The sequence below is a fragment of the Collimonas arenae genome (genome assembly GCF_001584165.1).
Lineage (GTDB): Bacteria > Pseudomonadota > Gammaproteobacteria > Burkholderiales > Burkholderiaceae_D > Collimonas > Collimonas arenae.
Window position 1 is genome coordinate 978,209 of sequence record NZ_CP013233.1, and the last position, 57,671, is coordinate 1,035,879.

The window sequence follows — 57,671 nt, forward strand, 5'->3', positions numbered from 1 at the left end:
GATTTCGACGGCTTTGGCCGAGGAGAATTATCAGGTGCTGCTGGCAGCGGACGGCAAGGCGGCACTGGAGCAGGCAGCCAACGCTGATGCCGACCTGGTGCTGACCGATTGGAACATGCCGACCATGGATGGCCACCAGCTGATTCGCGCCTTGCGTCAATTGGAAAGATACACCACAACGCCGATCCTGGTGCTCACCACCGAGGCCAGCGATGTCGGAAAGGCCGATGCGCGCTCGGCAGGAGCCAGCGGCTGGCTGAGAAAGCCGGTGGAACCGGCGATGCTGCTTGAAGTGGTAGCCAGTTTATTAGACGTGGAATAGCGATGTCCAGGTAGCGGACGCCGTTGAAAGCAAGCGATGTGCGAATCGGCCGCACATCCGACAATGCAGCAAGGAGATGACAAACGATATGGATATTACCGAGTTTTACCAGACTTTTTTTGAAGAAGCCGACGAATTGCTGGCGGAGATGGAGCAACTGTTGCTGGGCCTGGATATTGAGGCGCCGGACAGCGAACATCTGAATGCGATATTTCGCGCAGCACATTCGATCAAAGGTGGCGCAGCCACATTCGGCTTTGTCGCCCTGACCGATACCACGCATCTCCTGGAAAATTTACTGGACCGTGCCCGTCACAATGAAATACGACTGCGCAAGGAAATGATCGATGCCTTTTTGGAAACCAAAGACGTGCTACAAGAACAGTTAAGTGCTTATCGGGCAGGCGGTGAGCCGGATCCCGACATGGTCGCCCGCATTTGCGCGGTGTTGCAACAGCTGGCGCAGGAGGAAAGCGCAGGCCAGGCCGCGCCGACCCCAGCGGCAGCACCAGCACCAGCGGTTGCTGCGGTGCCGGCAGCAGTTGCCGTTGCTGCTGCCGCCAACCCGCGCTTGCGGGTACATTTTTCGAAGGTCTCCGAAAGCGATCGCAAGCTGCTAGGCGCCGAACTGGAAAACCTTGGCGAAGTGGTGGCGCAGACGCAAGGGGAAGATAGCCTGACCTTGTGGCTGGAAACCGGCTGCCAGGCTGACGATATCATCGCCGTGTGCTGCTTCATCATTGATATCGACCAGATCGACATTGTCTCGGAAGCAGGTGCGACAGACCAGCCTGGCGCGACGGCTGAGGTGGATGTTCCTCTCCCGAAGACCGAGGCATTGCCCTCTGTCGGCAACGTCGTTCCGATCGTCGCAGCGCAGACGGCGCAGAAGAGCGCTCCCGTCGCAGCCAATGCATCGGCAACTGCTGCTGCTGCGGCGGCGGCGCCGAAGGAGTCGAGTTCGATCCGCGTCGATGTCGAGAAGGTCGATCAGATCATCAACCTGGTAGGCGAGCTAGTCATTACCCAATCGATGCTGGCGCAGACCGCATCGATGCTCGATCCGGTGCTGCATGATCGCTTGCTGAACGGCATGGGGCAGTTGGAGCGCAACGCCCGCGACTTGCAGGAATCGGTGATGTCGATTCGCATGATGCAAATGGATTATGTGTTCAGCCGCTTCCCGCGCCTGGTGCGCGACCTCACCGACAAGCTCGGCAAACAGGTGCAGCTGGTGACCTTCGGCAAGGCTACGGAACTGGACAAGAGCCTGATCGAAAGGATCGTCGATCCGCTCACGCACTTGGTGCGAAACAGCCTCGATCATGGCATCGAAAAGGCCGAGCAGCGTATCGCCGCCGGCAAGGATCCGGTCGGTCAGCTGCTACTGTCGGCGCAGCATCAGGGCGGTAATATCGTGATCGAGGTCAGCGACGACGGCGCAGGCTTGAATCGCGAGAGGATCCTTGCCAAGGCGATCCAGCAAGGAATGGCCATCAGCGACACGATTACCGATGACGAAGTCTGGCAACTGATTTTCGCACCTGGATTCTCGACTGCCGAGAAAATCACCGATGTCTCAGGCCGCGGCGTCGGCATGGATGTGGTCAAGCGCAACATCCAGGAGATGGGCGGGCATGTCGAAATTTCCTCGCGCCAAGGCAACGGCACCACCACCAAGATCGTGTTGCCGCTGACGCTGGCGATCCTTGACGGCATGTCTGTCAAGGTCGGCAACGAGGTCTACATCCTGCCCCTCAACTATGTGATCGAATCCCTGCAGCCACGTGCCGAGGATATCCATTCGGTGACCAATGAAGAGCAGGTGCTGCATGTGCGTGGCGAATATTTGCCGCTGACTGAACTGCATCGCGTTTTCAATGTCACAGATGCTCGCACCGATCCGACCCAAGGCATTGTGGTGATCTTGCATGGCGAAGGAAAACGTTTTGCATTACTGGTAGATCAGCTAGTTGGCCAGCATCAGGTAGTAGTGAAAAATCTGGAAACCAATTATCGCAAGGTGCCAGGCATTTCCGCTGCGACTATTCTCGGCGATGGCAGCGTCGCCCTGATTGTTGACGTCGCGGCGCTGCAACGCGCAAACCGCGACAAGGCGCCATTGCTGGCGGCGGCCTGATCGTCGGAAATACATAAATTTTTGTCAAAGCACTCCCGGGCGGCATCGCTGACGCCAGTCAATCGCGCAGCGGTCGCCGGGCAGTTTCTTCATAGAGAGAATCAAATGTCGAATGACCACAACAAGATGCTGGCAGGGCAAGACGAATCCGAGGGACAAAAATTCCTGGTATTCACGCTTGGCAGCGAAGAATACGGGATCGATATCCTGAAAGTGCAGGAAATCCGCGATTACGAGGCGGTAACGCGGATAGCGCATGCGCCGGACTTCATCAAAGGCGTTACCAATCTGCGCGGCATCATCGTGCCGATTGTTGATTTACGCATCAAGTTCCGGCTCGACAATATCCAGTACAACCATCAAACCGTGGTGATTATTCTCAATATCGCTGACCGCGTGGTGGGGATATTGGTCGATGGCGTTTCCGACGTACTGACCTTGAACCGCGATGAAATCAAGCCTGCGCCCGAATTCGGTTCTGCGTTGTCGGCGGAATATTTGAGTGGCCTTGGAACGGTCGAAGAACGCATGCTGATATTGATCGATATAGAGAAACTCATGTGCAGCGAAGACATGGCTTTGTTTGAGACCGCCGCCGCGTAATGATGTTGCTTGATTCAGTTTGCTGCGATTTGGTCGGCATGCCGCAGGTGCGATGGCGGCACTGTGCAAGGCGATGAATTAAAAATACAGGAACTCAAGATGAAACTTACAGATAGTCAATGGCAAACGCTGGAGCCTCTATTGCTCGGCAAGCAGGGAGATCCTGGCGCGAGAGGCCGGGACAATCGCATGTTTATCGACGCCGTGCTGTGGATCATCAGCAACAAGGCGATCTGGCGTAGCCTGCCGACCGAATTCGGCAAATGGAACACCACCTATATGCGTTTCAGACGATGGAACGAATGCGATATCTGGCGGCAGGTGCAGCAAAGCCTGTATGGCGATCCCGAATTGCTGGCGATGTTTGGTGAAATCGTGGTTCATGGAGATCAGCAGACAGGCCGTATCCGGGAGCGAATAGCCAGGCGCGCGCAGAAACTGGTTTACAACGCGTCGCTGGGAAAGATGGATAGCCGCGGCAAAAAATCGCAGCACTCTGACGACTCCACTTCGCACTGGGTCGGATTAGTGATGCGGGGTGCTACGGTGTAGCGGAGTGTCGGAAAACGTCCGCGATTTTCAATAGACAATGCAGTAAAACAGTTCGACAAACTCGTCATTTGCGCTTTAAGAAAACTCGACAGCATCCGTTAATACAGTAAACGGGTGGCCTAGTCGGGCCAAAGATAGATGCAAATATTCTGAGGATGTCATGAACAAGGAACTGTCTGCAAGATACTCGCTGTCAGCGATTGCTGCCGCAGTAATGCTCTTGGTTGCCGGGTGTGGTGGCGGTGGTGGTGGCAGCAGCAGTAATCCGGGCCCGACCGCTCCGGCGGTGCCCGCTACGCCACCTACACCACCGAATACCGACAATGGCAACGCCGCACCGGCTACGCCGGTGGTGAAGCCGCCGGTCGCGCCGTCGATGTTGAACGTGTCCGATCCGAGTAATGTCAATGCCGCGCGTGCGCAAGGCTACACCGGCGCTGGCGTCACCGTCGGCGTGATCGACACAGACTTCCAGGTTGATAGCACGCAGCTGGCCGGGCGCATCGTCAAGACGGTGTACAGTCCAAACGGTGCCAACGGCAATACCCACGGCACTGAAGTGGCGGAAATATTAGCTGGCAGTACGCTTGGTGTTGCCCCGGGAGTTACGATACAGGGCGCTGCTGCCGGGATTGGCAGCAGCAGTGTGATGCTTAACAGCCAGATGTATCAGGATCTGTTCACCAAGGGTGTGCGCATATTCAATCAGTCGAGTGGCATCAGTGCCAACGGCGCCACGATATCGCAAGCACAAGGGCTGTACAACCTGTACCAGCCGTATGTCGCTCAGAAGGGCTTGTTCATCTGGTCGACCGGCAATGACGGCAGCAGTCAGCCCACTCTGAACGCCAACCTGCCGACGCTCTTTGCCGACTTGCAAACCGGCTGGATCGCCGTCACCGCCGTCAATGGTGCCGGCGGCAGCAGCGGTTATGCAGCCAGCGACACCGTACCTGGTGTGATCTCCAGCTACGCCAACCGTTGCGGCCTGGCCGCCAACTGGTGTCTGGCCGCAGCAGGTGATTTCGTCTCCAATGTCGCCGGCGGCCGCGTCTATGGCACTTCGTTCGCCGCGCCGGCCGTCACCGCCGCCGCTGCCATGGTGCAGCAAGCTTACCCCTGGATGAATGCGGACCTGATCCGCCAGACCATCCTGTCGACCGCCACCGACATGCACGATACGGCCACCTACGGCTGGGGCCTGCTCAATGCCAGCAAGGCCGTCAACGGTCCGGCGCTGTTTGATCGGCGGCTGGCGTTGGGGCCGACGGTTACCATCAATTTCGACAACGCCGCGTCGACATTCAAGAACGATATCGGCGGCGATGCCGGCCTTAGCAAGGGCGGCAGCGGCCAACTGACGCTGGCCGGCAACAACACCTATTCGGGCGACAGCACGATCCAGGGCGGCAGCCTGAACATCACCGGTTCGGTGGCCTCCAATGTCAACGTCAGCGCACTCGGTAACCTGGCCGGCGCCGGTGGCCGCATCCACGGCAACGTCCTCAACAGCGGCCGGGTCAGCAACAGCGGCGCCGGCTTGAACATCGACGGCAATTACGTCGCAACGCCCAATGCGGTGCTGGCCAATCAACTGAACAGCACCTTGACAGTGGGCGGCAATGCCGTGCTCGGCAATTCACATCTGGTCGCCACCACGCCCGGCGGTACGACCGATCCGTCTGGCTATGTCACCCAGCAGGTGGGGGTGACCGGCAAAGTGATCACGGCGGCGGGCGGTGTCAGCGGCCAATTCGCCGACCTCAGCTTCGAGGCCGATGGCGTCAGCTTTGCGCCAGGCGTGTTCATCGCCGCGACATTGCAATATCAACCCAAGGAAGTCGACCTGCACATCGCCCGCACCAATGTCGCGGCGCTGGCCACCGCCAGCTTTGGCGCAGACGCCACCCGCAACAACGCCGGGCAGAATCTGGAGGCGGCATTGCAGGCGGCTGACCAGATGGTCGCCAGCGGCAATACCGGCGGCGCCAACGGCCAGTTCCTGGCCAGTGCTTCGGCCTTGCAGAAGACCGCCAGCATCGCTGCCGCCGCACAGACCCTCGATAGCCTGTCAGGCCAGGTGCATGCCTCGGCGCAGGCACTGACGTTCCAGCAATCGCAGGCGATCAACCGCGATCTGGGCAACCGCTTGTCGGCGCTGGGCAGCCAGGCCGACAGTCATGATGGCACGGGGCTGTGGGTCAGCGCGCTGGGGGCATCCGGCAAGCTCAGCGAGGACGGTTTTGCCACTGGCGACACCGCGCTGTGGGGCGGGCAGTTCGGTGTCGACACCCATCTCGGCAGCAACACCATCGTCGGTGCCGCGCTGGCGTATTCGGATGGTCGGGCCAGTTTCGACCGCCTGGGCGGCCAATCGAAGAGCCACAATACCGGCGTCTCGCTGTACGGCCGGCAAGCCCTCGGCACCAACGGCTGGTATTTGTCCGGCCGTGCTGGTGTCGCCAGCGTCGACAGTACGGTGACGCGCGATGCGCTGATCGGCAATACGGTCCAGAGCCTGAATGCCGGACACACCGATCAGATCTGGTCGTTCTATGGCGAAAGCGGCTATGTGCTGCCGTTATCGGACAGCACCCGCTTGACGCCTTACGCAGGGCTGTCATACGACCGTCTCAAGCGCGGCGGCTTCACCGAGAACGGCGGCGCATTCGGTTTGACGGCGGACAGCCAGGCGTACCGGCAGACTGCGGCGCTGCTGGGATTGCGTGGCGATGCGGCATTTCAATGGTCGGGCGGACGCAGCGTGTTGCAGGGCTACGCAGCGTGGCAACATGCGTTCACCGATGGCAGCCTGGATTTCAAGGCGGCCTTTGTAGGCGCGCCGGCGGCTGGCTTCACGGTGCAGGGGATTGGTTTGGCGCGCAATTCCGGCTGGGTCGGACTGGGTTTGAGCACCGATGTCGACAAGCGCTGGGGCTGGTATCTCAACTACGACCTGCAGTTCGGCAGGGGCGGGATGGGGAACAATGTGGTGGCGCTGGGGTTGCGCTTCAAGCTGGATTAACCGGTTGCGGACAGAGCAGAGCGCCATGTTTCAGTGGCGTTTGAACTCTGCCCCGCCATGTCGTCGGCTTTACTCGATTTGCGGCGGCGCCAGCACATCGCGGCTGCCGTTGGTTGCCACCGACGACACGATGCCGGCAGTTTCCATCTGTTCCACCAGCCGCGCGGCGCGATTGTAGCCGACCCGGAATTGCCGCTGTACCGATGAAATCGAGGCGCGCCGGGTCCGCACCACGAAGGCCACCGCTTCATCGTAGAGCGGGTCCGCTTCGACATCCTGGCTGTCCCCGAGCAGATCGGTGGTAGCGCCCTCGGCCGGCACGCCTGCCAGGATTGCCTCCTCATATTCCGGCTCGCCAAACTGTTTCAAATGCTCGACCACCCGATGCACTTCAGCGTCCGAGACAAACGCGCCATGCACCCGTTGCGGGTAACCGGAGCCGGGCGGCAGGAACAGCATGTCGCCGTGGCCAAGCAAGGCTTCAGCGCCATCTGATCGAGGATGGTCCGCGAATCGATTTTCGACGAGACCTGGAATGCCACCCGAGTTGGGATATTGGCCTTGATCAGTCCGGTGATCACATCGACCGAAGGCCGCTGTGTCGCCAGGATCAGGTGGATACCGGCGGCGCGCGCTTTTTGTGCCAGGCGCGCAATCAATTCTTCGATCTTTTTACCGGTCACCATCATCAGGTCGGCCAACTCGTCGATGATCACGACGATCATCGGCAAGGTGGTGAGCGGCTCGGGTGCATCGGGCGTGAGAGAGAATGGATTGCTGACTTTCTTCTCGCGCTTTTCGGCATCGCGGATCTTCTGGTTGAAGCCGGCCAGATTACGCACACCCAGCGCCGACATCAGGCGATAACGTTTGTCCATCTCGGCCACGCACCAGGTGAGCGCATTGGCAGCCAGTTTCATATCGGTGACTACCGGCGCCAGCAGGTGCGGAATACCTTCGTAGACCGACAGCTCCAGCATCTTCGGATCGATCATGATCAGCCGCACTTCTTCCGGCGTCGCCTTATACAGCAGCGACAGGATCATGGCATTGATCGCCACCGATTTGCCGGAACCGGTCGTGCCGGCTACCAGCATGTGCGGTGCGCGCGCCAGGTCTGCTACGACGGGCTTGCCGGTGATGTCCTTGCCCAGCGCCAGCGTCAAGTGCGATGACGAATCCTGATAGGCCGGGGCTTCCAGTATCTCCGACAGCTTGATCATCTGTCGTTTCGGGTTTGGCAATTCCAGTCCCATGCAGGTTTTGCCTGGGATGGTTTCGACCACGCGGATCGACGTCAATCCCAGTGCCCGCGACAAATCTTTCATCAAACCGACGATCTGGCTGCCGCGTACGCCGAGCGCGGGTTCAACTTCGAAGCGCGTGATCACCGGTCCGGCATCGGCGCCGAGCACCGTCACCGGTACTTTGAATTCGCGCAGGCGTTGTTCGATCAGCAAACCGGTTTCCGCCAGACGTTCGACCGAAATCTCGATTGATTCGTTGACTGCAGGATCGAGTAAATCCAGTCCGGGCAATTCGACCCGCGATTCATGGCGCAACTGGAATGGCGCTTCGTCGTCATCTTCGAAAATCAACGTTGGTGGAGATGCCGCTACAGCGGGCTGCGCTGCGGCGCTCGTCTGAGGCGCGACGACAGCGTCAATTCTGTCGACGGCGGTATGGGAAGGTAAGGTCGCGGCGGACATGGCGGCGGTAGGATACTGCGTCGCCGCCGTACCGACCCGCGCGATGTCATCCCGGGCAGTCTGCGTTGCAATCGCTTGCGCGGGTGGGGGCTGGAATACTGATGGTGCGTTAGCTAATGGAGCAGAGTAACTATTCGCTGCTTGCGCGACTGCTCCTTGCAGGTCATGAACCAGTGCTTCCGTCACCGGCACGGCGGACGCTGCAATTGTTGTCGCCGTTGCGACAGCGGCGGTGCTTGAGTGCGCGCCGACGGGGCGCGTGCTGATGGTTCTGATCTGGGGACGCTGCTGCGCACGCTCGACAGTACCTCTGTTGATGGCATCTCCGCGCGCGGCGCTGGAAGTCTGGGCCAGCTGTGCGGTATTGGCGCGGGCGCGCATGGCGGGAGTAGGAATGATGCGCTCGAAACTGGCCCATTCGGACATTGCTCTGCCGCCGCTCTTCTGTTCTTGCTGCTTAGCTGGCGCCTGACGTGGCGTGCCGGGCATTTTTTTGACAGGTCGGGCAGATCGGAACGTGACGGTAATTGCCAGGATTTTCGTGTACGCGGTGGCGCGGCAATACTTTCGCGCTGTCGTGCTGGTAGAGGCCTTGTTACTGCTGCTGTTGCTACGGCGCTGGGTGTGGCTCGCGTGACTCGGGCGATACGCGGTTCGCGTGCCGTCTCAGTCGTTTCGATTTTTCCTGGCGCGCTGCGTGGAGCCTCGCCGGAGCGAGTAGTGGATTTGGCGCGTTCGCGGCCGAACAGCCACGACAGCGCAATCGTGCAGATCGCCATCAGCGCCAGTATTCCCAATATGTTGCCAAGCACGCCGGTGAATCCGCGCGCCAGGGCTTGTCCGGCAAAGTCGCCGTTGGGCGGCGTCGATCCAGAACCGCGTAGCAGTGCTTCGAGCGCGCTGCTGCCGCACAGTATGAACAAGGTGCCTAGCCATAAACGGATGGACCCCGGACCGCGCAGTGCAGTCGTCCCGGCCCGGCGCGCTTTGACTTCGCGTACAACCAGGGGAATCAGCCACAGTAAGGACCATCCGAACCAATCGAAAACTGCTATATGCATACTCAAATTCAACGAAAAATCGACGTCCGGAAATCGCAAGACATGCACCGGTCCGCTCCGGGGCCGGCAGACTCCGCTTGACAGTTGCAGTGCTTCGGCCGCCGCGGATGGCTGGCAGAAGGTTGTTGGACGCCTTGTAATGAAAGTAGGTGATATTAACCGAAAAAGCGGCGACCGTTCCCGGTGGAATGTGTTGTTGCCTTTCCTGTTTGCCAGCGATGAATGTCAAGTATTGTGCACGCGATAGCAAGATGGCATTCAATATCATTCAATCGACAAGCCCTTCAATCAATTGCGTTTGAAGTGTACGGACAAAAAAAATGCCTGGAATCCAGGCATTCTGTGAGGTATGTCGTACAACGCTGAAAATCGGCCGGGCGCATCGCGCATCCCGGCCGGTCTGGCCTTTGGGTCAATGTGGGAAGCTGACCAGGCGTGCCTGCATTGCCGACGACAAGCTCAGGTCGAAGCGGCCGCCGCTAGGCAAGCCGCCGATGTCGAGCGTGGCGCTGCCATTTTGCAAGCGGTTGCCGAGCACGGTCTTGTCGCCATTTGGCGCCACGTACATCAGCGACAGGAATGGTTCCTGCACTGCATTCCAAGTCAGGTTCAAGCGACCGTTCTGCACCGTCCAGCCGACCGACGACGCCATCCCTTGTGCTGCGCCGCTGGGCTGGCTGACTGCCTTGAAGCGTTGTACCTGACTTGGCTGCCGCATGGCCAGTACCTGACCGTTGTGCAGCACTTCCACTGTTGCGATATCGCCTGGATTCGGCATGCTGACCCAGAAGTGGCTGGTTTCGTCCTTGGCGTCGGCCACGCTGACCGGATCGAAAGGCAGCTTGTAGGTCTGGCCCGCCACACTGTGTACCCGCAGTTCATAGGTCGACTTGGCGCCGGCGGTATCGTTGCGTAATCTGGCTGCTGAGGCGGTGGCGGGGTGCAGCAGCACACCTTGCGCCGTGAGTTCGCCGGAAATGGTCAGGTAGCCATCTGCAGCCACGATGTCAGCGCCGGTCGCGGCTAGCACCAGTGGCTGCGGGATGGCGAGAGTCCGCGATTCAGCAAACTGCTGCGCACGCACGTAGCTGAAATCCGAGAACCAGGTGCCGCCGCAATAACCCATGACATCCTTCATTTGCGTATTGCTTGGCGTCAGCGGCGCACTCAGCGTCCCGATCTGGGTGTCGTTGTCGTACAGGCTGTTATAGATCGGCAGCGCACTCAGGTCGGCGTTGGTGTTTGGGAACGCCGGATCCGGGCTGGCGGCGCCGCCGCATGGTGCGTGGCTTAACGAATGGTTGTGGCCCATCTCGTGCACCATGATGGCCTGCCATTGCGGCCACTTGTTGTCGAACGGATCGCCCTGACCGGCGCCGGAAGTCCAGTCCAGGCCAATGGCGGCAACCGGCGAACTACCGCCTTGGGTCCGGTTGCCGACATAGCCCAGGCCGGCGACGAACGAGCCGGGAATCGGGTTATACATCGGTACGAAACCATAATAGAAAGTATTCGGACTTTCGACTTCACGCGCAGCTTCCAGCTGGTTGAGGGCGCTGCCCCAGTTCATCGTGGTGGTGTCGGTGGCGCCGCTGATGACCAACGGGGCGCGTTTTTGTACGACGATATTGCCGTTCGCATAGGGATAGACCCGCGCCAGTGCTTTCTGGACATCGCTCAAGGAGGTCGGTAATACTCCGGTCGCGCTGCCGACTGTCAGCGGCACCAGTATCACGCGCATGGCAGTCGCTGTGCCGACGGTCGGAGTTACATCCTGGCTTGCTGGGCTGCTGCCGTTGCCAGCCAATACCCGGATGCCGACCTTGACGCCCGGCTGCACCCAGGCTGCAGGCAACACGGCATTGAAGCTGCTGTTCAGGCTGTAGTCATCCTTGGCGGTTGGCAAGTTGGCCGGCCCGCTCATCGACAGCGTGCCGAGCGATGCGCCAGAAGAAGAACTGGCCACGAGGTTGACCACCGGACTTTTGGTGCCGGCAACTGGCGCCAGGACGGTCGCGCGGACCAGCGCAGGGCGCCCGGGAGTCAGGCGCAGCGTAGGATCGGTTGCGCTCTTGTCGAACACGTGCACGAAATCGACATTGCTGATCCACAGTCCGACATTGCCGGTGCTGTCGATCGAACCTGCATTGACGTTGGTCTGCCCTGGTGCACTCAACGTCACGATGCCGCTGGTTCCCAGGCTGACGTTTAGGACCAGTTGCGTATTGCTGCTGCTGACGATGGTGGCGTTTGAGGAACCAACCTTGGCCGAAGTGACGATATTGAGGTTGCTGCCGGCGATGGTCAGCACGACTGTGCTGCCGCTGGTGGCGCTGAGCAGCGAAGTCGGGACGACCGATGGCTCCACGGTAAATGTGCTGGCGCTCTGCACTTCCTGGTAAGGATCGCGCACCGTGAGCGGCCCAGACATGGCGCCGGGCGGCACGCTGAACGCGACCGTGTTGTTCGATGCGGCGGTAGCCGATGCAAGCGTGCCGTTAGCGAAGCGGATCGTCGTCACTGCCGCCAGGCCGTTGCCGTTGATGGTCACGTTGCTGCCGACGATGCCGATCTGCGGCAGCATGGCAGCAATAGTCGCCGGCACGTAACCATTGATCTGATATGCACTGCTGATTGCGGCGCTGCCAACATTCAATGTCAGCAGGCCCGAAATCGCCTGTGCTGGCATGGTCAAGGTTGCCGATGTAGCGGAACTGCTGACCACCGCCAGATTGACGCCGCCTATGCTGTAGCCGCTGACTTTATCCAGGTTGCTGCCCTGGATGGTGAAGTTGCCGCCTGCGGGGATGTTGCTGGCCGAAACGCCGGTGATCAGTGGTGCCGGCTGGCTCGACGAGAAGCTGGTCGCCGACTGCACAGAAAATCCGGGACCTGACAGCGTGATCGATCCGCTGACCGGATTGACCGGAACCGTGATGGCGATTTGCGTATCGCTGACGATACTGAATGTCACTGCCGTGCCGCCAATGGTGATCGCGGTGACATTTTTGAACCCGCTGCCGGTGATCGTGACCGTGGCGCCGGGCGCGGCGCTTGATGTCGACAGCGCCATGATGTTGACTGTGGCTGCTGGCGCGGTTGCCGTAGGTGTGCTGCTGGAGCCGCCACCGCCGCCGCAGCCTGCCAGGCCTAACACGGCACAGGTAAAAACGAGAATCAGAGGGTTTCTGATGTGATTCATTCCAAAGCACTGTTTTTGCATAATCGGGGTGGGTTGGGGTGAGCAAGTACGCCGGCCTGCAACGACATGGATGCAGTGTCGACGAATATTTCCATTTGGAAATTTCAGGCGGAATTGTAGTTGCTAAGCGTTAGTTCCGTAAAGCAATAGATGGCTTTTCATGCTTATGGGATGGTCAAACATGTGTTGTAACAATCAGAATGGAGCAGAAAAAAGACCTCATCAGCTTGTCAAGTTTTCTCATTGGGAATACTCTGCCTCAACAACAGCTGTTGATGTTGGTCCACTTAATGAACGAGCTTGTGTGAAATTGCAATTCAAATATCCTACCGCGCGGGTTAGCAAAATATTGCTGCTGGCTCTTGGCACATTCACTGTGCTGCGACTAATTGTGATTTGGAGCGCGGTACGTGAACATTCAGGGGATATGGAGCGCGTGACAATCCGTGCTGCGCAAACAAACATGGACAACCTGGTGCGTAGCTATGCGGCAAACACGCTGCGCATGGTGCAGCGTTTTGACCAGGCGACAAAATCGATCAAATTCCAATATGAAAGCAATGGCGGCATTTCTGATCTGCCTGATTTTGTTGGCAGGAGCGTCCTGAATAATGACGATATTCCTTTGCTGGCGTCCATCGCCAACGATCAAGGCGATGTCGTCGCCAGCACCCAGCGGGGCCCGATCGGCGTCGCCAGCGTCAAGGACCTGGAGTTTTTCAAGATTCATGTGCAGCAGGATTCCGGACAGCTGTATATCGGCAAACCGTTGGTCGCCCCCGTCTCCGAAACCGAGAGTATCAATTTCAGCCGCCGCTTGAATCGCCCGGATGGCAGTTTTGCCGGCATTGTGTTTGTCAGTATCGACCCAGCCTATCTCAGCAATTTTTATACGAGCACGGATTTCGGTGCCAATGGCATGGTGAGCTTGTTGGGGAACGACGGGGTCTATCGTGCGCTGCGTATCGGCAGCACGAATAAGAGTGGTGTGGCAGTCGATTTTACCGATACCCTGCAGCGCTTCAATGCTGTGCACGCGACAGCTGATGGCGCACTGGTGCTGCCCGCGATAGACCAGGTGCCACGCTATGCCGCATATCGACAGCTCGACAACTATCCGTTGCTGGCTAGTGTCGGCATTGCACGGATCGACGCGCTGCACGCCCTGAACAGCGACAAGAATAGCTATTATTTGCTGGCCATCGGCGCTTCCCTGACCGCCATCGGATTTTTCTGCTTTACTGCATTCCTCGTGATGATGTTGAAATCACGCGAATCGTTGATGGAATACCTGGCTTCGCATGACACGCTGACCGGTCTTCCCAATCGCCTGTTTTTTCAGCAGCGCCTGCAGGAAGAGATGGGGCGCTGTATCCAACACGGCAGTGCACTTGGCGTGCTGTTCATCGATCTGAACGATTTCAAGGCGATCAACGACAAATACGGCCACGAAGCTGGCGATGCCTTGTTGTGCGCAGCCGCCAAACGCATCCAGGCGGCGGTACGTAATATCGATATCGTATGTCGCTTGGGAGGCGACGAGTTCACGGTCGTGCTGCCCAATCTGACCGATGCCGAAATCGCCGCAACAGTCAGCCATCGCATCCGCCAGACCATTGCGCAGCCGTTTTCGATCAATGGCGTCGATATGTCGATCGGCGCCAGCATTGGTATCAGCCGCTATCCGGAGGACGGCGGCAATATCTCGGCCTTGCTTGAACGTGCCGACAGCGCCATGTATCACGCCAAGGCCGGCGGCTAAATCTGGTTTGCGTCGCGCGCAACGCACGCAACTAACGTGGACAGTCAAATTAAACTGCACACAGTTAAGTGGAGTCAGAGTTTTTTTTCGGCGGGGGCTTGCCGAAAATTACTCTGCCCCCTTTTTAACGGACCATGGAGTAAGTGCGGTGGTGCATCGGAAATGGACGGGCGTCGTTACCTAATGCGGTTGCTACTCCGTGGAAGCTCGCCGGGGGTGGCCCAGCAGCTAGTCACTTAAATTACTGCACGCAGATGACTCGTCTTTCAGATTAATCTAGGATTTCCCCGGCTGCTCGGCTGGCAATGCAATCTCTGCCTTGTTTTGCCAGCCACCACCCAACGTCGCAAACGGCGTGACGCAATCCTGCAGGCGTTGTCCCTGTACCCGAACGAAATTCGTGCTTGCTTGCGCGTAGGCGTTTTCGGCGGTGATCCGCTGTAGCACAGATTTGCCTGCACTGTAGCTGGCGCGCTGCAGGCGCAGCGATTTACTGGAAATGTCTAATGCGTTGATGCGAGTTGCTGTGAATCAGGGAGCGGCTTCCTTATCGAAGTGCTGTTTCAAGGCCATGATCTCGCGCGATACTTCCACCGGAAAACCCGTGCGCGCCCCCCGTTGATCCAGCAGCAGTTCTGAAAATAATGCCTCACAACTGGAACGCTGCCGCCAGACCTCTGCAAAATGGTTGGCGATACGCGGATAGTGTTTAATTAGCCATAACGGCCAAATCTCTGTCGGTAATGCTATCAGCCAATCGTAAGTTTGCTTCTGCAAATTCAGGTCGGCAGGGCTTAGCAAGCGACGCAGACTCTCCCAGTTATTCTCCTGCTTGGCTTGTAGTTCTTTGTCAAGAATCGATTTTGCTTCCGAGACTGAGACTTTTTCGAATGGAATTGAGTCCATGATGTCCCCAAAAAAGGAATTGCCAAGTCGAAGCTGCCAACCCGGGGCTGCACGCGCCAATAGATTTACCGGACGGTAACTAGATTGTATTGCCATTTGGCATTTATTTTTAATCTATTTACGATCGCGCAGCGACGCGGCCCCCATCAATCCCCGGATCTTTCTTGTGTCGGGATTGTTTCGGTGGCCTAACGATACGCTATGGCGGTGAATAGATGGGGGAGCGCTGCTTCCTGCCGTAAATACACGCGGCGCGGCGCCGATTGCAGAGAAAATCCGGCGGATGCAGGGCGATAATCTGCCACCCTGCATTCTCAAGAATCCCCGTCATTGAACCGAAAATGACTCCAGCACTTCAGTCGTTCGTTTATGCAGCGCGCCGTTGCCATTCGAATCTTCTGAAATAATTTTGACGTCGCGTTTGATCTCCGGGACATACCAAAAGGCTTTATACAATCGTCCGCTTACTGGAGGTGGCGTATAAGCGGTATGCGTTTGAACGATAGCGGTTGCTCCGGATGCTGCCGTTCCCACCGCGCTATTCGCCGACGGGCCACGTGGTTCGAATTCTTTTGTCCATTCACCTTCGGCTTCAATCTTGAGCGCCTTGAAAGTCCCCGCAGGTACTTTCACTTCTTCCCACCCCACGACAGTGTATTGCTGCGAGATTTTTTGTGTTTTGGTCAATGCATCAGGCTTGTCTTCTACAGTTTCCAATTTCCAGGTCTTACCCGGCTGCATCGGGAAATCATAGGGGCGGGTGGTCACGATATTTTTCCCATTAACGCTACGAGTAACGCTCCAGTCCGTATTCAGGGTGGATTCTTTTGGTGGCAAATTGCTGTCAACTGGTTTGTTGGCAAGAACGACGGTATGTGAACCAGCACGGCTGATCGATGCCTCCCATTTGCGCGTAGTGGAACTCATGGTGTCCGACTTGCTTTCGTCCTCGCGTACGCTGTAGACCCATTTATCCCCTTCTTTCAGGGCGGGACGATCAACGGTTTGCGCATGCAGGGTGCCTATTGTCATACAGAACAACCCAATCACTGTAGTGCGAGGAGCTATTATCATTTTTATCTCTACAAGAATTTTTGACGAAATGATTATAGCTTTCAAATATTGCCGAAACACATGTAGACACGGATTGTCACAATTTTCTGATTTTCATCGTCGCAAGTGAGGTGTATGTGCATGAGGTGTTGATTTGCGTCTAAAACTGACCCACTTAGCTGGATAATTTGCATCGAAAATTGACCCACGTATAGAACACAATCCTACTCAATATAGTGAGTGGGAGATTGGAGTGATCGACGTGGCATTATTCGACGCTGGCACCTTCGTGACCAAGTCTCATTGAGGGAGATCGCCAGACGTTTGGGTATCTCCAGAAACACCGTCAGACGCTATCTACGCTCTGAGGTTATAGAGCCATCTTATCCAGATAGACGTACTCCTAGCGCTCTTGATCAGTACGCCTTCAAGCTTTCATCTTGGCTTAAAACTGAAGCTACCAAAACTCGAAAGCAACGCCGCAGCTTGAGACAGCTCCATGCGGAACTATGTGCGTTGGGCTTTGAGGGGTCGTATGACCGGGTTGCGGCCTTTGCGCGGCAGTGGCGACTGGATCAACAGGATAGGGTCAATTTCGCGAGCAAAGGAACACTCTGTTGACCCTTCGTTGAACCTTTAGAAATGACAAAGGGTTACGTGTGAACGTAACCCTTTGTTTTATATGGTGGGCCCCCCAGAGTCGAACTGGGCACCAACGGATTATGAGTCCGCTGCTCTAACCAAGCATGAGCTAGGGGCCCAATTCCTCAGGGCTGTTGCGCGACAATCGCGGCGACTTACCGGACTAGCGCACAACGACATCTTAAAATGCAGGCAATTTTCGTATTATAGAAAAATACTGCTGTGAAAGGTAGCGGAAGTTACAGTGAATCAGCCAAAAATACTGAATGATTCACTGATTACTTTGCTTAATTACCTTCCAGGAAGCTCTTCAGCTTGTCGGAACGCGATGGGTGGCGCAGCTTGCGCAGCGCTTTAGCCTCTATTTGACGGATCCGCTCACGTGTCACGTCGAACTGCTTGCCGACTTCTTCCAAGGTATGGTCGGTCGACATTTCGATACCGAAACGCATGCGCAAGACTTTCGCTTCGCGTGGGGTCAGCGAATCGAGGATATCCTTCACGACGCCGCGCATCGATGCGTGCAATGCTGCATCGGCTGGCGCCAGGGTGTTGTTGTCCTCGATGAAATCGCCCAGATGCGAATCGTCATCGTCGCCGATCGGTGTTTCCATCGAAATCGGTTCTTTGGCGATCTTCATGATCTTGCGAATCTTGTCTTCCGGCATTTCCATCTTGATTGCCAATGTTGCCGGATCCGGCTCAGCGCCGGTTTCCTGCAGGATCTGACGCGAGATGCGGTTCATCTTGTTGATCGTTTCGATCATGTGCACCGGAATACGAATGGTGCGAGCCTGATCGGCGATCGAACGGGTGATGGCCTGACGGATCCACCAAGTCGCATAGGTCGAGAATTTGTAGCCGCGGCGGTATTCAAACTTGTCGACAGCTTTCATCAAGCCGATGTTGCCTTCCTGGATCAGATCCAGGAATTGCAAACCGCGGTTGGTGTACTTCTTCGCAATCGAGATCACCAAACGCAAGTTGGCTTCTGTCATTTCGCGCTTGGCCATGCGCGCCTTCTTCTCGCCGGCGCCCATCTTCTTGTTGATGCCGCGCAGATCAGGCAAAGGCAGCACGACGCGCGCCTGTAGATCGATCAGGCGTTGCTGCAGTTCTTTCACCGCAGGCACGTTCCGGCTCAAGACTGTGCTGTATGCATGGTTGCCGTTGACTTCACCGTCAACCCAGTCAAGATTGGTTTCATTGCCTGGGAAAACCTTGATGAAGTGCGGGCGCGGCATGCCGCATTTGTTGACCGCAACGTCGAGGATCTGGCGTTCGATCTGACGCACTTCGTCAACCTGGCCGCGCAGTGTGTCGCACAGTTTTTCAACAACCTTGGCGGTAAAGCGAATGCCCAGCAGCTCGTTCGAAATGATTTCTTGCGCTTTGACATACGGCTTCGAGTTGTAGCCTTCTTTTTCGAAAGCCTTGCGCATCTTGTCGAATTGCGTGGAAATGGTTTCGAATTTGCTCAGCGCTTCGCGCTTCAATTGCTCCAGCTGTTCAGCCGAGAAGCCGGCAGCGCCCGACGACGAACTGGCGTCATCTTCTTCTTCGTCTTCTTCTTCCTCTTCTTCGTCTTCGTCGCTTTCGTCGTCCGTCGCAGGGGCGGCTGCGCTTACCGCTGCCGCTTCATCTGTCTGGTTGGGGTCGACCAGGCCGTCAACGATTTCGTCGATCTTGATTTCGTCTTTTGAGATTTTGTCGGCGGCCAGCAGGATTTCGGCGATCGTAGTCGGGCAAGCCGAAATCGCCTGGATCATGTCCTTCAAGCCGTCTTCGATACGCTTGGCGATTTCAATTTCGCCTTCGCGGGTCAGCAGTTCGACCGAACCCATTTCACGCATGTACATGCGGACTGGATCGGTGGTGCGACCGAAATCGGAATCGACAGTCGACAGCGCTGCTTCGGCAGCTGCCTCGGCATCGTCATCGCTGGCGACGGTGGCAACGTTGTCGGACAGCAGCAATGTTTCTGCGTCGGGCGCCTGTTCGTAGACCGCAATCCCCATGTCGCTGAACGTACCGATGATGCCTTCAATGGCTTCCGGATCGATAATGTTTTCAGGCAGGTGGTCGTTGATTTCCGAGAAGGTCAGGAAGCCGCGCTCCTTGCCCATCTTGATCAGGGTCTTGAGCTTTTGACGACGGGCTTCGAGTTCTTCTTCGCTGGCTTCGGTATCGGACGAGAATGCGTCTTTCAGCAAAGCCTTTTCCTTGGCTTTGCGATCCTTGGCCTTGGCTTTGTCGACCGCTTTCAGTTCAGCACGTTCGACCGCGTTCAGCGCCGCGACTTCGTCGTTTTCCGGTTGGAATTCTTTCGGCTTGCGACCACGACGCCCTGGTACCTTGACCGACGGCAGAATGTAGCCGGAAGTATCAATCGCCGCCAGTGTCGCGGCATCCGTGGTTTGACTTACGCCTGATCCAATCATCACGCTAACGTCGGCCTTGACCGGAGCCGCGGCTGCATTTTTGGATGATTTGACGACTTTGAGTTGAGGTTTCTTGTTTGTCACAGGGGCTTTCGATTTCACAGATACTGGTTTTGCAACAGTTCTTGATGCACTTTTTTTCGTGGTCGTCGCAGTTGCTTTAGAAACGACTTTCTTGCTAACGGTTTTTGTCGGCGTTTTCGATGAAACTGCCGTTTTCTTTACAGAGGATTTCGGTGTTGAGGAAGAGGCGCCTGGTTTGGCCGCTGCCGGCTTCGCATTTTTAACAGAAAGTGTCAGGGATTTCGCGGGTCTCTTCATTGCGTTCGCCATGGAATCAAATACCAATTTGGTTACACTGATTTGCGCTATGGTTACTACAGCCTGCAGTCCGTCCGTTTAAATTTTGCCAAGTTTAAATCGCCGACAAAGCCGCCTGCGCACCACATCTCTCTACGTTCCTATCTCACTCAAACAAAACTGGTGTTACTATCAATTCAGCACCCAAATCGGCTGCTTCTAAGGTGTTGAATCTAAAGCCTTTAATTATAGCATATGGAGGGCTTTCCTCCAATCCAAGCGCCCCGGATCAGCCGGAGCGGCGCTAATCTCAATCTCGGCCTGCTCATATTTTGAGCCATTTTCTAGCGCAAACTGGTTTCAGCTTCCGCTTCGCGCCGCAATTGCTCCTGTTTTTGCATCAAATCCCGATAACGCTGGCGTGCATCTTCGCTGCCGAGGCCGGATGCGGCGAGCTGGTCCAGTTCATCTTTCAATATCTTCATTTTAGTCTGGCGAATTGCGCCCGCCAGTTCTAATCGCGCGGCCTCTGTTTCTGATTCAGATTCCGCTGCAATTTCTGCGATCAATGACTCAAAATCCTCGCCGCCTTCACGCAAATGCTCTGCCAGCGTTGCAAAATTGGCCTGGTCGCCCATTTCGTGGCTGGCGGTAATCAGCCGTGCCAGCATTTCTGCCCGATCCGGCGCAAAATGCGCCACTGCATCTAGCGCCGCGTCGTCCAGTTCGGAGGCAAATGCCGGGTGTGCCACCAGCAGGCGAATGATTTGTCGTTCCAGCCCGACCGGGGCAGGGCGGTTGCTGCGCGGCGGTGCGCGGCGCGCGGCGGCGATTGGCTTGACCAGTTCAAACAATGACTCGATTTCAGTCGGCGTCGATTGCGTCAACTGCGCCAGGCCACGGACGATTTGCAGCCGCAACGACGAAGGCGGCATTAATTGCAGCAGCGGCTTGGCGTCGAATTGCGCCCGCGCCCGTCCTTCGGAGGTGTTCAAATCGGCTTCGGCCGTCACCTCGTTGAGCAGAAATTGTGACAATGGCATGGCGTCATGGATTTGCCGCTCGAATGCCTCTGCCCCCATTTCTCTGACAAAACTGTCCGGATCGTGTTCCTGTGGCAGAAACAGGAATTTGATGACTTTGTTATCGGTAGCGTGCGGCAGGCAGGCATCCAGTGCCCGCCGCGCCGCCTTGCGGCCGGCGCGATCACCATCGAAACTGAAGACCACATGGTCGGTCTGGCGCAACAGCTTATGTACATGGGTCGGCGTGCAGGCGGTTCCCAATGTGGCGACTGCCTGCGGGAAGCCCAACTGAGCCAAGGCCACTACGTCCATATAACCTTCCGTCACCAGCACGTAGCCGGCGTCGCGGATTGCCTGGCGCGCCTCAAACAAGCCATACAACTCGCTTCCCTTCTGAAATAGGGGTGTTTCCGGCGAATTCAAGTACTTCGGCTCGCCGCCATCCAGCACCCGGCCGCCAAAGCCGATGACTTGGCCCTTGGTATTGCGAATGGGAAACATGATGCGATCGCGAAAACGATCATAGCGTTTGCGGTTGTTGCCTTCTTCGTCGGTGCGGTCGATCACCAAGCCGGCTTCGACCAGCGCTGTGACTTCATAATCGGGAAACACCTGGCGCAAGCTGTCCCAGTTGTCCGGGGAATAGCCCAACCCAAATTTGGCGGCGACTTCGCCGGTCAGGCCGCGCCGCTTCAAGTAATCGACCGCATGCGCAGCGCTGCGTAATTGCTGCCGATAGAAGTCGCAGGCGCTGCTCATTGCATCGGACAGCGCCAGGCTCTTGGCTTGGTATTCGGCGCGCTGGGCTGGTGGAATCTTGTCATCGTTGTCCGGAACAGTCATGCCGACACCTTGCGCCAGATCCTTGACCGCTTCCACGAAACCTAGTCCGGAGTATTCAATCAGGAAGCCGATCGCGGTGCCATGTGCACCGCAGCCGAAGCAGTGATAGAACTGCTTGGTCGGGCTGACCGTGAAACTTGGCGATTTTTCGTTGTGGAAGGGGCATAAACCCATCAGGTTCGCGCCACCTTTTTTCAACTGGACGTATTTACCCACCACGTCAACGATGTCGACGCGGTTGAGCAGGTCTTGGATGAAGGATTGCGGGATCACGTAGACTCGACGGCAACGGCTGCGATATCGGGTATTTTACGTGTTCAGGCTTTGGTCAGCGCTGCTTTGACCAGTCCGGATACCGCCGTCATGTCGGCGCGGCCGGCGAGCTTTGGTTTTAAGATTGCCATTACCTTGCCCATGTCTTGCGGTCCGGCGGCGCCACTGGTGGTCACCGCTGCGGCGACTTCAGCCTGGATTTCCGCTTCCGACAGGCCGGCAGGCATGTAAGCCGACAGAATGACGAGTTCGGCTTTTTCGATGTCTGCCAGATCCTGGCGGCCACCGGCTTCAAACTGGGTGATCGAATCCTTGCGTTGCTTGATCATTTTTTCGATGATAGCCAGAACGTGGGTGTCGTTCAGCTCAATGCGCTCATCCACTTCCTTTTGTTTCATCGCAGCCGTAATCAGCCGGATTGCGCTCAGTTTTGCCGTGTCCTTGGCGCGCATCGCCGCCTTCATGTCTTCAGTAATCTGTTCTTTCAAGCCCATGCAGTTCTCCAAGTAGTGGTGTTTTCCATATTTGCCGGAAAATCAAAGTGCTGGAATTTTGTGTCTGATGCGCGTTTTGCCGTTGGTTTTTATCGCAAGAAAATACAAGTGATATCGAAAACCTGCTATACGCAGCAATAAACGGCAAAACCCGCTGCGGAGCAACACCGGAGCGGGTTTGTAACGCTATTCAATCAACCGCACCAAGTGCGATGAAGAATTAGTGCAAATATTAGTACAGTTTTTTCGGCAATTGCTGGCTGCGAATGCGCTTGTAATGGCGCTTCACAGCGGCTGCCAGCTTACGCTTACGCTCAGCCGTTGGCTTTTCGTAGAATTCACGTGCACGCAACTCAGTCAGCAAACCTGTTTTTTCAATGGTGCGCTTGAAGCGACGCATAGCGACTTCGAACGGCTCGTTTTCTTTAAGACGAATTGTGGTCATGTAAATTAAAACCAAGTTTGTATAGGGAAGAGCGAGATTATAGCGGGGAAAACCAATAAATGGAAGTCTTATCCCACCCTGAATCAATCTTGCCGCAAATTTGCAACATCTTTCTCTATCGCTTCAGGGAGGCTAGGGAGGAAGTTGCTTTGCATTATTTTTTTGTTGCTAAATAGATAGCCCAGCCGCAGTTGCCGAAGCCCAGGCCCACTGGAAATTATAGCCCCCCAACCAGCCGGTGACGTCGACCGCCTCGCCGACAAAATACAGGCCGGGTACTTGATTGGACATCATGCTCTGCTGTGATAGTTCCCGTGTGTCAACCCCGCCCAGCGTGACTTCGGCTTTGCGATAACCTTCGGAGCCGCTTGGCTGAATGGACCAGCGATTGATGGCGTCGCCCAGGCTGCGCAGGAGGCGGTCAGGTGTGTCGGCCAGGCGGGCTGTGGGGTCAAGCTTGTTGGCTTCAATGATGCCTTGCGCCAACCGTGCCGGCAGCCATTGCGCGAATACGTTGCCAAGATTTTTCTTGATGGTGGTTTTGCCATCGATCAATGTTGTGGCGACATCGATTTCAGGCAAGAGGTTCAGGCGCAAGGGTGTTCCCAGCTTCCAGAAACTGGAAATTTGTAGGATTGCCGGCCCCGACAGGCCGCGGTGGGTGAACAGCAGGTCTTCCCTGAATTCCCCGCGGGCTTTTTTGTCGCCGGTTTCCACTTCTACTGGCAAAGCAATTCCCGCTAGCGGTAAAAACGGTTGCCACGCTGCCGAATCGAAAGTCAGCGGCACCAGCCCCGGCTGCGGCTCAACCATCCGCAAGCCGAACTGGCGCGCGATCCGATAGGCAAAATCGGTGGCGCCGATTTTTGGAATCGACAGGCCGCCGGTGGCGATGACGACATTGCTCGCGAGGATTGCGCCGGCATCGGTGTCGATGCGGAACACCTCGCCGCTCTTGCCAATACTGGCAATGCTGCATGGCATGCGCCATTCGACGTTACCGAGGCCGCACTCGGCCTTGAGCATGTCGATGATCTGCTCTGATGAGTCATCGCAAAACAATTGCCCCTTGTGCTTCTCGTGATAGCTGATCCGATGGCGCTTCATCAGACTGAGGAAATCTTGTGGAGTGTAGCGGGACAGGGCGCTTTTGCAAAAATGCGGATTCTGCGACAGGAAATTCTGCGGACCGGCGTTGATGTTGGTGAAGTTGCAGCGACCACCGCCCGAGATGCGGATTTTTTCTGCCAGCTTGCTGGCATGATCGATCAGTACTACTTTCTTCCCGCGTTGACCGGCAACTGCGGCACACATCATGCCGGCAGCGCCAGCGCCGATTACGGCGACATCAAATTGTTTTTGCATCGATCAATTATTAAATATCTTAAATACAAGCTATTGGAAATACGGCGGCGGCTTCTGCCCCATCCAGAGTTCCGACGACAGCCGCATCATATCGTTGAGCGAGCCGCGTTCGGTAAACGTCTGGCGCAGCCAGGCGGCGTCGCTGAGGCGTCCTTCGGCCATATGGCGCAAGCGCTTCAGGGTCAATTGCTCGGCGTCGTTCTGAGTATACCGCTGTAAGTCCTGCAGATGGCCTAGCAAATGCTCGTGGATCGGCAGTTTTGACGAATCGGCCGGATTGTTGCCATGGAGAGCAATTGAACCGTTCAGTCCGTAGCGGCTGGCTTCGAAGCGGTTGTACTGGTACAGCAGGTAGAAATCGTTGGCGATGACGAATGGCCTCTCTGTCAGGATCCAGCGCGCCAGCAGTTGCGCGTAGCAACCCAGGTGGGCGGCGTGCTCGATGGTCAGCGGCGTATCGCACACCCGGATTTCGACCGTGCCGTACTCGGGCTTGGGACGGATGTCCCAGTAGAAGTCCTTCATGCTGCCGATGATGCCCATGCGCAGCAACTCATCGTAATACGCTTCAAAGTCGCTCCAACGGGTTAATGTCGGCGCTGTTCCGGACAAAGGGAAGGCACGCACCACGTTGCTGCGCGAGGAATCGAATTTGGTGTCGGCGCCCTGGTAAAACGGCGAGGCGGCCGACAGGGCGATGAAATGCGGCACGAAACGCGAGAACGCGTGGGTCAGGTACAAGGCGTCGTCGCCGTTCGGCACGCCAACATGGATGTGCTGGCCGAACACGGTGAACGTCTTCGCCAGGTAGCCGTACTTCTCGTGCAGATGATGGAAGCGTTCGCTTGGCGTGATCCGTTGTTCATTCCAGTGCTGGAATGGGTGGGCGCCGCCGCCGGAGACGTCGATATTCAGGTATTGCGCACCGCGGTTGAGTGCGGCGCGCAAGCCTTTCAACTCCTCGATCAGATGGTCAACGCGGGTGTGCACATCCGAGTTCAACTCGATCATGCCTTGTGTCATCTCCAGCTTGATCTGCTTTTGCAGGTCGCGCGGTTCGATCCAGGTCAGCAGATCGACTGCGTCGCTGGCCAGGTTGTAATTTCGGCGATTGACCAACTGCAGTTCGAGTTCAATGCCCATGGTGAACGGACTGGAACTGGTGAATGGCAGAATTTCTTGCGGCGCCGCAGCGGCCGTGGCGCTATCGATTTGGGTATCTTCGATCATGGTCTCATCCTTCATTCGCGTCCGCTTTCGCCTGATTTGATCAAGGCGAATTGCGTGGCTATCGGTCCCAGCAGTTCCAGCACGATCAGGCAGCCGGCCAGCAACGGCAATATATCGGCCGTGGTATTGGGATAGAGATAGGCGGTGGTTTGAATCAACCCTAGTCCAGCTTCCGTCATCGGTAGCGTTCCCAAGGTGATGAGTGCAGCCTGCTTCCATTTCATCTTGGCAAAGTGCGCGAATGAGAAAACGCCGCAAGCCATGGCGAGGAAGCGCGCCGCGATCAGCACGGCAACCGAGGCGCCTACCATCGACAGGTCTGACAAGCGGATTGAAGCGCCGATGGTAACGAACAGCATCACGATGAACAACTCGTTGGCGACGCCGAACTCAAGTTCCATCAAGTCGTACTGATGATCCAGATTCTTCGACATGATGGCGAAGATCAGCATGGTCAACAGTATTGGTAGCTGCAACGCATGTGCGGCGCCGATGGCTAAGGTGATGACCGCGATGACTAGTACGAACTGGCGGCTTGGCTGGCGGCCGAGCAGGCGCGCCAGCGGCATCATCAACCGGTAAGTCAGGTATGCCAGCACCAGCGATCCGCACAATGAGTACAGCGTGTGAGCGACCAGCGTGCTGAACGGGGTGGCGCTTTCGTGCGCGACCACCGGCAATAATGCATACGCGGCCAGTATCGCGACAAAGTTATTCAATGCCGTCATGGCAGCCAGACGGCGCGTCACCTGGCCTTCAGCCTTGAGATCGCGCACTACCACCATCACTACTGCCGGCGCAGTAGCAATCGCCAGCACGCCGCCGAGCAGGGCCAGCACCCGCGAGGTGCCAAGCCAGATCAATGCCCCGCTGACAAACGTGAAGCACAGCACGGCGCTGAGGATGACGGTAGCCAGAAGCCACTTTTCGCGACGCAGCCAGCCAATGTCGACATAGCGCCCAAGTTGATACACCACCAGGGCCATTGCCATGTCGGCGAAAATATTGGCCAGCTTGAGTACATCTCCTGAAAGCAGATCAAGGCCGCCGACGCCGAGGATGAAGCCGACTATCAGATAACCGGTAATGCGCGGAAACCAGGGGTTTTTTGTCACGATGTGGCCGCCCACCAGCCCGAATAGCAGCAAGCTGCCAAACAGTAACAGCGCATTCCATTGGATTGGCTGTGCTAGTGCAAAGGGCGGAAGAGTCCAATCCATGGATCCTCCAGAAAGTTAGTCTTGCGGCACTGAAGCTACGCCGCGCAAGATGCCGTATGGGCAGATGAATGGTTTGTTGCTGAACTACTTGTACAACATGTTGTTAAGCCCGGTCTCCTTGATTTGATCGCATTGCGCTATCGACGCTACCGAGTTGGTGCAGCATTTTACACAACGATATGATTTTCCAATTTGCTAAGGACAGGTCCTTGGCGGTAATTTACGGTTTGTTGGAATGCCAGATCATACATGCCTCGGTTTTTTGCGCTACCGAACAGTTTGTCAGTCTTTGCTTAGATTAGTTCCTGCCAGCAATCGCGGCTAATGTCAGTTTGCGTCTGTGTGGTGTTGTGCGTGCAGGGCCTTGGAAACCATCAGGCATTGCTCGACTTGCTCTTCAATCGGTTTCGGTACCAGATCCTGTTGCGCCAAGGCTTGCTTGATCCAGGCGGAAGTGGTTTGTGCGTCGGCGTGTTCCGGCAACATCGGCGGTTCTTCCGCGATGAGCTGTTTTTCCACCAGCGTGGTTTGCGTAGCCGCATGAAACCAGTCGATTTTCTGCGCCTTCCTGGCATTGGCGACGGTTTCGCCCTCGGTACCACGCATCAAGAACACATCCCCGCGTTCTGCGGCAGCGGTAGTCATGAAATAGGCGCTCAACATCTCCAGGTATTCGGGATGCGTGTAGGAGGTCAGGCGCAACGCCGGAACAGCAAACGGTTGAATGATTTTGACCAAGGTGTGGGTCGAATTACGGACGCCGAGAGTGCGTCGCATGGCAAGCAGCCGGGCCATTTTCGGTGCAAGCGCATCAATCGGCATGAATGCCGGAACCTGCTGTTTGAAACATGTTTGCACTTGTTCGACGCTGCTGCAGGGAGCGTGCCCCAAGGCCTGAAAAATTTCGGCGCTGGTGACGCGGCCCGGATCGGTCGATACACCGTGCAGCAGCACCGGCACGCCTTCGCGCGCCAGCAGCAGCGCCAGCAATGGCGTCAGGTTTGCCATATGGCGCGAACCGTTATAGCTGGGGATGACGATCGGCGCGTACTGCTGTCGATTTTCTGATGGAATGGATATGGATGTGAACGATGCCTCGGCGGCATCGAGGAAGCCGGCGATTTCTGCAACCGATTCGCCCTTGATGCGCATCGCCAGCAATATGCCTCCCATCTCCAGGTCTGAGACCCGGCCGTCCAGCATGGCAGCGTACAAGTCGCAAGCATCGCCGCGCGACAGGCTGCGTGCGCCATTCTTGCCACGTCCGATTTCCTTGATGAAGCGGGCTGCCGGGAACGGTGCCGTCGACTGAGTATTGTTCATGTGTGGATTGTTGAGTTGAAGGTGGCGTGCTGCAGGCGTTTGCATCGATTTTACTTGAACGGGCTGCAGGCTGAAGGCCATCTGGTAGAATTCCCGGCAAACGATGCGGCAGGAAAGCAAGTCGGGCGTTTGTTCTTGTTTTTTTATTCAGGTTTATATGGCATTTGATCCCCGTCAACTTGATGCATTGCGGCCGCAGCTTCTGCGTTTTGCCGTGCTGCAGTTGCGCAACGAAACCTTGGCCGAAGATGCAGTATCGGAAACCATATTGGCAGTGATGGAACATCCCGATCGCTTTCAGGAGCAGTCATCGTTCAAAACCTACGTCATCGGGATACTCAAACATAAGTTACTGGACCAGTTGCGACGCAGCAAGCGCGAAGTGCAACTGAATCCCGATGAAGACGCAGACCGCAGTGACGCCGACATGATCGACGCCTTGTTCACTTCCTCAGGGCATGCAGTGGAAGCCGCACCCAGCTGGGGCAATCCGGACCAGACACTGGAACGTAAGGAATTCTTCGATATTCTGCAATTGTGCGTCGACAAGCTCCCCGCCAAGACTGGCCGCATTTTCATGATGCGCGAGTGGCTGGAACTGGATACCGATGCGATCTGCAAGGAACTCGACATCACCGCCGCCAATGCCTGGGTCTTGCTGTACCGGGCGCGTACCCGGTTGCGCGAATGTCTGCAGTTGAACTGGTTCGGGGCACAGGCCTGACGGATCGATAGCCATGTGCGATGCATGCTAAGTTCAACATTTATTTTGTAAGTATTGAATCGGTCGCGCGACCAATCAGCGTCACCACAATTTTCACGAGCAAGTAATTTTATCCCTATGCCATATAAACGCCTGATTCCGCACTGCCGCGATACCCAGCTGCTCTTGTCGCAAGCGCAAGATACCAGCCTGTCGCTCCTGACGCGCGCGCGCATCAGGATGCATCTATGGACTTGCACCGCTTGCACCAGGTTTTCGCAGCAACTGTCCTTTATCCGCCAAGCCATGCAGCGCTTCGACAAGGAATAGCGTCGGTAATGAGTGCCGCCCGTGCTTTCCTTTACAATGCGGCATTGTGAAAAAAATGTTCCCCCAATGATTGTTCTCGGCGTTGAATCTTCCTGTGACGAAACCGGCTTGGCGTTGTACGACACGCAGCGCGGTTTGCTGGCCCATGCCCTGTACTCCCAGGTTGCGATGCATGAGCAGTATGGTGGCGTGGTGCCGGAGCTGGCTTCACGCGACCACATCCGGCGTGCCATTCCCTTGCTGCAACAAGTGCTGGTGGAAAGCGGCATTGATCGCCACGACATCGATGCGATTGCCTATACGCAAGGGCCGGGCTTGGCCGGGGCGTTGCTGGTCGGCGCCTCGGTTGCCTGCGGCCTAGGTTTGGCGCTGGATAAACCAATGTTGGGCGTGCATCATCTGGAAGGGCATTTGCTGTCGCCGTTGCTGGCCAGCGATCCGCCGGAATTTCCATTTGTTTCGTTGTTGGTGTCGGGCGGCCATACTCAATTGATGCGGGTCGATGGCGTCGGGCAATACACATTGTTGGGCGAAACCCTGGACGATGCCGCAGGCGAAGCGTTCGACAAATCGGCCAAGCTGCTTGGCCTCGGCTATCCAGGCGGCCCGGCCATTTCCCGGCTGGCGGAGTTCGGCGATCCTTCCGCCTACCAGTTGCCGCGGCCGATGCTGCATTCGAAGAACCTGGATTTCAGTTTCTCCGGCCTCAAGACGGCGGTGCTGACCTTGGTCAAAAACCATCCGGCAAATATCTGTGAACAGGACAAAGCCAATATTGCACGTTGCTTTGTCGATGCGCTGGTGGATGTGCTGGTCGCCAAATGCCTGAGCGCGCTGAAACATACCGGTCTCAAGCGGCTGGTGATTGCCGGTGGCGTCGGCGCCAACCAGCAATTGCGCAGTGCGCTGAATGCTGCCGCAGTGAAACGCCGGTTTCGGGTGTACTACCCGGAGTTGGAGTTTTGTACCGACAATGGCGCGATGATTGCATTCGCCGGCGCCATGCGGTTGCAAATCAAACCGGAAGCGGCACAGCGCGATTATGCGTTCAACGTGCGGCCACGCTGGCCGCTCAATGAGCTCGGAATCTGAGCAAATTCCCGGCAAGGCGTATAATGCCCGACTGTGGTATAAAACGCGCCGGCAATTGATGGCTAAGTGACAACTTGGCTGGCAGTCGCTGATACGACGTTTCCACATTCATTTGGCTCGGATGCCGTCGCGCTTGCTTACTGTTTGCAAGCGCGGGCGTTGATGGGCCGACACGAAATCCACGAATACAATTGAGAGCAAATAGTGCCTTTTTACGAATGCAGATTCGTTATTTGAGTGCATCTTGCACCGAAGGCCGCCAACTACCATGTCCGACATCAAGTCCGAGATTCAACCTGATCCAGCAGTGGCTACTGCACCCTCCGTCCGTTTCGAAGACTTCGGGCTGTCCCCGGATATCCTGCGCGCGTTGAGCGATCAGGGCTATGTCAACCCGACGCCGATCCAGGCGCAAGCGATCCCTGTGGTACTGCAAGGACGCGATGTGATGGGTGCGGCACAAACGGGAACCGGCAAAACTGCCGGTTTTTCGTTGCCGATCATTCAGCTGCTGCTGGCGCACGCCAACACCAGCGCCTCGCCGGCGCGGCATCCGGTACGTGCCCTGATCTTGACGCCGACCCGCGAACTGGCTGATCAGGTGGCAGACAACGTCAAGGCCTATAGCCGGCATACGCCGCTGCGTGCGACCGTTGTGTTCGGTGGCGTCGATATCGCACCGCAAACCGCCGCACTGCGCTCCGGCATCGAAATCGTGATTGCTACGCCGGGACGTCTGCTGGACCACGTCCAGCAAAAGACGGTGAATCTGTCGCAGACGCAAATCCTGGTCATGGACGAAGCCGATCGCATGCTGGACATGGGCTTCCTGCCGGATCTGCAGCGCATCATCAACCTGCTGCCAAAAGAACGCCAGAACCTGATGTTCTCCGCCACGTTCTCGGGCGAGATTAAAAAGCTGGCATCGAGTTTTCTCAAGAATCCGGTGACGATCGAAGTGGCGCGCAGCAATGCCACCGCCGACAACGTCACGCAGACCATGTATCGCGTCGACGAGCAGACCAAGGCCGAGGCTGTGTCGTTCATTATTCGTGAGCGCAAGCTGAAACAGGTAATTGTTTTCTCGAATACCAAAATCGGCGCATCGCGCCTGTCGCGTCACCTGGAGAGCGAAGGCGTCAAGGCTTCCGCGATTCATGGCGACAAGACTCAGAATGAGCGGATGGCCGCGCTAGAAGCATTCAAGCAAGGCGAGATCGAAGTGCTGGTGGCAACCGACGTTGCTGCGCGCGGCCTGGATATCGCCGAACTGCCTTGCGTGATCAATTTCGATTTGCCGTATAACGCCGAAGATTATGTGCATCGGATCGGTCGTACCGGCCGCGCCGGCGCCTCCGGCGACGCGATTTCGCTGTACGCCGACAAGGATGAACGTCTGCTGGTCGATATTGAAAAGATGATCAAGCACAAGTTTGTGCGGGCCGAGCTGACCGGTTTCGTCGCCAAGCCGGCTGCCGCCGAACGCGAGCGTTCCGGACGCCGCGATTCTGCCGATCGCAGCGATGGCCGCAACGCCGCATCCAGCCGCAGCACGCAGCACACCCGTAGCGCTTATACTTCGACGCCTACCTCTCGCAAGGAAAAGATCGACCCCTGGTTTCTTAAACCCTACGAGCCGACGGCCACTCCTGATGCGGCGCCGTCCAGCGTTGCCCCGGTGGGCGGCTCGATCAAGCCGAAGGTCAAGCTGGCAGCTTTGCTGGGCGGTTTGCCGAAGCGTTAGTCCGGTTTCAGCCTTGGCGAGTCAATTCCAGATTCGCCCAGGCAGCAGTCGCCAGCGGCCAGAATGCGGCCACGCTGTCGACCTGTCCGATATCCAGCCCCAGGAACCACGCAGCCTTGTTCAATACGAGCAATGGCTGTGTCACATCGATGGCCTGGGCACCATTCTGTTTGGATAATTTTTCCCCATCGGCGTTGGTGATGACCGGTACGTGGAGGTATTGTGGCGTTGCAAGTTTCAACTGGCGCTGCAGATAAATCTGGCGTCCGGTGGAATCGAGCAAATCGGCGCCGCGCACTACGTGCGTAACGTTTTGATCCGCATCGTCAACCACCACGGCGAGCTGGTAAGCCCAGAAGCCGTCGGCACGTTTCAATACAAAGTCACCGACTTCAAGCGCTAGGTGCTGCTGCACGCGACCGAGCCAGCGATCGTCAAAAATAATCAGTTCATCAATATGTCCCGGATCAGGGACGCGCAGGCGATATGCGCGGGCCGGCTTGCCAACCGGCAACCCGCTGCGGCAGGTGCCGGGATAGACCGCCGCACCGTCGGCCGCTACGCAAATGCGGGAATCGACGATTTCACGGCGGGTGCAGCCGCATGGGTACGCCAGGCGGCCAAGACGGTCGAACGCCGCTTCATACAGCGCTGTGCGCTGGCTTTGATATACCACTTCGCCATCCCACTGCATCCCGAGTGCGATCAGGTCCGCCAGGATCGACTCGGCGGCGCCTGCTGCGGTGCGCGCCTCGTCCACATCTTCCATGCGCAACAGCCAGCGGCCGTGGTGGGCCTTGGCGTCGAGGTAGCTGGCCATCGCTGCTACCAGCGAACCCGCGTGCAGCGGGCCGGTGGGTGAGGGCGCGAAGCGGCCAATATAGTTTTGTTGATTAGACATTGCTGGTCGATTCATGATGAGCTGTTGTCGGCATTGTCGCCGACGCTACAGCCGGCGACCCTAGCAGCGCACGCTGCGTTGCGGGGTCGCTGAGCCGTGCAATAAACCATTTAAGAGATTTTCCCACGACCGGGGTACGCCAGGCTATCTGTGTCTTGTCGCTGGGCTTGGCTTCGATGGTCTGTTTCTCGATCAATGCACCTGATGCAAAATGCGGCGCAGCCAGCCAACGCGGCAGGTGGCCGCAGCCAAGCCCACTGAGCTGGGCCTGCAGTTTTGCCGGGATCGACGGAACGGTAAGGATATCTTGTCCGCTCAACAGGCCAGAGGTCATGCTGGGCAAGGTGCGGCCGGTGTCGCCGACGGCAACTGCGCGGTATTGCTGGATCAGATTGGCGGTGAGCGGCTCCGGCGCATGCTCCAGCGGATGGCCGGGGCAACCGCAAAGGCCCAGTCGATCGTGCCCAGTTGCCGTGTCTGGAACCCGCCGCTCATACGGATGCTGTCGGGGCCGTTGTGCGGCGCGCCGATTGCCAGGTCGGCTCGGTCAGCCAGCAGGGCTTCCCACACGCCCGACAAGGCTTCATGCGAAATGCGCAGGCGCGTGCCGGCATTGTCCCGGTCAAAGGCTTGGATGATTGGCAACAGGCTATCAAACGGGATGATGCTGTCGAGGACGATACGCAGTTCGACCTCCCAGCCGGTCGCCGCGCGCTTGACGCGTCGTTCGAGCTCTTGCGCCGCCAGCAGCAGGTGGCGCCCTTCAGTCAGCAGTTCGAGACCGGCGGTGGTCAGTTTGGCGCGATGCCCGCGCCGGTCGAACAACAGCAAGTCCAGGTCGTCTTCCAACTTGCGGACGCTGTAGGTAAGGGCTGACGGCACGCGATTCAGTTCGACGGCGGCAGCGGCGAAGCTGCCTTTGCGGTCAATCGTATCGAGGATTTGCAATGCTTCCAAGGTCAGATTCATCATTGCTTCGTAGGTAATAATATTGCAAGAAAGTCATTCAAATAAATTGAATGATATATCGAAATTTTGATCCTGTGCAAAGCCGCGCCATGTCTCTATAGTGCCAAATAATTGAATCGATTTATGTAAATTATTTCTATATCGACATAATTTTTGACGTATACCCTGATCGAATCCGGTAATGTTGTGCGTACAGCCATGCAGACACTGTTTGGCTTGACTCTCATCCCGGCGATTCGTTCTCGGAATCCGATGCTGCGCGGCAGCAGAAATTCATTTCCTGGTGCATGATGGCGACTGGCATTCCGTTTGATTGGCAGCTGCTGTTATTTATTTTTTTACTGAGTTCTCTCTGAAAGGGCATTGTCATGACTAAAGTCGCTATCGTTTATCATTCCGGCTACGGCCACACCAAAAAACAGGCTGAAGCAGTGCATGCTGGCGTGCTGCGCGCGCCAGGCGCAGTGCCTGAGCTGATTGCCATCGATGCCGAAGGCAATCTGAGCGACGCTGCCTGGGCCTCGCTGGAAGCCGCCGATGCCATCATCTTTGGCACGCCGACCTACATGGGCACGGTATCCTGGCAGTTCAAGAAATTTGCAGACACGTCGTCGAAGCAGTGGTTTGGCCAGAAATGGAAAGACAAGGTCGCAGCCGGTTTTACCAATTCAGCGACCATGAACGGCGACAAGGGCACCACCATGAGTTACCTGATCACCTTTGCAATGCAGCACAGCATGGTGTGGGTCGGTACCGGTCTGATGCCTGCCAACAGCAAGGCGGCGCAACGCAATGACGTCAATTTTGTCGGCGGTTTCTCCGGCGCTTTGGCGCAAAGTCCGTCCGACTCTTCGCCGGAAGAGGGCCCGGCGGCAGGCGACCTGGAAACCGCAAAGCAATTCGGCAAGCGGGTTGCCGAAACTGCACAGAAATTCAAGCAATAAGAAATATGTCTGGGGTGGCGGCATAGCCGGGTTTGCGTCAGCCCCGGCATGCCATCGTTCCAGAATGCAAAAAGCCCGCAGGCAATCGCCTGCGGGCTTTTTGCATTTTGCGCTACGGCTCCGCTTAGAGGGTAGCTGTATGGACAGTAGTGGCTTGCGCCGGGGTTGCAATTTCTTCCGGCACACAATGTGGGCAGGATTTGCCCGCCACATAGCGCGGTGACAATTGCTCACGCGGCGTCACTACGGCGCGGCAAGCGTAGCACTGTACGGTCGCGGTTTCCTGCAACTGTGGATTGAGGGCGGTGCGATAGTCGAATACAAAGCAGTCGCCGTCATAGTGGGCGCCACCGCATTCTTCGAAATACTTGAGAATGCCGCCTTCCAGCTGGTAGACGCTGTCGTAGCCGATATTCTGCATGTGAATCGCGGCCTTCTCGCAGCGGATGCCGCCGGTGCAGAAGGTGACCACAGTCTTGTCAGCCAGCTCGTCCTTGTGTTCCGCCACGACTGCCGGGAATTCGCTGAATTTCTCGATACGCCAGTCGATCGTGTTTTCAAAGGTGCCGACATCGACTTCAAATGCGTTACGGGTATCCAGCATGACCACCGGTTTGCCGTTGTCGTCATGGCCCTGATCCAGCCAGCGCTTCAAGGTTTTGGCTTCCACAGCCGGTGCACGGCCCAGTTCGGGCTTGATCAACGGATGCTTCATCGTGATGATTTCAGCCTTCAACTTGACCAGCATGCGCGTGAACGGCTGCTTTTCCGAATAGCTTTCCTTCACTTCCAGATCGGCAAAGCGCTCATCGGCGCGCAGCCAAGCCAGGAATTGATCAATCTGCTCGCGCAAACCGGCCAAAAACAGGTTGATGCCTTCCGGAGTGAGTAAGATCGTACCTTTTAGCTGCAATTGCTTGCAAATTGCGAGAAATTCTGGGCGTTTCTCTGCTGTATCGTCGAAAGTAACGAATTTGTAGGCGGCAATGTTGACGTAAGAATTGCTGGACTGCATGGCTTGTTTCTCGGTAAGTCGTTGATTTATCAGTATTATAAACGTGGCTGACGGGATTGCCCAATTTTGCCGATGGCACATGGGGCGTCAGGGTAAAATACCGCCCATGACGACACCGCAATTTATCCACCTCCGCCTGCACTCCGAGTATTCCATCGTCGATGGCTTGGTCCGCATTGATGACGTAGTCAAAGCCGCTGCCAAGGATAGCCAGGCAGCGCTTGGCATTTCCGACCTGGCCAATCTGTTTGGCATGGTCAAGTTTTACAAGGCTGCGCGCGGCAAAGGTATCAAACCGATCATCGGTTGTGATGTCTGGATTACCAACGACGACGATCGCGACAAGCCGTCGCGCCTGCTGTTGCTGGTCAAGAACCGTAACGGCTACCTGCAATTGTGTGAATTGCTGTCGCGGGCGTGGCTGGAAAACCTGCATCGCGGTCGCGCAGAAATTCGCGCTGAATGGCTGGCCGATCTGAAGGGGCACGGTGACGGCAACGGCCTGATTGCGCTGTCCGGCGCTCATTTCGGCGATATCGGCATGGCCATCGATAACGGCAATGTCGAGGCGGCGGAACGCTGCCTGCAACGTTGGACTAAGATTTTCCCCGACAATTTCTATATCGAGATCCAGCGCGCCGACCAGCCGAATATGGAGGCACATATACGACAGGCGGTGGCTCTGGCGGCCAAGGCCGGCGTGCCGGTGGTGGCGACCCATCCTATCCAGTTCCTGGATAAGGAAGAATTCATCGCGCATGAAGCGCGTACCTGTATCGCCGAAGGCGAGATGCTGGCCAACGCGCGCCGCGTGCGTCGCTTCAACGACCAGCAATCGTTCAAGACACAGGCCGAAATGGCCGAACTGTTCGCCGATATGCCGGCAGCGCTGCAGAATTCGATCGAGATCGCCAAGCGTTGCAACCTGACCCTGCAGCTGGGCAAGCCAAATTGCCTGATTTCCCGACACCGGACGGCATGACGATCGGCGAGTTCCTGGTGCAACAGTCGCAGGAAGGGCTGGAGCTGCGCCTGGCGCATCTGTATCCGGACGAAGCCAAGCGCGAACAGCAGCGCCAGCGTTACCAGGATCGGTTGAAGTTTGAAACCGACACCATCATCAAGATGGGTTTCCCCGGCTACTTCCTGATCGTTGCGGAATTTATCCGCTGGGCCAAGCAGAATGGCGTGCCGGTCGGGCCGGGACGAGGATCGGGGGCTGGTTCGCTGGTGGCGTATTCGCTGCAGATTACCGATCTTGATCCGCTCAAATACAACCTGCTGTTCGAGCGCTTCCTCAATCCTGAGCGGGTATCGATGCCCGACTTCGATATCGACTTTTGCCAGGAAGGCCGCGACCGTGTGATTCAACACGTCAAGGACCTGTACGGCAAGGACGCGGTATCGCAAATCGCCACTTTCGGTACGATGGCGGCGAAGGGCGCGATTCGCGACGTTGGCCGCGTGCTCGATTTCGGTTACAACTTTTGCGACGGCATCTCCAAACTGATCCCGTTCAAACCGGGCAAGCACGTGACCATCGCCGATGCGATCCAGGAAGAGCCGATGTTGGCCGAGCGCCTGGAGAACGAGGAAGAGGTCAAGCAACTGCTCAACCTGGCGCAGCAGGTCGAAGGCATCGCCCGTAACATCGGTATGCACGCCGGTGGTGTGTTGATTGCGCCCGGCAAGTTGACCGATTTCTGTCCGCTGTATACGCAGGGCGGCGACGCTGGCGTGGTCTCGCAATACGATAAGGACGATGTCGAGGCCGTCGGCCTGGTGAAGTTCGACTTCTTGGGTTTGACCACGCTGACGATCCTCGATCGCGCGGTGCGCTACATCAAGCAGCTCGATCCGGCCATGGCCGATTTCAGTTTGGAGAAGTTGCCGCTCAACGACCGCGCTTCCTACGAACTGCTGACCGCCGCCAAAACAGTCGCGGTATTCCAGCTGGAAAGCCGCGGCATGCAAGGCATGCTGAAAGACGCGCGGCCTGACCGTTTTGAAGACATTATCGCGCTGGTGGCCTTGTATCGTCCGGGCCCGATGGATCTGATCCCGGATTTCTGCAAACGTAAACACGGCGAGCGCTTCGATTATCCCGATCCGCGCACTGAAGGGATTCTGTCTGAAACCTACGGCATCATGGTGTATCAGGAGCAGGTGATGCAGATGGCGCAGGTGGTCGGCGGCTATTCACTCGGCGGCGCTGACTTGCTGCGGCGGGCCATGGGTAAGAAGAAGGCAGAAGAGATGGCCGAGCATCGCCAGATTTTCCGCGACGGTGCAGCCAAGGACGGCTTGTCCGAAGCCAAGGCCGACGAGATTTTCGACTTGATGGAAAAGTTCGCTGGCTACGGCTTCAACAAGTCGCACGCCGCAGCTTACGCGTTGCTGTCGTATCACACTGCCTACCTGAAAGCCCATCACCCTGCCGCGTTCATGGCAGCCAACTTGTCGCTGGCAATGGACGATACGGAGAAGGTCAAGATCCTGGTGGAAGATGCACTGGACGTTTGCAAGCTGACTTTGCTGCCGCCGGACATCAACCTTTCAGACTATCGTTTACGCCGGAAGGCGAGCCAGGCAAGAAAGCGACTTTCATTCGCTACGGCCTCGGTGCGGTCAAAGGTTCCGGTCAAAATGCGATCGAAGCCATCATCGCCGCGCGCAAGGAAAAGCCGTTCGTCGACCTGTTCGATTTCTGCCTCCGGGTCGACAAGCGGCAGATCAATCGGCGCACCATTGAATCGCTGATCCGCTCCGGCGCTTTCGATTGCTTCAAGGTCGATCGCGCGATCCTGCTGGCCTCGGTTGGCCGCGCGATGGAAGCTGCCGATCAGAAACTGGCCTCGGCCAACCAGGTCAGCCTGTTCGGCGGTGACGATAGCGACCTCGAAGCTCCGATCGAATACGTACAGGTCACGCCGTGGACCGACAAGCAGAAACTGACCGAAGAGAAGACTGCGCTTGGTTTCTATCTATCCGGCCATCTGTTCAACGCTTACGCCGCCGAAGCACGCCGTTTTGCGCGCACGCCGCTGGGCAGCCTGGAACCGTCGCGCGAACCGCGTACCCTGGCCGGGATCATCTCCGGTTTGCGGGCGCAGATGACGCAGCGTGGCAAGATGATGATCGTCACGCTGGACGACGGCAGCGCCACGGTCGACGTTACCGTGTATAACGAACAGTTCGAGCCGAACAAGGCTTTCTTCAAGGAAGATGAGTTCCTTGTCGTGCAGGGCAAGGTGTCGGAGGACAGATTCAACGGCGGCTTGCGGGTGTCGGCTGAAAAAGTGATGGATATTGCCACCGCACGGACGCAATACGGACGGCAGATTGTGCTGTCCCTGTCGTCGCCGTCACAGAAAATTGATGCCGCACAGTTGCGGGATGTGTTGTCGTCGCATCGGGCGGGTAATGGCTTGCCGATGACGCTTCGCTACACTGGCGAAGGGGTGGCTTGTGAAATAGTGCTCGGCGACGAATGGCGCGTGTCTCCTAGTGATGGTTTGCAGACGGCTCTGGTGGAAAAAATAGGGAAGGAAGCGGTCGCGGTGGAGTATTAAGGCATCGTCTGGTACGCCTTGTATTTGCCAATCGGCCGTGCTTTCTCCTCCCATTTTGCTCTACTGTCGGGGAAGAATTTTTCCATCACAGCAGAGTGTAAAAAAGAACTTAAAACAAACTGACTTATGAGCGCATTTTCCTACACAACAATTTTCAAGCGCCTTGCAGGATTGCATCGGCCATACACAAGGCGATTGGTCCTAGGTCTCCTCGGCATGGTTGTGACTGCCGCAACGGAACCGCTAGTGGCCTACATTTTCAAGATTTTGCTGGATAACGGCTTTGTGGAAAAACCCACGTTTCCTCTGTGGCTGGTACCGGTAGCCGTAATTGGCGCATTTGTCGCCCGCGGCGCCTCGACATTTTTGACAACCTACATGACCAACTGGGTGTCGACCCGTGTGTTGACGACACTGCGGCAGCAAATGTTCGATCGCATTTTGGGCGTGTCGATTGATTTTCATGCGACCCACACGGTTGGGCGCGTGATCAATTCGATCATGTTTGAGGTACAGCAAATCATCGAAATGATCAGCAAACTGTTTACCTCGATTGTGCGTTGCGTGCTGACGGTCGCGGGTTTGCTGGGCTACATGTTGTTCATCAGTTGGAAGTTGACGATTGTCGCCTTGGTGTTGATGCCGCTGATGGTCCTGGTGGTGCGCACTACCGCCAAGCGCCTGAAAAAGCTGAACAAGGATTCCCTCGACGTCAATGCGCAGTTGACCCAGGTAATCGAAGAAACCACGCGCGCGCAACAGGTCGTCAAGGTGTTTGGCGGCGAGACGTATGAGCGGAAGCGATTTGCAGAATCGGCTGAGCACATCCGCCACTACAGCATGCGCATGACCAGCACTTTTGCCGCTACCGTACCGGTCACGCAAATCATGATGGCTTGCGCGATGTCGGTGATGATCACGATGGGGCTGGTGCAAGCAAGTCACGGGCAACTTACAGCAGGCGATTTCGTCTCATTTCTGGCTGCAATGATCGCTTTGCAAGTGCCTCTCAAACAGCTGGCGGAAGTGAACGGCCCGCTGCAGCGCGGCATGGCGGCGGCGGAAGCGGTCTTCAAGTTGATCGACAGCCCGATTGAACGCACCGGCGGCAAGCAGTTGCAGCAGCGTGCTAAGGGCAAGATCGAATTCTCTAACGTTGGATTTTCTTATCCAGGCCAGGAAAAGCCCGCGTTAAAGGGTATCAACTTGAGCGTTGAGCCAGGAGAAACCATCGCCTTCGTGGGCATGTCCGGCGGCGGCAAGTCAACGCTGGTGAACCTGATCCCGGGATTTTATTCCGTGACTGAAGGCCGTATCCTGCTTGATGACGTGCCGATTGAAGAGATCGCACTCAGCAGCTTGCGCAAACAGATCGCCATGGTGAGCCAGAACGTGGTGTTGTTCAACGATACGGTTGCCGCCAATATCGCCTATGGCGATGATGCGCCGGATCGTCAACGCATCGAGGCAGCTGCCAAGGCTGCGTATCTGACGGAGATGATTGCCGCTTTGCCGCAGGGTTACGAAACACAGATCGGGGATAACGGTTCGCGTCTGTCCGGCGGCCAGCGTCAGCGCCTGGCGATGGCGCGCGCCATCTACAAGGATGCGCCGATCCTGATCCTGGACGAAGCGACATCGGCGCTGGATAGCGAATCGGAACGTGCAGTGCAGGGCGCATTGGATCAATTGATGGAAGGACGCACCACCTTCGTGATTGCGCACCGCCTGTCGACCATCGAACGCGCCAGCCGCATCGTCGTGCTCTCCAACGGCAGCATCGTTGAAATCGGCACGCATAACGAACTGCTCGACAAGCAAGGTGCTTACGCCAACCTGCATCGCCTGCAGTTTTCCGGCGAGGCGGTGAACGTAGAAATGTAACCCTGAGAATCTTGAGCTCCATTGCTAGAGATCGCGGATCCAGGGATCTTGGCCAACACCAAGCGACACCAGAAAACCACAAAAAATCATGACAGCACAACTTGTTCCGAGCGAAACGCTGAATAAAGCCGACAAGATATTGTTCATCGCGCACCTTGCGCTCGGCGATTTCACCTATCTGCAGAATTGTTTCCAGGCCTTTGCGCAAGCTTTTCCGCATCTGAAGATCCACATCTGGGTGGATGAAGTGCGGCGCACCGATAATGCAGCGGCATGGCCTTACCTGAAGAAATATGCGCTGTATGACTGGCTGGCGGAATGCCCGTTTGTCGCCAAGATTTATCAGCAGACATATAGCCCGGCATTGTTTGAACAGTCGATTGCCGAAGCGCAGCAGCAGGATTATCCGCTGGTGGTCTCGCTGTCGACCTTGCGGCCGCCGATGTATGCCACGCTGGCGCGGCAAATCAGCCCGCGCGGTTTCGTCGCCGGCATGAAGAAGCCTGCCGGTATTCTTGCTTTCAACAAGCGGCGTGCTTATCGCAAGCTGGATGTTGCGCTTGATCCGGATGGCGGAGTGCGCGCAGGCATGCATATCAGCGACGTTTATGCCGGATGGTTCCAGCAATTGTTTGGTATCGTCACTACGCCTGCTTCGCGTTTCCCATTTGTGACTATTCCTGCGCAATGGCAGCAATATGCCAGGGATCAGTTGAAGGAGTGGGGCTTCAAGTACCAGGACCAGCCGTCATCGACTGAAGGCAAGCTGCTGTTCATCAATCCCTACGCCAAGACCAAGAAACGCTGCTGGCCGCTGGAGCGCGTAGTTGAATTAGTGGCTGCGCTGAACAGCATGGAAGCATGGCGCGGCGCGCATTTCATCGTCAACGTCGTGCCCGAAGAAATGGCGAATGCCAAGGCATTCTTCGAGCAGCATGCGCCGGGCCAGATTCGCTTGTTCAGTGCGCAGGAGAACTTCTTCCAGCTACCGGCAATGCTGCTGGAATGCGACCTGATCGTCTCGGTTGAAACGGCGGTGATGCATCTCGCTAATGCGGTTCACGTTCCGGTGGTGGCCCTGATGCGCCAGAAAAATCCTGAATGGGTGCCGGTTGACCGTGAGCACAGCGTCGTGATCACGGCGGCGAACCGCCGTGATTGGGTAAAGGCGATTACCGTAACGCAGGTGACTGAAGTCTTGAATCGGCAATAGACAAGTCTTCGGCGTTTTCCGTTTTTTCTGCCATTGCTTCCTGACGCCATTGCAGGACGATATCGGCGACCGTTTCCGGCTTGATATTCTCCATGCAGGCGCAGCTGTCGGCTTTGCTATCTACGCAGCCGGCACAACTTACCGGCAGCGCTAATGCCTGCGCACGACGCCCTAGCGGCGCCCAGCGGCCCGGGTGCATCGGCCGGGTAGGCGGAAACAGGCCAAGTGTGCGCTGGCCTATCGCGGCTGACACATGCAGCGGACCGGTGCCGCTAGCAATCAGGCCATCGGCTCCCTTGATGAACGAACTCAACTGATCCAGCGTGAAACGGCCGCATACATTGCTGACATTTGGTTGTTGCAATAATTCAGCGGCATGTTCTTCCAGCCACTTTCCTTCCGCCGGACTGCCTGTCAGCCATACGCGGACATCCGGATATTGACCCAACTGTTTGGCTAGCGCCGTGAAATGACTGATCGGCCATTCGCGTCCGTGACCGTTCGACTTGGTGTGCAGTATCAGGTTGAACGGATGCGCCTTGAACAACTGGTCAATTTCAGGAACGTGGGGAATATCGAAGTCGTAGAGCTTGATGATTTCCGGCAGGTCGGGAATGGTATTGAGACCGAAAGGGCGCAGGAATTCGAAGTTGAACTGGGCTTCGTGATGCTCCGAATTACCCTTCTTGAAACGTACCCGGCGATTGCAGTACAGCATTTGATACAGCTTGTGGCGTGCATTACCGATGCGGTTGCGGATGCGTGCCTTGAACGCGATGACTGCCATGCGCTTGAGCGGTTGCGCCAGGATGATGGTATCTACGTTGGCCTTGGCAAAATAGGCGGACGGATCCTCCAGGAAGCCTTCAAGCTCCACCACTTCGTCGATGCTACGGCAATGCCTGACTATCGGCGCCGCATAGCCGCGGCACAGGAAGCTGATTTTGAGCGCCGGAAAATGCTGCTTCAGGTAAGCCGCAATCGGCAGCGTAAGGATAACGTCGCCGATATTGTCGGTACGGGATATCAAGACATGCGAACTGTTTATTGCCATTTTTAGATCGGTGGAAGCTGTATAGGGACAATGCGTTGCTGAAATTGTAACCGGACGCCAGGGCGGCCGGTGCAATTCTCACTTCCGGTTACCCGTTTGGGCGATTATCTTGCCGCAAGGTATTTCATGTACCACTTGAAACTGTCGAATACTTGCCCACGTTTCATCAGGAAACGGGAGAACATCCGCATCTCCTTGTAGTTGCGCGGCGCTTCGTCGAGCGGCAGGTCGGCCCAGGGCGACAGCGCGTGGTATTTGGCGAACAGGTCGCGCGATGCGTGCAGGCACCAGTTGTTCCAGGGTTTGACGGCGCCGGCAAAGTGGATAAAGACGACCGGGCCGATATCGCGCATCTGGCGCTTGTCTTTTTCCAGGTCGTGGATCAGGTCGTAGAGGAAATTCCACTTGCGGTCGATGTACTTGACCTGGCCTTCCAGCACCACATTGAGTGCGTCCTGATCCGGGAAGCGGTAATCCTTGCCGTTTTCCAGGATCGAGTGGATGGTCTTCTCGGTAATTTCCCTGGATAGCCAGGTATCGACGTTCATGTACATGACGCCGGAATTGAAATATTTCTGCGATGACAGCTGCAAGGCTGCACAACGGCGCCGGGTGGTCTCGTCGGCGTCCGGCACGACGATCGCCGCGTTGTCGCCAAAATCCATCTGCAGCAGCTCCGCCATGCTGCCGACGCACAGGATATCCGCATCCAGATACAGGACCTTGTCGGTCATGCCTTTCAGTGTCGACGGAATCAGCAGTCGCGTGAAGATCGTCGGTGAATAGTAGGAGAACTGCGAGATGTGCGCAAACGGCTGGAACACTGCTGGATCGATAATGTGAATGTGCGTCTTCAGATCGTAAATGTCTTCCAGCTTCTTGAAGCGCTTGCGGTTGTCGTCGGACAATGCAAAGGCGAATACATGGAAAGTGAACGTGACACCCGGGCTGTTATCGATGATCGAGGTGATCGTTGCACCCATGCTGCGGCAATAGTGGTCGTCGACGCAGAAAGCGATATGGAAAGACGCGTCTTTTGCCGGTGTTGCGGGAACTTGATCTGAAGAGCTGTTCATTTGTCTATTCAAAACCTTACATGAGAATGATGTCGTATTGCTCTTGCGGGTAGGTTGTTTCCACCTGCAGCGAAATCGGCTTGCAGATGAAGTCGCCCAGCATGGCTAGATGCTGCGATTCTTCTTCCAGGAACATGTCGACCACCACTTGCGAAGCCAGGATGCGGAACTCGCGCGGATTGAACTGTTTGGCTTCACGCAGCACTTCGCGCAATATCTCGTAGCAGATGGTGCGCGCGGTCTTGACCTGGCCCTTGCCATTGCAGGCAGGGCAGGGTTCGCACAGGATATGCGCCAGCGATTCGCGGGTGCGCTTGCGGGTCATTTCCACCAGGCCCAGCGCGGAAAATTCCGATACCGATTTCTTGGTGCGGTCGCGCAGCAGGGCCTTGTTCAGTTCCGCCAGTACGGCGCTCTTGTGTTCGGCATTCTCCATGTCGATGAAATCGAGGATGATGATGCCGCCCAGGTTGCGCAAGCGCAGCTGGCGCGCAATGGCATGCGCCGCTTCCAGGTTGGTCTTGAAGATGGTGTCGTCGAAATTGCGGCCGTTGACGAAGCTGCCGGTGTTGACATCGATCGTCGTCATGGCCTCGGTCTGATCGACGATCAGGTAGCCGCCGGATTTGAGCGGCACGCGGCGACTCAGGGCTTCCAGTATTTCTTCTTCGACGCCATACAGGTCGAACAGCGGACGTTCGCCGGTATAGTGCATCAGCCGCGCGGTGACCGACGGCGTGTAGCTGGCAGCGAATTCCTGCAGCTTCACAAAATTTTCGCGCGAATCGACCTGGATCGTGGTGGTCTCATCGTTGACGAAATCACGCAGCACGCGTTGCGCCAGGCTCAGGTCCTGGTGCAGCAGCGTCGGAGCCGGCTTGGATTTGGCCAGCTGGGTGATTGACGACCAGGTCTTGCGCAGATATTCGATATCCATTTGCAGATCGGCGTCCGGCGCATCTTCCGCCATGGTGCGGATGATGAAGCCGCCTTTTTCCTCGGGCGGCAGCAGCTTCTGCACCTTGCTCTTCAACAGCTCGCGCTCGGCTTCGTTTTCAATCCGCTGTGAGATCCCGATATGCCGGTCTTGCGGCAGATATACCAGCATGCGGCCGGCGATCGAGATTTGCGTCGATAGGCGCGCGCCTTTGGTGCCGATCGGGTCCTTGACCACTTGCACGGTGAGCGACTGGCCGTCGTACAGCAGTTTTTCAATCGGCGTCTGCTGCGCTGCCTGGCCATCGTGTGAGCGGGTTTCCCATATATCGGCGACGTGCAGGAACGCGGCACGCTCTAGCCCGATATCGATAAAAGCCGACTGCATGCCCGGTAGCACGCGCACCACCTTGCCCAGGTAGATGTTGCCGGCCAGACCACGCGACAAGGTGCGCTCGATGTGCAATTCCTGTACGGCGCCCTGGAAGATCAGCGCAACGCGGGTTTCCTGGGGAGTGATGTTGATGAGGATGTCTTCGCTCATAGAATGCGGATGCCTGCCTGTTGTAATAGTTGCGCGGTTTCGAAAAGGGGCAAGCCCATGATGCCGGAATGGCTGCCACGGATGCTTTCAATGAAAATCGCTGCCAGTCCCTGGATGCCATAACCGCCCGCCTTGTCGTAAGGCTCGGAGGTCTCGCAGTAAGCGTTGATCATGGCGTCGCTCAATTCCTTGAATAGGACATCGGAAACCTGCGTGAGTTGCCAGGATTGTTCGTGGTGGATGACCGCAACGCTGGTCAGGACCTGGTGCGTGCGGCCCGACAGCAAGCGCAGCATCTCGACCGCTTCCTGTTTGTTGGCCGGTTTGCCAAGGATCTTGCCGTCAATGGTGACAGTGGTGTCGGCCGCGAGGATCGGCCTTGCCGGCAGGCTGCGCCAGATCATCATCTGGTGCGCCGAGCGGGCTTTTTCCATCGTGACGCGAGTGACATATGCCTGTGGCGCTTCGTCCGGCAATACCTCTTCGCTGACATCGGGGCCGCGCGGCGTCTGGTCGCGCAGCAGCAGTAGTTCAAACGCTACGTCGATCTGTCGCAGCAGCTCGCGCCGACGTGGACTTTTCGAAGCAAGATAGATTTTCTGGAAAGGATTTTTCATTGCTGGCTTTACGGCAGATATGTCGTCGAATGTTTCCAGCGATTATTACAGAGATACGGGGCTACCGGGGCGGTATTACCTGCTGAGAACCACCAATTTAAACGCGATGATAAGGGTGGTTCTGGGTAATCGACCAAGCCCGGTACAACTGTTCCGCCAGCAACACCCGCACCATGCCGTGCGGTAAAGTCAGGCTGGAGATGCGCAGCAGGCTGTCGGCCTTGGCTTTGAACTCGGGATCGAGACCATCGGCGCCGCCGATAATGAAGGCGACATCGCGGCCGTCGCGCTGCCATTGGGTCAGTTGCTGCGACAGCTGGACGCTGGTGAGGTCCTTGCCGCGCTCGTCAAGGGCGACGATGCGCACGCCTTTCGGCAGGACAGCCTCAATCCGGCTGCGTTCCAGCGCCATGGCGGAAGCGGCCGAGTTGCTGCCGGAGCGTTCTACGGGTTTGATTTCCTTGAGGATGATGCGGCAGTCCGGCGGCATGCGTTTCGCATACTCGCCGAACCCGTTTTCGATCCAGGTCGGCATTTTGTGGCCGACCGCAGCGATGATGAGCTGCATTGCAGAAGCTGTTTCTGCAGCAGCTTATTCAGCTGCCTTGGTTTTTGCCGGGGCGCGCTTAACGGCCGGTTTCTTGGCCGGAGCCTTCTTTGGCGCAGCAGTCTTCTTCGGTGGTACCGAGCTCTTCGCTGGCGCAACCTTGATGGTTTTGCCGACTGCTTTTTTGACGCCGTCGGTCTTGACCGGCTTCTTGCGCGCAGGCGCTTTCTTCGGGGTGTCGTCTTCCGGCTTCAAGGCTTGCGAAGTCGTCAGGTGGCGCGAAATCTTCTTCGGCGCTTCTTCTTCCGCGGCCGTGCGGGTCGAGATGCGTTTGGCGGCGCCGAACTTGACTTCCTTGTCGCCCCAGATTTCTTCCAGGCGATAGTAGGCGCGGATTGCCGGCTGCATGATGTGGACGACCATGTCGCCCATGTCGACCAGCACCCATTCGCCGGTGTCTTCGCCCTCGATACTGAGGATATTGCCGCCGTTTTCCTTGACTTTGTCGCGCACCGACGAAGCCAGCGCCTTGGTCTGGCGATTGGAGGTACCCGAAGCAATCGCGATGCGGTCGAACAAACCGGTCAGGTGAGTCGTGTCGTAGACGCGAATGTCTTGAGCTTTGACGTCTTCGAGAGCATCGATGACGAGACTTTGTAGTTTTTTGATATCCATTTAATTCTTATAGAGATGATGTTGTTCAATATAGTCCAGTACAGCCGCCGGGACCAGCGTGTCGGGTCTTTTTGCATTGTGCAGCGCGGCACGAATTTCTGTTGCTGAAATGTCTACAGCCAGATTCCTTGCCAGATAGGTCAAGCCATGCGCGCTCTGGCGAATCTGTTCCGGGGTGGCGGCGCGGCGTGTAAATTCGCGCGTGACCTCGGCCGGCACTTTCGATTCATCCATGGCGAAACCGGGGCGCGAGGCCACGCCCAGATGGGCATAGTCAAACAGCCGGTCCCAGCCTTGCCAGGTGTTCAAGTGCTGCAACTGGTCCGCACCCATCAGGAATACGATCGAAGCCTGCGGTCCCAGCTCGTTGCGTAGCGACTGCAACGTATCTATCGTATACGTTGCGGTCCGGCGTCGGATTTCCTGCTGGTCGATGACCACCGGCGCGCTCTGCAGGCTGAACGCAAGCCGGACCATCTCGACCCGCTGTTCCGCAGTGGCTTCCAGCCCGTGCTTTTGCCAAGGATTGCCGGCCGGGATGACGCGTAATTCATCTGGGGTCAGCAAGGTTACAAAATATTTCGCCAATGCAACATGGCCATTGTGCACCGGATCGAAACTGCCACCGAGAACGGCGATGCATGGCCGGGAAGTAGGATTGGATGTCATTGCGAACTGCCCATCAAATCCACTCGCGATGGACCAGGAAATCGGAATAAAGCCTGGCTTCCTGACTTCCTGCCGCCGGTCGCCAGTCGTAGCGCCACTTGACCACAGGCGGCATCGACATCAGGATGGATTCGGTGCGTCCCCCCGATTGCAGACCGAACAAAGTGCCGCGATCATACACTAAATTGAATTCGACATAGCGTCCGCGGCGATATGCCTGGAAATCCCGTTCGGTTTCGCCGTAGGGAATATCCTTGCGACCTGCCAGGATTGGCGTGTAGGCGGGGATGAACGCATTGCCGACACTTTGCATCATGGCGAAGCTCTGCTCAAAGCCCAATTCATTGAAATCGTCGAAGAAAATGCCGCCGACGCCACGCGGTTCCTGGCGATGCTTCAGATAGAAATAATCGTCGCACCATTTTTTAAAACGCGGGTAGAGCGCGCCTTTGCCATGTTCGATAGCTGCGCTGTCGAATGGTGTCAGCGCATCGCGGCAAGTACGATGGAAGTGTTCGACATCTTCGGTAAAACCGTAATACGGCGTCAGATCGATGCCACCGCCGAACCACCACACCGGCGCCTGGCCTTCTGCTGAAGCGATGAAGAAACGCACGTTCATGTGCACCGTCGGCGCGAACGGATTACGCGGATGCATCACCAGCGATACGCCCATGGCTTCCCACTGGCGGCCGGCGATTTCCGGACGGTTGGCTGCTGCCGAAGGCGGCAGGCTTTTGCCCATCACATGCGAGAAACCGACGCCGCCGCGTTCCAGCACATGGCCTTCTTCGATGATGCGCGAGATACCGCCGCCGCCTTCCGCGCGCTGCCATTGATCGCTGCTGAACGATTTTCCGTCGATCTGTTCGAGGGCGACGACGATACGTGCCTGCAAGTCGAGCAGGTAAGACTTGACGGCGTTGGCCGGGCTATCGGGAGTGACGTTTGCGCTCATCGTGCTGAAAAAAGAAGAAATAGGATGCCGGCTTGTTTGGCGTTAAAAACACGGACATGCTGACAAAAAGCCCGATAACGTCCAGGCGACTCCGTCATTCCCGCGAATGCGAGAATCCAATTTAGGCTGCAAATTGCCCCCCCGCGCTCGCGGGGGGACAGAGAAACAATTCAATTCAGCCAGACTGATTCAGGCATGCTTCTTCAATGCGCGCCAGCCGATGTCGCGGCGGAATTGGGCGCCGCTGAAATGGATCTGGTCGACCACGTTATAGGCCTGCTTTTGCGCCATCTTGACGCTGTCGCCCAGGCCAACCACGCATAGTACACGGCCGCCGGAAGTCGTCAGACGCTCGCCGGTGAGAGTGGTGCCGGCATGGAAAGTCACGCTGTCGGCGGTTTCCTCGGGAATCCCGGAGATCAAATCGTCCTTGCGCGGTGCGTCCGGATAGCCGGCTGCGGCCATCACTACGCCCAGCGCTGTGCGACGGTCCCATTCCAGTTCGATCGTATCAAGCGTGCCGTTGACGGCATGTTCCATCACCACCAGCAGGTCGGTTTTCAGGCGCGCCATGATCGGCTGGGTTTCCGGATCACCCATGCGGCAATTGAATTCCAGCGTCTTAGGATTGCCCTTGTCGTCGATCATCAGGCCGGCATAGAGGAAACCGCTGAACGGGATACCGTCCTTGGCCATGCCTTGCACGGTAGGCGTAATGATTTCACGCATCACGCGGGCGTGCAGTGCCGGAGTAACGATCGGCGCCGGCGAATACGCGCCCATGCCACCGGTGTTCGGTCCCTGGTCGTCATCCTTGAGACGCTTGTGATCCTGGCTGGTGGCCAACGGCAGGATGTTCTTGCCATCCACCATGACGATGAAGCTGGCTTCCTCGCCGGCCAGGAATTCCTCGATCACCACACGTGCGCCGGCATCGCCGAGGCGATTGTCGGACAGCATCATGTCGACGGCGGCATGCGCTTCTTCCAGGTTCATGGCCACGACCACGCCCTTGCCGGCAGCCAGGCCGTCGGCCTTGATGACAATCGGCGCACCTTTCTGGTCGATGTACTGGTGCGCAGCGCCGACATCGGAGAAGGTCTGGTATTCGGCGGTCGGGATGTGGTGCCGCTGCATGAACGACTTGGCGAAATCCTTCGAGCTTTCCAGCTGCGCCGCTTCACGCGTCGGGCCGAAGATTTTCAGGCCGCGGTCGCGGAAAATATTCACGATGCCAGCCGCCAGCGGCACTTCCGGGCCGACCACGGTCAGCGCGACATGTTCACGCTCGACAAAATCCGCCAGCGCGGCCGGATCGGTGATGTTGATGTTTTCCAGCCGTTGATCCAGTGCCGTGCCGCCGTTGCCGGGCGCCACGAAGACGGTTTGAATGCGCGGGGATTGGGCGATTTTCCACGCCAGGGCGTGCTCGCGGCCGCCAGAGCCCACTACCAGAATTTTCATATGAACCTGTATCAGTCTTCGATTACTGCGTTGCTGTAAATTTCTTGTACGTCGTCCAGATTTTCCAGGGCGTCGAGCAGTTTTTGCATCTTGATTGCATCTTCGCCTGTAAATACGGTTTCGGTGGCCGGTTTCATGATGATTTCCGCTACTTCAGCCTTGAAGCCGGCCTTTTCCAGGGCTTGCTTCAGCGCTGCAAAATCGTGCGGGCCGCAAATGACCTCGATGCCGCCTTCTTCGTCGGTGATGACGTCTTCAGCACCGGCTTCCAGCGCTGCTTCCATCAAGGCGTCTTCGTTGGTGCCGGGAGCGAACAGCAACTGGCCGCAATGCTTGAACATGAATGCCACTGAACCTTCGGTGCCCATGTTGCCGCCGAACTTGGAAAACGCATGGCGCACTTCGGCCACGGTGCGAATTCTGTTGTCAGTCATGCAATCGACAATGATGGCGGCGCCGCTGATGCCGTAGCCTTCATAGCGCACTTCTTCATAGTTGACGCCGTCCAGGCTGCCGCTGCCACGCTGGATTGCGCGCGTGACGTTATCCTTCGGCATATTGGCGTCGGACGCCTTGTCGACCGCCAGCCGTAGGCGCGGATTGGCGTCAATATCGCCGCCGCCCATGCGGGCGGCAACCGTGATTTCCTTGATCAGTCGAGTCCAGATCTTGCCGCGTTTGGCGTCGGTGGCGGCCTTCTTGTGCTTAATATTGGCCCATTTGCTGTGTCCAGCCATGATGGTTCTTTCTTGCTCTAGTTAGCTATAATCAAAGCGCAATTTTACCATATTGCCCTTTCTTGAAATCCTCTGAAATCGACCTTTACACCGGCCAAAACATGTCAAATCCTCTCCTGATAGCCAAAAATGACCGGCATGAGCTTGCGCTCCTGCCGGCCTTGGTGAACCGCCACGGCTGCATTACCGGCGCCACCGGCACCGGCAAGACCGTTACCTTGCAGGTGATCGCACAAGCCCTGTCGGACAGCGGCGTGCCGGTCTTCATGGCGGACGTCAAGGGAGATTTGTCCGGGATGGCCAAGGCCGGCGCCGCTTCGGCCAAGCTCAAGCAGCGCCTCGATTCGCTTGGTATCGCCGAGCCGCAATGGGCAGCAACGCCGGTGACCTTCTGGGATGTATACGGCGTGCAAGGACATCCGGTGCGGGCCACCATCTCCGATATGGGGCCGTTGCTGCTGGCGCGCATGCTCAATCTGAACGATACGCAGCAAGGCGTATTGCAGCTGGTGTTCAAGATTGCTGACGATAACGGCTTGCTGTTGCTGGACCTGAAGGACCTGCGGGCGATGCTGCAGCACGTGGGCGACAACGCCGCCAGTTTCCAGACCGAGTACGGCAACATCTCGGCCGCCAGCATCGGCGCCATCCAGCGTGGCCTGATCGGTATCGGAGAGCAGGGCGGTGAACAGTTCTTCGGTGAGCCGATGCTGAATATCGACGATCTGATCCAGACCGACGGCAGCGGCAAAGGCGTGGTGAACATTCTGGCAGCCGATAAATTGATGAATGCGCCGCGCCTGTATTCGACGTTCCTGTTGTGGATGCTGTCGGAATTGTTTGAGCGCCTGCCGGAAGTCGGCGACCTGGACAAGCCGAAGCTGGTGTTCTTCTTCGACGAAGCCCATCTGCTGTTCAGTGAAGCACCAAAGCCGCTCCTGCAAAAGATCGAGCAAGTGGTGCGCCTGATCCGCTCCAAGGGCGTAGGTGTGTTTTTCGTCACGCAAAATCCGTTGGACATCCCCGATACGGTCCTCGGCCAGCTGGGCAATCGCGTGCAGCACGCATTGCGTGCCTACACGCCGCGTGACCAGAAGGCGGTGCAAGCCGCCGCCGACACCTTCCGCGCCAATCCTGAGCTGAATACCGCGCAAGTCATCAGCGAACTCGGCGTCGGCGAAGCGCTGGTGTCTTTTCTGGATGAGAAGGGTCGCCCCAATATCGTCGAGCGTGCATTCATTCTGCCGCCGGCGTCGCAGATCGGTCCGATTACCGAGGATGAACGCAATCGGCTGATCGCTGCATCGATCGTTGCTGGCGTCTATGAGGCTGCGATTGATCGTGAGTCGGCCTATGAAATACTCAAAGGGCGGGCAGCTGCAGCGCCTGCAGCCAAGGGCGGCGCCGATGCCGGTGTCGATTCTTCAAGCGCCACCAGCACTGGTTCCTGGGGCAGCGTGCTGGGCGGTTTGCTCGGTGGTGGCGGTTCGGGCCGCAAGGACACGGTGGTCCAGGCCGTCGTCAAATCGGCGGCGCGCACCATCGGTTCGCAGGTTGGACGCGAACTGATCCGCGGCGTGTTGGGATCGCTGCTGAAGAAAAAATGAGCGATGACTTTAATCCGACAACCAAACGTTTCCAAAAATGCGGGCAGATTTCTTCATTGCGTTTCTCATGGATGAATAATTTCTGCAAGGTCTCACATCGCAGGCCGCACAGGCAGTATCCTCGCGCCACATCGTGATTGCCAAATCGATTGCCACATGATCAGCCGGCAGGAATTCTTATCATTCTGCCGGTTGCCGACGCGATCTTCGCATACCCATTACAATTCCATCATGAGTAATAAATGAGCAGCAAGCACCACCCGACCGGCCGCCAGATTTTTCTTGGTGGCTTGGCAATTGCCGTTACGGGCGCAATTTTGTTTTCCGCCAAGGCGATCGTAGCCAAGCTGATATATCGCTATCCGGTCGATGCGGTATTGCTGATTACGTTTCGCATGTTGTTTGCGTTGCCGGTGTTTGCCGCGCTGGCGCTATGGAAAGCGCGTACCGAAGCGCCGTTGTCGAATGCAGACCGGGTGCGAATCGTGGTGCTGGGATTGATAGGCTATTACCTGTCGAGCTTCCTTGATTTCCTTGGCCTGCAATACATTTCGGCCGGACTGGAACGCCTGATATTGTTTTTGACGCCGTCGTTTGTGCTGCTGATGTCGTTCCTGTTTTATCGACGCCGGGTGACCTGGCTGGAGTGGGCAGCGCTACTGATTTCGTATCTCGGTACGGTGCTGGTGTTCTTGCATGATGTGCGCCTGGGCGGCGCGAATATCGGCCTCGGCAGCGCGCTGGTGTTGGGTGCGGCAGTGAGCTACGCGTTGTACCTGATGTTGTCGGGCGAGCTGGTGAGCAGGGTGGGAGCGATGCGGCTGGTGGCGTATGCGATGTGCGTATCGTGCGTGGCCTGCATCCTGCAGTTCATGGTGCTGCGGCCGTTGCCGACATTGCTGCAGCAAGCGCCGCAAGTGTATGGCCTGTCGATCGTCAATGCCGTGTTTTGCACGGTGCTGCCGGTGTACCTGACGATGGTTGCGGTGGCGCGTATCGGCCCTGCAACGTCGGCCCAGGCCGGCATGGTGGGGCCCGTATCCACCTTGTTTTTGGGAGCGTTGATTTTGGATGAGCCGATTACCGCGATTCAATTGACCGGTACCGGTTTGGTGTTGGTAGGTATTTACTTGATCTCAAAAAAGAAGCAATAAAAATTCGAAAACCTGTACAAGGTTTCGCGGCAATCTGTCTTAATCATTAGGAGCGGGAGTAATCATGGCAAAAGCAATCAGGATGTTCAAAACCGGCGGTCCCGAGGTAATGGAGTATGTCGATGTGGAAGTGGGTGATCCAGGTCCGGGTGAAGTGCGGATCAGACATGTCGCCTGCGGTTTGAATTTTATCGACGTCTACTTTCGCAGCGGCTTATATCCGCAGCCGCTGCCGGCCGGCCTCGGGCAGGAAGCAGCCGGGGTGATCGATGCGGTGGGCCCTGACGTGCGCCACGTGCAAGTCGGTGATCGCGTGTCCTATGCCACTCGTCCGAACGGCGCCTATTCCGAGTTACGCGTTATGCCCGCTGCTTTCCTGGTCAAGCTGCCTGACTCCATCAGTTTTGAAACAGCTGCTGCGATGACCCTGCAGGGTTTGACAGTGCAGTATCTGTTCCGCCGCACCTTCCCGTTGCGTGGTGGCGAGACCATTCTGTTTCATGCCGCGGCAGGCGGCGTTGGCCTGATTGCCAGCCAGTGGGCCAAGGCGCTGGGTGTGACGATGATCGGCACCGTCAGTTCGGATGAAAAAGCAGCTTTGGCGACTGCCGCCGGTTGCGCGCATGTCATCAATTACAAGACCGAGAATTTTGTCGAGCGTGTACGTGAAATCACCGGCGGCAAGGGCGTGCCGGTTGTGTATGACTCGATCGGCAAGGATACCTTCATCGGCTCGCTGGACAGCCTGGCACCGCTCGGCACCATGGTCAGTTTCGGCAATGCGTCAGGCGCGGTGCCGCCGTTCAGCCTGAATGAACTGGCGTCGCGCGGTTCGTTGACCATCACGCGGCCGTCGCTGCCCAGCTATATTTCCACCCGCGCCGACCTCGATGCCGCCGCAGCGGATTTATTTCATATGGTCGATAGCAAGCAAATCAAGATCGATATCAATCAGCGTTACGCGTTGAAAGATGTGGCGCAGGCGCATGCCGATCTGGAAGCCCGAAAAACCACCGGCTCCACAATCCTGATTCCTTGAGGCAGCGATGAGCGACCCTTTGAAAGACCGGCCAGACGCCCATCTGGACAATCCGATGAATCATCCGGAAGAGCCGCCGACCGGCAGCGACGGTTCGCCCAAGTTCGGGCGTTTGCTGATCGTGCTGGTGCTGGTGGTGATCCTGATCGGGTTCATTACCTTTGCCAGCGAGTGGCTATACAGCTGAAGCCTGTAGCGAACCCAAGAACGGCACAATAAAGCGTCCAATAAAAACGGCCCGCGTTCTCACTTTGGTGAGGCCGCAGGCCGTTTGGGTAGTTAGGCTGAAGTTACAGCTTGTCGTCGACCTTCAGTTCAACCGTGTGCGGCACGCCACTTTTCCCAGGGAAATCGGTGAATGCGCTACGCACCAGATACGGCATCACCGCAGGCAGCGAATTGATCTTGCCTTCGCTGGTGACCGTGACGTCATACAATTTCTTGCCGTTGACGGCGCTGGTGATGGTGATGTTCAGGCGGCGCTGGAACAACTGGTAGTTGAAAGTGCGCTGGCCGACCACCTGCGGGCCATACCAGAACGGATCGTAGAACGGGCTATAGAAGCCAGGACGTCCCCAGCCGTAAGGGCCATAGGGGCCCCACATCGGATCGGCGACCACCGGTTCCGTTGCAAAGACCTCGCGTGAGGCAATATCGTATTTGAGCGCAACTTTCAATTGGGGCACAGCACTACCGGCCGACTGCGCGAATCCCAAGCGTTGCAATTCGCTGCCCACCAGGTTTTCATAATTCTTGTATTCCAGGTCATTTTCCTGTGCCGGGTGTGTTCGAATACGTACGACTTGTTCGGCAGGTCGGCAGGCCACTCGTTGAAGGCGGTAACGTCGCTGCGGATAACGGTAGCGCAACCGCCCAGCAACAGCATGAGTGCAGCGAAACAGAGACTGATAATGCGTTTCATTGTGATTCCTCTTCGTGGGGGGATGTGCAGAGCAATTCCGCGGTTTGCCTGGTCGGCATTGGCAGCTTCTGGCACATGTTTGGAGCATTGATTCTGTCTGGCTGCCGAGGTCAATCGACATTGCGGCTGGCCAAGAACTATTCTAGCCAAGTCTCCATGGTGTTGCTTTATGGCTTTGTCACTTTCTGTAACTGTGAGTGACGAGGGTGGCTGACAGATTGAAAGATCGTAATTTTATGATAATTTTCGGTGCTTGTGCCGATTCATCCCGCCGGACTCCTGTTTACCGTCAGATAATGGCCAAATCCTGTGAACGCGGCATTTCCATCTCAAATTGCATGAAGCTTCCGATTTTGATTGGTAGAATCACTGTCTGCCCGAATTTTTGAGACTGACCAGCCACATTTGAGCGAGTCGCCGAGCGATCACTTGGCGGGCCAGCTCAGTTGCCGACTGTAGTTACCAACCATAGTTATCAACCTTAACCGTCACCCTAACGATTACCCCTATGCGCACCGATACCTCTGTCACGCCAACCACCATACATCGTAAGGACTACACCGTTCCCGCCTTCCTGGTCGACACCGTCGACATGGGCTTCGATCTTGATCCCGCAGCGACTCACATTGCCACCCGCATCACCATGCGCCGCAATCCGGCCAGCGCGAGCAAGGAGATCGTGTTGTTCGGCGAGGAACTGGAACTGCTGCAACTGCGCCTCAACGGCAAGCAACTGAAGCCCAGCCAATACAAGCTGGAAGACGGCAAGCTGCGCATTCCATCGGCGCCGGCTAAGGTCGTGTTGGAGATTGAAACCCTGACCAAGCCAGAGAACAACACTTCGCTGATGGGCTTGTATGTATCCAACGGCAATTTCTTCACGCAATGCGAAGCCGAAGGCTTCCGCAAGATCACATATTTCCCGGATCGTCCCGATGTGATGGCCAAATACACCGTGATGCTGCGCGCCGACAAGAAGAAATATCCGGTGCTGCTGTCGAACGGTAATCTGATTGAAGAGGGCGACCTGCCGAACGGCCGTCATTACGCCAAATGGGAAGATCCGTTCAAGAAGCCGTCTTACCTGTTCGCGCTGGTGGCCGGCCAACTGGTCTGCCAGGAAGAAAAGTACACCTTGCAATCCGGCCGTGAAGTGCTGTTGCAGGTATGGGTCGAAGAGGGCAACCTGGACAAGACCCAGCATGCGATGGATTCGCTGAAGAACAGCATCCGCTGGGACGAAGAGCGTTTTGGCCTGGAACTCGACCTGGATCGCTTCATGATCGTGGCGGTCGGCGATTTCAACATGGGCGCGATGGAAAACAAGGGCCTGAACATTTTTAACACCAAGTACGTATTGGCCAATTCG

Annotated in this window: 43 protein-coding genes, 1 tRNA gene and 5 pseudogenes (2 of these 49 running past the window's edge); 20 read left to right on the forward strand and 29 right to left on the reverse strand. The window is 57.0% G+C overall.

Going from position 1 to position 57,671, the window contains the following annotated elements; all coding sequences use genetic code 11:
* From CAter10_RS04595 to CAter10_RS04615, 5 genes are all read left to right on the forward strand, one after another.
* Positions 1-322 carry the 3' portion of a response regulator gene (locus tag CAter10_RS04595; RefSeq protein ID WP_061532478.1) on the forward strand. 53 nt of this gene lie to the left of the window's left edge, so only the last 322 of its 375 coding nucleotides appear in the window; its start codon lies off the left edge, out of view; the stop codon is at positions 320-322.
* A 76-nt stretch (positions 323-398) separates the two neighbouring features.
* On the forward strand, positions 399-2,462 hold the full coding sequence (cheA, locus tag CAter10_RS04600; RefSeq protein ID WP_061532479.1) for a chemotaxis protein CheA: 2,064 nt from the start codon (positions 399-401) through the stop codon (positions 2,460-2,462).
* Positions 2,463-2,567: 105 nt separating this feature from the next.
* Entirely contained in the window at positions 2,568-3,065 is a 498-nt protein-coding gene (locus CAter10_RS04605) for a chemotaxis protein CheW (RefSeq protein WP_061532480.1), read from the forward strand.
* Between the two features lie 63 nt (positions 3,066-3,128).
* Positions 3,129-3,617 carry a transposase gene (locus tag CAter10_RS04610; RefSeq protein ID WP_128082980.1) on the forward strand — a complete coding sequence of 163 codons (489 nt, stop codon included), beginning with the start codon at positions 3,129-3,131 and terminating at the stop codon, positions 3,615-3,617.
* A 160-nt stretch (positions 3,618-3,777) separates the two neighbouring features.
* Positions 3,778-6,642 (forward strand): autotransporter serine protease, encoded by a 2,865-nt coding sequence (locus CAter10_RS04615; RefSeq protein WP_061532482.1) that lies wholly within the window; start codon positions 3,778-3,780, stop codon positions 6,640-6,642.
* A gap of 69 nt (positions 6,643-6,711) precedes the next feature.
* Here CAter10_RS04615 and CAter10_RS04620 read toward each other — a convergent pair.
* Positions 6,712-8,189: pseudogene (locus CAter10_RS04620) on the reverse strand (DNA translocase FtsK); the annotation flags it as partial.
* A 1,635-nt stretch (positions 8,190-9,824) separates the two neighbouring features.
* Positions 9,825-12,569, reverse strand: coding sequence for an IPT/TIG domain-containing protein (locus CAter10_RS04630; RefSeq protein ID WP_164840414.1), 2,745 nt, complete (start codon positions 12,567-12,569; stop codon positions 9,825-9,827).
* Positions 12,570-13,050: 481 nt separating this feature from the next.
* On the opposite strand from CAter10_RS04630, the gene CAter10_RS04635 reads away from it, so the two are divergent.
* Positions 13,051-14,376, forward strand: coding sequence for a bifunctional diguanylate cyclase/phosphodiesterase (locus tag CAter10_RS04635; RefSeq protein ID WP_197467188.1), 1,326 nt, complete (start codon positions 13,051-13,053; stop codon positions 14,374-14,376).
* A 276-nt stretch (positions 14,377-14,652) separates the two neighbouring features.
* Here the strand turns inward: CAter10_RS04635 and CAter10_RS22715 are convergent, their stop codons facing one another.
* The 3 genes from CAter10_RS22715 to CAter10_RS04645 form a co-directional block, all read right to left on the reverse strand.
* The gene (locus tag CAter10_RS22715) at positions 14,653-14,823 is read right to left on the reverse strand and encodes a hypothetical protein (RefSeq protein WP_156477053.1); all 171 of its coding nucleotides are present in this window, start codon (positions 14,821-14,823) and stop codon (positions 14,653-14,655) included.
* An 84-nt stretch (positions 14,824-14,907) separates the two neighbouring features.
* Positions 14,908-15,282 carry a hypothetical protein gene (locus CAter10_RS04640; protein WP_061532486.1) on the reverse strand — a complete coding sequence of 125 codons (375 nt, stop codon included), beginning with the start codon at positions 15,280-15,282 and terminating at the stop codon, positions 14,908-14,910.
* 327 nt (positions 15,283-15,609) lie between these two features.
* The gene (locus CAter10_RS04645; RefSeq protein ID WP_061532487.1) at positions 15,610-16,314 is read right to left on the reverse strand and encodes a hypothetical protein; all 705 of its coding nucleotides are present in this window, start codon (positions 16,312-16,314) and stop codon (positions 15,610-15,612) included.
* 288 nt (positions 16,315-16,602) lie between these two features.
* Between CAter10_RS04645 and CAter10_RS21795 the strand changes: the two are divergent.
* Positions 16,603-16,947, forward strand: a pseudogene (locus tag CAter10_RS21795) (helix-turn-helix domain-containing protein); the annotation flags it as partial.
* A 71-nt stretch (positions 16,948-17,018) separates the two neighbouring features.
* Here the strand turns inward: CAter10_RS21795 and CAter10_RS04650 are convergent.
* The 9 genes from CAter10_RS04650 to ybiB all read right to left on the reverse strand — a co-directional run bounded on the left by CAter10_RS04650 (position 17,019) and on the right by ybiB (position 27,936).
* Positions 17,019-17,096 (reverse strand) — tRNA-Ile (locus CAter10_RS04650).
* Between the two features lie 168 nt (positions 17,097-17,264).
* On the reverse strand, positions 17,265-19,739 hold the full coding sequence (gene rpoD, locus CAter10_RS04655) for an RNA polymerase sigma factor RpoD (RefSeq protein ID WP_417924710.1): 2,475 nt from the start codon (positions 19,737-19,739) through the stop codon (positions 17,265-17,267).
* A gap of 323 nt (positions 19,740-20,062) precedes the next feature.
* Positions 20,063-21,859, reverse strand: a complete 1,797-nt coding sequence (gene dnaG / locus CAter10_RS04660) for a DNA primase (RefSeq protein WP_061532489.1) — start codon at positions 21,857-21,859, stop codon at positions 20,063-20,065.
* A 44-nt stretch (positions 21,860-21,903) separates the two neighbouring features.
* The gene (locus CAter10_RS04665; protein WP_061532490.1) at positions 21,904-22,353 is read right to left on the reverse strand and encodes a GatB/YqeY domain-containing protein; all 450 of its coding nucleotides are present in this window, start codon (positions 22,351-22,353) and stop codon (positions 21,904-21,906) included.
* A gap of 232 nt (positions 22,354-22,585) precedes the next feature.
* Positions 22,586-22,798, reverse strand: a complete 213-nt coding sequence (rpsU, locus tag CAter10_RS04670) for a 30S ribosomal protein S21 (protein ID WP_005665410.1) — start codon at positions 22,796-22,798, stop codon at positions 22,586-22,588.
* A 168-nt stretch (positions 22,799-22,966) separates the two neighbouring features.
* Positions 22,967-24,163, reverse strand: a complete 1,197-nt coding sequence (locus CAter10_RS04675; RefSeq protein ID WP_061532491.1) for a BaiN/RdsA family NAD(P)/FAD-dependent oxidoreductase — start codon at positions 24,161-24,163, stop codon at positions 22,967-22,969.
* Between the two features lie 30 nt (positions 24,164-24,193).
* Complete coding sequence (locus CAter10_RS04680; RefSeq protein WP_231879170.1) at positions 24,194-25,393, reverse strand: YbdK family carboxylate-amine ligase; 1,200 nt, start codon at positions 25,391-25,393, stop codon at positions 24,194-24,196.
* 11 nt (positions 25,394-25,404) lie between these two features.
* Positions 25,405-26,613 carry a cation:proton antiporter gene (locus CAter10_RS04685; RefSeq protein ID WP_061532493.1) on the reverse strand — a complete coding sequence of 403 codons (1,209 nt, stop codon included), beginning with the start codon at positions 26,611-26,613 and terminating at the stop codon, positions 25,405-25,407.
* Positions 26,614-26,940: 327 nt separating this feature from the next.
* Entirely contained in the window at positions 26,941-27,936 is a 996-nt protein-coding gene (gene ybiB / locus CAter10_RS04690) for a DNA-binding protein YbiB (RefSeq protein WP_061532494.1), read from the reverse strand.
* Positions 27,937-28,093: 157 nt separating this feature from the next.
* Here ybiB and CAter10_RS04695 point away from each other — a divergent pair, with 157 nt between their 5' ends.
* From CAter10_RS04695 to CAter10_RS04710, 4 genes are all read left to right on the forward strand, one after another.
* Positions 28,094-28,660: a sigma-70 family RNA polymerase sigma factor gene (locus CAter10_RS04695; RefSeq protein WP_061532495.1), complete on the forward strand. Its 567-nt coding sequence runs from the start codon at positions 28,094-28,096 to the stop codon at positions 28,658-28,660.
* Between the two features lie 117 nt (positions 28,661-28,777).
* Positions 28,778-28,969, forward strand: a complete 192-nt coding sequence (locus CAter10_RS04700) for a zf-HC2 domain-containing protein (protein ID WP_061532496.1) — start codon at positions 28,778-28,780, stop codon at positions 28,967-28,969.
* A gap of 66 nt (positions 28,970-29,035) precedes the next feature.
* On the forward strand, positions 29,036-30,061 hold the full coding sequence (gene tsaD / locus CAter10_RS04705) for a tRNA (adenosine(37)-N6)-threonylcarbamoyltransferase complex transferase subunit TsaD (RefSeq protein ID WP_061532497.1): 1,026 nt from the start codon (positions 29,036-29,038) through the stop codon (positions 30,059-30,061).
* 268 nt (positions 30,062-30,329) lie between these two features.
* Complete coding sequence (locus CAter10_RS04710; protein ID WP_061532498.1) at positions 30,330-31,805, forward strand: DEAD/DEAH box helicase; 1,476 nt, start codon at positions 30,330-30,332, stop codon at positions 31,803-31,805.
* A gap of 7 nt (positions 31,806-31,812) precedes the next feature.
* Here the strand turns inward: CAter10_RS04710 and gluQRS are convergent, their stop codons facing one another.
* Positions 31,813-32,706, reverse strand: a complete 894-nt coding sequence (gluQRS, locus tag CAter10_RS04715; RefSeq protein ID WP_061532499.1) for a tRNA glutamyl-Q(34) synthetase GluQRS — start codon at positions 32,704-32,706, stop codon at positions 31,813-31,815.
* Positions 32,699-33,678 (reverse strand): annotated as a pseudogene (locus CAter10_RS04720) (LysR family transcriptional regulator). Before CAter10_RS04720 ends, gluQRS begins: the two are co-directional and overlap by 8 nt.
* A gap of 365 nt (positions 33,679-34,043) precedes the next feature.
* Between CAter10_RS04720 and CAter10_RS04725 the strand changes: the two are divergent.
* Positions 34,044-34,619, forward strand: a complete 576-nt coding sequence (locus tag CAter10_RS04725) for a flavodoxin family protein (protein WP_061532500.1) — start codon at positions 34,044-34,046, stop codon at positions 34,617-34,619.
* Positions 34,620-34,743: 124 nt separating this feature from the next.
* Here CAter10_RS04725 and CAter10_RS04730 read toward each other — a convergent pair whose 3' ends face one another.
* Positions 34,744-35,634 (reverse strand): sulfurtransferase, encoded by an 891-nt coding sequence (locus tag CAter10_RS04730; protein WP_061532501.1) that lies wholly within the window; start codon positions 35,632-35,634, stop codon positions 34,744-34,746.
* Between the two features lie 106 nt (positions 35,635-35,740).
* On the opposite strand from CAter10_RS04730, the pseudogene dnaE reads away from it, so the two are divergent.
* The 3 genes and pseudogenes from dnaE to CAter10_RS04745 all read left to right on the forward strand — a co-directional run bounded on the left by dnaE (position 35,741) and on the right by CAter10_RS04745 (position 42,303).
* A pseudogene (gene dnaE, locus CAter10_RS04735) lies at positions 35,741-39,206 on the forward strand (DNA polymerase III subunit alpha).
* A 126-nt stretch (positions 39,207-39,332) separates the two neighbouring features.
* Positions 39,333-41,090, forward strand: a complete 1,758-nt coding sequence (msbA, locus tag CAter10_RS04740) for a lipid A export permease/ATP-binding protein MsbA (RefSeq protein WP_061532502.1) — start codon at positions 39,333-39,335, stop codon at positions 41,088-41,090.
* 88 nt (positions 41,091-41,178) lie between these two features.
* Positions 41,179-42,303, forward strand: a complete 1,125-nt coding sequence (locus CAter10_RS04745; RefSeq protein WP_061532503.1) for a glycosyltransferase family 9 protein — start codon at positions 41,179-41,181, stop codon at positions 42,301-42,303.
* On the opposite strand, the gene CAter10_RS04750 is transcribed toward CAter10_RS04745, so the two are convergent.
* From CAter10_RS04750 to CAter10_RS04795, 10 genes are all read right to left on the reverse strand, one after another.
* A complete protein-coding gene (locus tag CAter10_RS04750; RefSeq protein WP_061532504.1) occupies positions 42,263-43,357 on the reverse strand; it encodes a glycosyltransferase family 9 protein in 1,095 nt (364 codons plus the stop codon). The genes CAter10_RS04745 and CAter10_RS04750 overlap by 41 nt on opposite strands.
* Positions 43,358-43,461: 104 nt before the next feature.
* A complete protein-coding gene (locus CAter10_RS04755; protein WP_061532505.1) occupies positions 43,462-44,433 on the reverse strand; it encodes a glycosyltransferase family 8 protein in 972 nt (323 codons plus the stop codon).
* Positions 44,434-44,449: 16 nt separating this feature from the next.
* Positions 44,450-45,913 carry a ribonuclease G gene (gene rng / locus CAter10_RS04760; protein ID WP_061532506.1) on the reverse strand — a complete coding sequence of 488 codons (1,464 nt, stop codon included), beginning with the start codon at positions 45,911-45,913 and terminating at the stop codon, positions 44,450-44,452.
* Entirely contained in the window at positions 45,910-46,530 is a 621-nt protein-coding gene (locus tag CAter10_RS04765; protein WP_061532507.1) for a Maf family protein, read from the reverse strand. Before CAter10_RS04765 ends, rng begins: the two co-directional genes overlap by 4 nt.
* A gap of 97 nt (positions 46,531-46,627) precedes the next feature.
* Positions 46,628-47,098 carry a 23S rRNA (pseudouridine(1915)-N(3))-methyltransferase RlmH gene (gene rlmH / locus CAter10_RS04770; protein ID WP_061532508.1) on the reverse strand — a complete coding sequence of 157 codons (471 nt, stop codon included), beginning with the start codon at positions 47,096-47,098 and terminating at the stop codon, positions 46,628-46,630.
* Positions 47,099-47,122: 24 nt separating this feature from the next.
* Positions 47,123-47,752 (reverse strand): ribosome silencing factor, encoded by a 630-nt coding sequence (gene rsfS, locus CAter10_RS04775; protein WP_061532509.1) that lies wholly within the window; start codon positions 47,750-47,752, stop codon positions 47,123-47,125.
* Complete coding sequence (locus CAter10_RS04780) at positions 47,753-48,421, reverse strand: nicotinate-nucleotide adenylyltransferase (protein WP_061532510.1); 669 nt, start codon at positions 48,419-48,421, stop codon at positions 47,753-47,755.
* A gap of 13 nt (positions 48,422-48,434) precedes the next feature.
* Entirely contained in the window at positions 48,435-49,379 is a 945-nt protein-coding gene (gene hemF, locus CAter10_RS04785) for an oxygen-dependent coproporphyrinogen oxidase (protein ID WP_061532511.1), read from the reverse strand.
* 189 nt (positions 49,380-49,568) lie between these two features.
* The gene (gene purD / locus CAter10_RS04790) at positions 49,569-50,843 is read right to left on the reverse strand and encodes a phosphoribosylamine--glycine ligase (RefSeq protein ID WP_061532512.1); all 1,275 of its coding nucleotides are present in this window, start codon (positions 50,841-50,843) and stop codon (positions 49,569-49,571) included.
* A gap of 11 nt (positions 50,844-50,854) precedes the next feature.
* Positions 50,855-51,580 carry a YebC/PmpR family DNA-binding transcriptional regulator gene (locus CAter10_RS04795; RefSeq protein WP_061532513.1) on the reverse strand — a complete coding sequence of 242 codons (726 nt, stop codon included), beginning with the start codon at positions 51,578-51,580 and terminating at the stop codon, positions 50,855-50,857.
* Between the two features lie 101 nt (positions 51,581-51,681).
* On the opposite strand from CAter10_RS04795, the gene CAter10_RS04800 reads away from it, so the two are divergent.
* The 4 genes from CAter10_RS04800 (at position 51,682) to CAter10_RS04815 (ending at position 55,567) form a co-directional block, all read left to right on the forward strand.
* Complete coding sequence (locus CAter10_RS04800) at positions 51,682-53,187, forward strand: helicase HerA-like C-terminal domain-containing protein (RefSeq protein WP_061535164.1); 1,506 nt, start codon at positions 51,682-51,684, stop codon at positions 53,185-53,187.
* 242 nt (positions 53,188-53,429) lie between these two features.
* Positions 53,430-54,341, forward strand: coding sequence for a DMT family transporter (locus CAter10_RS04805; protein WP_061532514.1), 912 nt, complete (start codon positions 53,430-53,432; stop codon positions 54,339-54,341).
* 64 nt (positions 54,342-54,405) lie between these two features.
* Positions 54,406-55,380 (forward strand): quinone oxidoreductase family protein, encoded by a 975-nt coding sequence (locus CAter10_RS04810; RefSeq protein ID WP_061532515.1) that lies wholly within the window; start codon positions 54,406-54,408, stop codon positions 55,378-55,380.
* Positions 55,381-55,387: 7 nt separating this feature from the next.
* Entirely contained in the window at positions 55,388-55,567 is a 180-nt protein-coding gene (locus CAter10_RS04815; RefSeq protein ID WP_061532516.1) for a hypothetical protein, read from the forward strand.
* A gap of 103 nt (positions 55,568-55,670) precedes the next feature.
* On the opposite strand, the gene CAter10_RS04820 is transcribed toward CAter10_RS04815, so the two are convergent.
* Together CAter10_RS04820 and CAter10_RS24135 are read right to left on the reverse strand one after the other, a co-directional pair.
* Positions 55,671-56,117, reverse strand: a complete 447-nt coding sequence (locus tag CAter10_RS04820; protein WP_335340190.1) for a DUF4136 domain-containing protein — start codon at positions 56,115-56,117, stop codon at positions 55,671-55,673.
* Complete coding sequence (locus CAter10_RS24135) at positions 56,054-56,302, reverse strand: hypothetical protein (protein ID WP_335340191.1); 249 nt, start codon at positions 56,300-56,302, stop codon at positions 56,054-56,056. The genes CAter10_RS04820 and CAter10_RS24135 overlap by 64 nt, the downstream gene beginning before the upstream one ends.
* 508 nt (positions 56,303-56,810) lie before the next feature.
* Between CAter10_RS24135 and pepN the strand changes: the two are divergent.
* Positions 56,811-57,671: pseudogene (gene pepN / locus CAter10_RS04825) on the forward strand (aminopeptidase N) (it continues 1,849 nt past the right edge of the window).

Bases quoted from the DNA above. Each gene is read 5' to 3' on its own strand.
- CAter10_RS04805 (WP_061532514.1), top strand. From the start codon at position 53,430: ATGAGCAGCAAGCACCACCCGACCGGCCGCCAGATTTTTCTTGGTGGC.
- CAter10_RS04675 (WP_061532491.1), bottom strand. From the start codon at position 24,163: ATGCAAAAACAATTTGATGTCGCCGTAATCGGCGCTGGCGCTGCCGGC.
- cheA (WP_061532479.1), top strand. From the start codon at position 399: ATGACAAACGATATGGATATTACCGAGTTTTACCAGACTTTTTTTGAA.
- CAter10_RS04745 (WP_061532503.1), top strand. From the start codon at position 41,179: ATGACAGCACAACTTGTTCCGAGCGAAACGCTGAATAAAGCCGACAAG.
- CAter10_RS04710 (WP_061532498.1), top strand. From the start codon at position 30,330: ATGTCCGACATCAAGTCCGAGATTCAACCTGATCCAGCAGTGGCTACT.
- CAter10_RS04685 (WP_061532493.1), bottom strand. From the start codon at position 26,613: ATGGATTGGACTCTTCCGCCCTTTGCACTAGCACAGCCAATCCAATGG.
- CAter10_RS04795 (WP_061532513.1), bottom strand. From the start codon at position 51,580: ATGGCTGGACACAGCAAATGGGCCAATATTAAGCACAAGAAGGCCGCC.
- rpoD (WP_417924710.1), bottom strand. From the start codon at position 19,739: ATGAAGAGACCCGCGAAATCCCTGACACTTTCTGTTAAAAATGCGAAG.
- CAter10_RS04765 (WP_061532507.1), bottom strand. From the start codon at position 46,530: ATGAAAAATCCTTTCCAGAAAATCTATCTTGCTTCGAAAAGTCCACGT.
- CAter10_RS04780 (WP_061532510.1), bottom strand. From the start codon at position 48,421: ATGACATCCAATCCTACTTCCCGGCCATGCATCGCCGTTCTCGGTGGC.
- CAter10_RS04695 (WP_061532495.1), top strand. From the start codon at position 28,094: ATGGCATTTGATCCCCGTCAACTTGATGCATTGCGGCCGCAGCTTCTG.
- CAter10_RS04800 (WP_061535164.1), top strand. From the start codon at position 51,682: ATGTCAAATCCTCTCCTGATAGCCAAAAATGACCGGCATGAGCTTGCG.
- CAter10_RS04645 (WP_061532487.1), bottom strand. From the start codon at position 16,314: ATGACAATAGGCACCCTGCATGCGCAAACCGTTGATCGTCCCGCCCTG.
- hemF (WP_061532511.1), bottom strand. From the start codon at position 49,379: ATGAGCGCAAACGTCACTCCCGATAGCCCGGCCAACGCCGTCAAGTCT.
- rlmH (WP_061532508.1), bottom strand. From the start codon at position 47,098: ATGCAGCTCATCATCGCTGCGGTCGGCCACAAAATGCCGACCTGGATC.
- CAter10_RS04810 (WP_061532515.1), top strand. From the start codon at position 54,406: ATGGCAAAAGCAATCAGGATGTTCAAAACCGGCGGTCCCGAGGTAATG.
- CAter10_RS24135 (WP_335340191.1), bottom strand. From the start codon at position 56,302: ATGAAACGCATTATCAGTCTCTGTTTCGCTGCACTCATGCTGTTGCTG.
- CAter10_RS04750 (WP_061532504.1), bottom strand. From the start codon at position 43,357: ATGGCAATAAACAGTTCGCATGTCTTGATATCCCGTACCGACAATATC.
- gluQRS (WP_061532499.1), bottom strand. From the start codon at position 32,706: ATGTCTAATCAACAAAACTATATTGGCCGCTTCGCGCCCTCACCCACC.
- CAter10_RS04755 (WP_061532505.1), bottom strand. From the start codon at position 44,433: ATGAACAGCTCTTCAGATCAAGTTCCCGCAACACCGGCAAAAGACGCG.
- rng (WP_061532506.1), bottom strand. From the start codon at position 45,913: ATGAGCGAAGACATCCTCATCAACATCACTCCCCAGGAAACCCGCGTT.
- CAter10_RS04615 (WP_061532482.1), top strand. From the start codon at position 3,778: ATGAACAAGGAACTGTCTGCAAGATACTCGCTGTCAGCGATTGCTGCC.
- rpsU (WP_005665410.1), bottom strand. From the start codon at position 22,798: ATGACCACAATTCGTCTTAAAGAAAACGAGCCGTTCGAAGTCGCTATG.
- ybiB (WP_061532494.1), bottom strand. From the start codon at position 27,936: ATGAACAATACTCAGTCGACGGCACCGTTCCCGGCAGCCCGCTTCATC.
- CAter10_RS04700 (WP_061532496.1), top strand. From the start codon at position 28,778: ATGCCATATAAACGCCTGATTCCGCACTGCCGCGATACCCAGCTGCTC.
- CAter10_RS04730 (WP_061532501.1), bottom strand. From the start codon at position 35,634: ATGCAGTCCAGCAATTCTTACGTCAACATTGCCGCCTACAAATTCGTT.
- purD (WP_061532512.1), bottom strand. From the start codon at position 50,843: ATGAAAATTCTGGTAGTGGGCTCTGGCGGCCGCGAGCACGCCCTGGCG.
- CAter10_RS04640 (WP_061532486.1), bottom strand. From the start codon at position 15,282: ATGGACTCAATTCCATTCGAAAAAGTCTCAGTCTCGGAAGCAAAATCG.
- CAter10_RS04680 (WP_231879170.1), bottom strand. From the start codon at position 25,393: ATGATCGAAGATACCCAAATCGATAGCGCCACGGCCGCTGCGGCGCCG.
- CAter10_RS04605 (WP_061532480.1), top strand. From the start codon at position 2,568: ATGTCGAATGACCACAACAAGATGCTGGCAGGGCAAGACGAATCCGAG.
- msbA (WP_061532502.1), top strand. From the start codon at position 39,333: ATGAGCGCATTTTCCTACACAACAATTTTCAAGCGCCTTGCAGGATTG.
- rsfS (WP_061532509.1), bottom strand. From the start codon at position 47,752: ATGGATATCAAAAAACTACAAAGTCTCGTCATCGATGCTCTCGAAGAC.
- CAter10_RS04815 (WP_061532516.1), top strand. From the start codon at position 55,388: ATGAGCGACCCTTTGAAAGACCGGCCAGACGCCCATCTGGACAATCCG.
- tsaD (WP_061532497.1), top strand. From the start codon at position 29,036: ATGATTGTTCTCGGCGTTGAATCTTCCTGTGACGAAACCGGCTTGGCG.
- CAter10_RS04665 (WP_061532490.1), bottom strand. From the start codon at position 22,353: ATGGGCTTGAAAGAACAGATTACTGAAGACATGAAGGCGGCGATGCGC.
- CAter10_RS04725 (WP_061532500.1), top strand. From the start codon at position 34,044: ATGACTAAAGTCGCTATCGTTTATCATTCCGGCTACGGCCACACCAAA.